The sequence below is a fragment of the Pseudomonas sp. FW300-N1A1 genome (assembly GCF_058789115.1).
This window is the reverse complement of the sequence record NZ_JBYTBK010000008.1, coordinates 56106-112035: the sequence shown is the minus strand read 5'-3', so window position 1 is coordinate 112035 and position 55930 is coordinate 56106. Positions and strand designations below refer to the sequence as shown.

Annotated in this window: 54 protein-coding genes (2 of these 54 only partly in view); 33 read left to right on the top strand and 21 right to left on the bottom strand. The window is 59.8% G+C overall.

The annotated features are described in order from the left end of the window. Positions 1 to 624: the 5' portion of an autoinducer binding domain-containing protein gene (locus AC3WQN_RS08560; RefSeq protein WP_103400721.1), read on the bottom strand. 93 nt of this gene lie to the left of the window's left edge; only the first 624 of its 717 coding nucleotides appear in the window; it begins with the start codon at positions 622 to 624; its stop codon lies beyond the left edge, outside the window. Positions 625 to 1027: 403 nt separating this feature from the next. On the opposite strand from AC3WQN_RS08560, the gene AC3WQN_RS08555 reads away from it, so the two are divergent. Then, positions 1028 to 1804: a ferredoxin--NADP reductase gene (locus AC3WQN_RS08555; protein ID WP_103400722.1), complete on the top strand. Its 777-nt coding sequence runs from the start codon at positions 1028 to 1030 to the stop codon at positions 1802 to 1804. Between the two features lie 47 nt (positions 1805 to 1851). On the opposite strand, the gene mscL is transcribed toward AC3WQN_RS08555, so the two are convergent. After that, entirely contained in the window at positions 1852 to 2265 is a 414-nt protein-coding gene (gene mscL, locus AC3WQN_RS08550; protein ID WP_103400723.1) for a large-conductance mechanosensitive channel protein MscL, read from the bottom strand. Positions 2266 to 2922: 657 nt separating this feature from the next. On the opposite strand from mscL, the gene radA reads away from it, so the two are divergent. After that, positions 2923 to 4290, top strand: coding sequence for a DNA repair protein RadA (gene radA / locus AC3WQN_RS08545; protein ID WP_103400724.1), 1368 nt, complete (start codon positions 2923 to 2925; stop codon positions 4288 to 4290). Positions 4291 to 4293: 3 nt separating this feature from the next. Here the strand turns inward: radA and AC3WQN_RS08540 are convergent, their stop codons facing one another. Continuing rightward, a complete protein-coding gene (locus tag AC3WQN_RS08540) occupies positions 4294 to 4662 on the bottom strand; it encodes a PilZ domain-containing protein (protein WP_103400725.1) in 369 nt (122 codons plus the stop codon). Between the two features lie 317 nt (positions 4663 to 4979). Between AC3WQN_RS08540 and AC3WQN_RS08535 the strand changes: the two genes are divergently transcribed. The 3 genes from AC3WQN_RS08535 to yjiA all read left to right on the top strand — a co-directional run bounded on the left by AC3WQN_RS08535 (position 4980) and on the right by yjiA (position 8359). Further along, entirely contained in the window at positions 4980 to 7046 is a 2067-nt protein-coding gene (locus AC3WQN_RS08535; protein WP_095080696.1) for a carbon starvation CstA family protein, read from the top strand. 15 nt (positions 7047 to 7061) lie between these two features. Continuing rightward, complete coding sequence (locus AC3WQN_RS08530) at positions 7062 to 7259, top strand: YbdD/YjiX family protein (protein WP_003228401.1); 198 nt, start codon at positions 7062 to 7064, stop codon at positions 7257 to 7259. 119 nt (positions 7260 to 7378) lie between these two features. After that, a complete protein-coding gene (gene yjiA, locus AC3WQN_RS08525) occupies positions 7379 to 8359 on the top strand; it encodes a GTPase (protein ID WP_103400726.1) in 981 nt (326 codons plus the stop codon). Between the two features lie 54 nt (positions 8360 to 8413). Here yjiA and AC3WQN_RS08520 read toward each other — a convergent pair whose 3' ends face one another. From AC3WQN_RS08520 to AC3WQN_RS08495, 6 genes are all read right to left on the bottom strand, one after another. Next, positions 8414 to 9142 carry a GntR family transcriptional regulator gene (locus tag AC3WQN_RS08520; RefSeq protein ID WP_103400727.1) on the bottom strand — a complete coding sequence of 243 codons (729 nt, stop codon included), beginning with the start codon at positions 9140 to 9142 and terminating at the stop codon, positions 8414 to 8416. A gap of 24 nt (positions 9143 to 9166) precedes the next feature. After that, positions 9167 to 9871: a FadR/GntR family transcriptional regulator gene (locus AC3WQN_RS08515; RefSeq protein WP_103400728.1), complete on the bottom strand. Its 705-nt coding sequence runs from the start codon at positions 9869 to 9871 to the stop codon at positions 9167 to 9169. 67 nt (positions 9872 to 9938) lie between these two features. Beyond that, complete coding sequence (locus tag AC3WQN_RS08510) at positions 9939 to 11252, bottom strand: C4-dicarboxylate transporter DctA (RefSeq protein ID WP_095145459.1); 1314 nt, start codon at positions 11250 to 11252, stop codon at positions 9939 to 9941. 321 nt (positions 11253 to 11573) lie between these two features. Continuing rightward, positions 11574 to 12137: a hypothetical protein gene (locus AC3WQN_RS08505; protein WP_256587307.1), complete on the bottom strand. Its 564-nt coding sequence runs from the start codon at positions 12135 to 12137 to the stop codon at positions 11574 to 11576. 253 nt (positions 12138 to 12390) lie between these two features. After that, entirely contained in the window at positions 12391 to 13644 is a 1254-nt protein-coding gene (glyA, locus tag AC3WQN_RS08500) for a serine hydroxymethyltransferase (protein WP_103400729.1), read from the bottom strand. Positions 13645 to 13757: 113 nt separating this feature from the next. Beyond that, on the bottom strand, positions 13758 to 17606 hold the full coding sequence (locus AC3WQN_RS08495; RefSeq protein WP_103400730.1) for a sensor domain-containing protein: 3849 nt from the start codon (positions 17604 to 17606) through the stop codon (positions 13758 to 13760). Between the two features lie 283 nt (positions 17607 to 17889). Here AC3WQN_RS08495 and ettA point away from each other — a divergent pair, with 283 nt between their 5' ends. Both ettA and gdhA read left to right on the top strand, forming a co-directional pair. Next, positions 17890 to 19554, top strand: a complete 1665-nt coding sequence (ettA, locus tag AC3WQN_RS08490; RefSeq protein ID WP_103400731.1) for an energy-dependent translational throttle protein EttA — start codon at positions 17890 to 17892, stop codon at positions 19552 to 19554. Between the two features lie 269 nt (positions 19555 to 19823). After that, a complete protein-coding gene (gene gdhA, locus AC3WQN_RS08485; protein WP_103400732.1) occupies positions 19824 to 21161 on the top strand; it encodes an NADP-specific glutamate dehydrogenase in 1338 nt (445 codons plus the stop codon). Here the strand turns inward: gdhA and AC3WQN_RS08480 are convergent. The 3 genes from AC3WQN_RS08480 to AC3WQN_RS08470 form a co-directional block, all read right to left on the bottom strand. Continuing rightward, positions 21158 to 21652, bottom strand: a complete 495-nt coding sequence (locus AC3WQN_RS08480) for a GreA/GreB family elongation factor (RefSeq protein WP_103400733.1) — start codon at positions 21650 to 21652, stop codon at positions 21158 to 21160. The two genes, gdhA and AC3WQN_RS08480, sit on opposite strands and share 4 nt — an antisense overlap. A gap of 106 nt (positions 21653 to 21758) precedes the next feature. Further along, complete coding sequence (locus tag AC3WQN_RS08475) at positions 21759 to 23612, bottom strand: Lnb N-terminal periplasmic domain-containing protein (protein WP_103400734.1); 1854 nt, start codon at positions 23610 to 23612, stop codon at positions 21759 to 21761. 92 nt (positions 23613 to 23704) lie between these two features. Beyond that, positions 23705 to 24193: a DUF3015 domain-containing protein gene (locus AC3WQN_RS08470; protein WP_103400735.1), complete on the bottom strand. Its 489-nt coding sequence runs from the start codon at positions 24191 to 24193 to the stop codon at positions 23705 to 23707. A gap of 279 nt (positions 24194 to 24472) precedes the next feature. Here AC3WQN_RS08470 and AC3WQN_RS08465 point away from each other — a divergent pair, with 279 nt between their 5' ends. Together AC3WQN_RS08465 and AC3WQN_RS08460 are read left to right on the top strand one after the other, a co-directional pair. Continuing rightward, positions 24473 to 26917, top strand: coding sequence for a Lon protease family protein (locus AC3WQN_RS08465; protein ID WP_103400736.1), 2445 nt, complete (start codon positions 24473 to 24475; stop codon positions 26915 to 26917). Positions 26918 to 27169: 252 nt separating this feature from the next. After that, positions 27170 to 27511, top strand: a complete 342-nt coding sequence (locus AC3WQN_RS08460; RefSeq protein WP_103400737.1) for a PA4575 family protein — start codon at positions 27170 to 27172, stop codon at positions 27509 to 27511. Between the two features lie 4 nt (positions 27512 to 27515). On the opposite strand, the gene AC3WQN_RS08455 is transcribed toward AC3WQN_RS08460, so the two are convergent. Next, on the bottom strand, positions 27516 to 29345 hold the full coding sequence (locus tag AC3WQN_RS08455) for a hypothetical protein (RefSeq protein ID WP_103400738.1): 1830 nt from the start codon (positions 29343 to 29345) through the stop codon (positions 27516 to 27518). A 160-nt stretch (positions 29346 to 29505) separates the two neighbouring features. On the opposite strand from AC3WQN_RS08455, the gene AC3WQN_RS08450 reads away from it, so the two are divergent. From AC3WQN_RS08450 to bamJ, 3 genes are all read left to right on the top strand, one after another. Beyond that, positions 29506 to 29994 (top strand): TIGR00645 family protein, encoded by a 489-nt coding sequence (locus AC3WQN_RS08450; RefSeq protein WP_095145468.1) that lies wholly within the window; start codon positions 29506 to 29508, stop codon positions 29992 to 29994. A 135-nt stretch (positions 29995 to 30129) separates the two neighbouring features. Then, positions 30130 to 30417, top strand: a complete 288-nt coding sequence (locus AC3WQN_RS08445; protein WP_103400739.1) for a DUF6482 family protein — start codon at positions 30130 to 30132, stop codon at positions 30415 to 30417. Positions 30418 to 30577: 160 nt separating this feature from the next. Further along, positions 30578 to 31195 carry a BamJ family beta-barrel-assembly machinery protein gene (gene bamJ, locus AC3WQN_RS08440; RefSeq protein WP_103400740.1) on the top strand — a complete coding sequence of 206 codons (618 nt, stop codon included), beginning with the start codon at positions 30578 to 30580 and terminating at the stop codon, positions 31193 to 31195. A gap of 147 nt (positions 31196 to 31342) precedes the next feature. Here the strand turns inward: bamJ and AC3WQN_RS08435 are convergent, their stop codons facing one another. From AC3WQN_RS08435 to AC3WQN_RS08425, 3 genes are all read right to left on the bottom strand, one after another. Beyond that, the gene (locus AC3WQN_RS08435; RefSeq protein ID WP_103400743.1) at positions 31343 to 31600 is read right to left on the bottom strand and encodes a PA4570 family protein; all 258 of its coding nucleotides are present in this window, start codon (positions 31598 to 31600) and stop codon (positions 31343 to 31345) included. Between the two features lie 194 nt (positions 31601 to 31794). Next, positions 31795 to 32136 carry a zinc ribbon domain-containing protein YjdM gene (locus tag AC3WQN_RS08430; protein ID WP_027617845.1) on the bottom strand — a complete coding sequence of 114 codons (342 nt, stop codon included), beginning with the start codon at positions 32134 to 32136 and terminating at the stop codon, positions 31795 to 31797. A gap of 258 nt (positions 32137 to 32394) precedes the next feature. Continuing rightward, complete coding sequence (locus AC3WQN_RS08425) at positions 32395 to 33363, bottom strand: polyprenyl synthetase family protein (protein WP_095080734.1); 969 nt, start codon at positions 33361 to 33363, stop codon at positions 32395 to 32397. Positions 33364 to 33806: 443 nt separating this feature from the next. Between AC3WQN_RS08425 and rplU the strand changes: the two genes are divergently transcribed. The 5 genes from rplU (at position 33807) to AC3WQN_RS08400 (ending at position 37567) form a co-directional block, all read left to right on the top strand. Beyond that, positions 33807 to 34121, top strand: coding sequence for a 50S ribosomal protein L21 (rplU, locus tag AC3WQN_RS08420; protein ID WP_003176051.1), 315 nt, complete (start codon positions 33807 to 33809; stop codon positions 34119 to 34121). Positions 34122 to 34156: 35 nt separating this feature from the next. After that, complete coding sequence (gene rpmA, locus AC3WQN_RS08415) at positions 34157 to 34432, top strand: 50S ribosomal protein L27 (protein WP_093419745.1); 276 nt, start codon at positions 34157 to 34159, stop codon at positions 34430 to 34432. 194 nt (positions 34433 to 34626) lie between these two features. Beyond that, a complete protein-coding gene (cgtA, locus tag AC3WQN_RS08410) occupies positions 34627 to 35850 on the top strand; it encodes an Obg family GTPase CgtA (protein WP_103402388.1) in 1224 nt (407 codons plus the stop codon). 122 nt (positions 35851 to 35972) lie between these two features. After that, the gene (proB, locus tag AC3WQN_RS08405; protein ID WP_095148912.1) at positions 35973 to 37091 is read left to right on the top strand and encodes a glutamate 5-kinase; all 1119 of its coding nucleotides are present in this window, start codon (positions 35973 to 35975) and stop codon (positions 37089 to 37091) included. Between the two features lie 11 nt (positions 37092 to 37102). Further along, a complete protein-coding gene (locus AC3WQN_RS08400) occupies positions 37103 to 37567 on the top strand; it encodes a CreA family protein (RefSeq protein WP_492589439.1) in 465 nt (154 codons plus the stop codon). 122 nt (positions 37568 to 37689) lie between these two features. Here AC3WQN_RS08400 and rpsT read toward each other — a convergent pair whose 3' ends face one another. Beyond that, positions 37690 to 37968 carry a 30S ribosomal protein S20 gene (rpsT, locus tag AC3WQN_RS08395; protein WP_007901883.1) on the bottom strand — a complete coding sequence of 93 codons (279 nt, stop codon included), beginning with the start codon at positions 37966 to 37968 and terminating at the stop codon, positions 37690 to 37692. 252 nt (positions 37969 to 38220) lie between these two features. Between rpsT and murJ the strand changes: the two genes are divergently transcribed. The 6 genes from murJ (at position 38221) to ispH (ending at position 45709) form a co-directional block, all read left to right on the top strand. Then, positions 38221 to 39759 (top strand): murein biosynthesis integral membrane protein MurJ, encoded by a 1539-nt coding sequence (gene murJ / locus AC3WQN_RS08390; protein ID WP_103402110.1) that lies wholly within the window; start codon positions 38221 to 38223, stop codon positions 39757 to 39759. 129 nt (positions 39760 to 39888) lie between these two features. Further along, positions 39889 to 40827, top strand: a complete 939-nt coding sequence (gene ribF, locus AC3WQN_RS08385; protein WP_178081956.1) for a bifunctional riboflavin kinase/FAD synthetase — start codon at positions 39889 to 39891, stop codon at positions 40825 to 40827. A gap of 13 nt (positions 40828 to 40840) precedes the next feature. Then, on the top strand, positions 40841 to 43672 hold the full coding sequence (gene ileS / locus AC3WQN_RS08380; RefSeq protein WP_103402108.1) for an isoleucine--tRNA ligase: 2832 nt from the start codon (positions 40841 to 40843) through the stop codon (positions 43670 to 43672). Next, positions 43665 to 44177 carry a signal peptidase II gene (lspA, locus tag AC3WQN_RS08375; RefSeq protein ID WP_095145477.1) on the top strand — a complete coding sequence of 171 codons (513 nt, stop codon included), beginning with the start codon at positions 43665 to 43667 and terminating at the stop codon, positions 44175 to 44177. The genes ileS and lspA overlap by 8 nt, the downstream gene beginning before the upstream one ends. Continuing rightward, the gene (gene fkpB / locus AC3WQN_RS08370) at positions 44170 to 44622 is read left to right on the top strand and encodes an FKBP-type peptidyl-prolyl cis-trans isomerase (RefSeq protein WP_103402107.1); all 453 of its coding nucleotides are present in this window, start codon (positions 44170 to 44172) and stop codon (positions 44620 to 44622) included. The genes lspA and fkpB overlap by 8 nt, the downstream gene beginning before the upstream one ends. A gap of 139 nt (positions 44623 to 44761) precedes the next feature. After that, the gene (ispH, locus tag AC3WQN_RS08365; RefSeq protein WP_103402106.1) at positions 44762 to 45709 is read left to right on the top strand and encodes a 4-hydroxy-3-methylbut-2-enyl diphosphate reductase; all 948 of its coding nucleotides are present in this window, start codon (positions 44762 to 44764) and stop codon (positions 45707 to 45709) included. Here the strand turns inward: ispH and AC3WQN_RS08360 are convergent. Then, positions 45686 to 46234 (bottom strand): GspH/FimT family pseudopilin, encoded by a 549-nt coding sequence (locus AC3WQN_RS08360; protein WP_103402105.1) that lies wholly within the window; start codon positions 46232 to 46234, stop codon positions 45686 to 45688. The two genes, ispH and AC3WQN_RS08360, sit on opposite strands and share 24 nt — an antisense overlap. A gap of 100 nt (positions 46235 to 46334) precedes the next feature. Between AC3WQN_RS08360 and AC3WQN_RS08355 the strand changes: the two genes are divergently transcribed. The 7 genes from AC3WQN_RS08355 (at position 46335) to thiO (ending at position 50465) form a co-directional block, all read left to right on the top strand. After that, the gene (locus tag AC3WQN_RS08355; RefSeq protein ID WP_103402104.1) at positions 46335 to 46808 is read left to right on the top strand and encodes a GspH/FimT family pseudopilin; all 474 of its coding nucleotides are present in this window, start codon (positions 46335 to 46337) and stop codon (positions 46806 to 46808) included. Further along, positions 46805 to 47248, top strand: a complete 444-nt coding sequence (gene pilV / locus AC3WQN_RS08350) for a type IV pilus modification protein PilV (RefSeq protein WP_103402103.1) — start codon at positions 46805 to 46807, stop codon at positions 47246 to 47248. The genes AC3WQN_RS08355 and pilV overlap by 4 nt, the downstream gene beginning before the upstream one ends. Next, complete coding sequence (locus tag AC3WQN_RS08345) at positions 47245 to 47949, top strand: PilW family protein (RefSeq protein ID WP_103402102.1); 705 nt, start codon at positions 47245 to 47247, stop codon at positions 47947 to 47949. Before pilV ends, AC3WQN_RS08345 begins: the two co-directional genes overlap by 4 nt. Before the next feature lie 11 nt (positions 47950 to 47960). Continuing rightward, on the top strand, positions 47961 to 48440 hold the full coding sequence (locus AC3WQN_RS08340) for a pilus assembly PilX family protein (protein ID WP_103402111.1): 480 nt from the start codon (positions 47961 to 47963) through the stop codon (positions 48438 to 48440). Between the two features lie 112 nt (positions 48441 to 48552). Then, the gene (locus tag AC3WQN_RS08335) at positions 48553 to 48891 is read left to right on the top strand and encodes a hypothetical protein (RefSeq protein ID WP_103402101.1); all 339 of its coding nucleotides are present in this window, start codon (positions 48553 to 48555) and stop codon (positions 48889 to 48891) included. 15 nt (positions 48892 to 48906) lie between these two features. Next, positions 48907 to 49308, top strand: a complete 402-nt coding sequence (locus AC3WQN_RS08330; protein ID WP_103402100.1) for a type IV pilin protein — start codon at positions 48907 to 48909, stop codon at positions 49306 to 49308. 56 nt (positions 49309 to 49364) lie between these two features. Then, positions 49365 to 50465 (top strand): glycine oxidase ThiO, encoded by a 1101-nt coding sequence (gene thiO / locus AC3WQN_RS08325; RefSeq protein WP_103402099.1) that lies wholly within the window; start codon positions 49365 to 49367, stop codon positions 50463 to 50465. 38 nt (positions 50466 to 50503) lie between these two features. Here thiO and AC3WQN_RS08320 read toward each other — a convergent pair whose 3' ends face one another. From AC3WQN_RS08320 to AC3WQN_RS08310, 3 genes are all read right to left on the bottom strand, one after another. After that, positions 50504 to 51838 (bottom strand): sigma-54-dependent transcriptional regulator, encoded by a 1335-nt coding sequence (locus AC3WQN_RS08320; RefSeq protein ID WP_103402098.1) that lies wholly within the window; start codon positions 51836 to 51838, stop codon positions 50504 to 50506. Positions 51839 to 52090: 252 nt separating this feature from the next. Then, positions 52091 to 52324: a PP0621 family protein gene (locus tag AC3WQN_RS08315; RefSeq protein ID WP_103402097.1), complete on the bottom strand. Its 234-nt coding sequence runs from the start codon at positions 52322 to 52324 to the stop codon at positions 52091 to 52093. Positions 52325 to 52449: 125 nt separating this feature from the next. Next, on the bottom strand, positions 52450 to 53466 hold the full coding sequence (locus AC3WQN_RS08310; RefSeq protein ID WP_103402096.1) for an outer membrane protein assembly factor BamD: 1017 nt from the start codon (positions 53464 to 53466) through the stop codon (positions 52450 to 52452). A gap of 151 nt (positions 53467 to 53617) precedes the next feature. Between AC3WQN_RS08310 and rluD the strand changes: the two genes are divergently transcribed. The 3 genes from rluD to clpB form a co-directional block, all read left to right on the top strand. Next, on the top strand, positions 53618 to 54580 hold the full coding sequence (gene rluD, locus AC3WQN_RS08305; RefSeq protein WP_093230124.1) for a 23S rRNA pseudouridine(1911/1915/1917) synthase RluD: 963 nt from the start codon (positions 53618 to 53620) through the stop codon (positions 54578 to 54580). After that, positions 54577 to 55302 carry a peptidoglycan editing factor PgeF gene (gene pgeF / locus AC3WQN_RS08300; RefSeq protein ID WP_103402095.1) on the top strand — a complete coding sequence of 242 codons (726 nt, stop codon included), beginning with the start codon at positions 54577 to 54579 and terminating at the stop codon, positions 55300 to 55302. Before rluD ends, pgeF begins: the two co-directional genes overlap by 4 nt. Before the next feature lie 391 nt (positions 55303 to 55693). Beyond that, positions 55694 to 55930 carry the 5' portion of an ATP-dependent chaperone ClpB gene (gene clpB / locus AC3WQN_RS08295; RefSeq protein WP_103402094.1) on the top strand. Its footprint extends 2328 nt past the window's final position, so only the first 237 of its 2565 coding nucleotides appear in the window; its start codon is at positions 55694 to 55696; its stop codon lies off the right edge, out of view.

Genomic DNA, 55930 nt, shown 5'->3' with positions numbered 1-55930 from the left:
CGTTCGTTCAGTCAGGCAGAGAATGATGGCGACTTCCGAGGCGGTCTTGCCGTCAGCCGACCACTTCAGGACTTCAATTTCCCGTGGCGACAGATACACCTGAGTCTCGCTGTCGGCATGACTGCCTGACAGTTTGTCGATGGCCAGGGCATAGAGTTTTTGGCTGATGAAGGTCGCGTAGCCGAGGTGTTCGTAGAGTTCGTAAACGCTCAGCCTACGATGACTGCGGGCCATGCTGAGCATTCCGATGCTCTGGCTGTTCAGATCATGCACAGGTTGTGACCAGCCGTAGCGCAAGCCTTGATCCAGCAGCGCCTGCCAGAGGTCAGGGGTTTTTGCAAAAGTCGCGCTGTCCCAGAGAACGGGCAGCATCGAGTGGTTGCAATGAGCGACTGTCGGGTCGATCGAGCAGTAGTTTTTCTGTTTGTATTGTGTGTTCCATTCGTGTGGGTAATTATTGAGGTTTATAGCGGCTGAGCGATGATTCAGGCTGCAAGAAGTCATTGAAAAACAGCAGTATTCGTAACCAAGATTGTTGAAGAAATTGAGTGCGGCCTTGTAGGCTGATTCGATGCTTGATGCGCTGGTCAATTGCTTGAGCTGCGCTTCTATCCAGATCTCCATTGATTACTCTCCGTGTGTCCACTTCATGTGTGCCGATTGCGTCCGATTGCGTCCAATTGCCGGCAAGCCGTGAGTGTAGGATATGTCCTACTATTGCGGTGTGACTTTTTAGCTATTGGATCCACTTTCTTGGTGAGTTAATAGTTATTAAAGGTGGTGGCTTTGCAATGGCTTTTTACATGTTGTACTTAATTTTAATGTGGAGTGATTCGTTGGCTTTACAAAGGGGCAAGGTATATAGGAGGTTGTTCTTCTGTTAGATATTGTTCGGTATTGTTTGGCATTATTACTTATCTGTTTAGTTAATTTGTCGTGGGTCGAGGGGTAATACCACTACCATTCGAAGGTGTTCCTGCGCTTGGCTTTGCGGGACACTGGGCCCATCAGACCTACGGAGCCCCCCATGACCGCCAGCGAAGAGAAGTTCACCCGCCAGACCCTGCTTGATGTCCAGCCGCTGACTCCGAGTCTGTTCACCCTGCGCGCCACCCGGGATCCAGGCTTTCGCTTTCGGGCCGGGCAGTTTGCCCGCCTGGGCGTCACCAAGGCCGATGGCAGTACCGTGTGGCGTGCGTATTCCATGGTGTCTGCGCCCCATGACGAGTTTCTCGAGTTCTTTTCCATCGTCGTACCCGGGGGAGAATTCACCAGCGAGCTTAGTCGCCTGGAGGCTGGCGATACGCTGATGGTCGATCGTCAAGCCTTTGGCTACCTGACCCTGGATCGATTTGTCGACGGGCGTGATCTGTGGTTGTTGTCCACGGGCACGGGGATTGCCCCTTTCCTGTCGATCCTGCAGGACTTCGAGGTGTGGGAGCGGTACGAGCGGATCATTCTGGTGTACAGCGTGCGCGAAGCCCGGGAGTTGGCGTACCAGGCATTGATCGAGGGGTTGGCCGGGCGTGAGTACCTGGCGGAATATGCCCACAAGTTGCAGTTCATTGCCACGGTGACCCGCGAGCATCACCCGGGGGCGCTGAACGGTCGAATTACCCACTTGATCGAAAATGGCGAGCTGGAGCGGTCGGCGGGCGTCGAGCTGACGGCCGAGCACTCGCGGGTGATGCTGTGTGGCAACCCAGAAATGATCGATGACACCCGTCAACTGCTCAAAGCGCGTGACATGCAACTGAGCCTGAGTCGTCGTCCGGGTCAGGTGGCGGTCGAGAATTACTGGTAATGGAAGAACGGCGCCACCAGGCGCCGTTTGTTGTCGCGGTCTGGCCCTCAGGGCTTGTTGTTTTGCGTCTTGAGCAGGTCGCGGATCTCACTCAGCAGGACTTCTTCCTGGGTCGGAACCGGTGGCGCGCTGGGGGCCGCAGCCTCTTCGCGCTTGAGTTGGTTGATGGCTTTCACGCCCATGAAGATGGCGAATGCAACGATCACGAAGTCGATGATGCTCTGGATGAATTTGCCGTAGGCCAGCATCACGGCCGGGGCTTCGCCCTGCGCCGCCTTCAGGGTGATGGCCAGGTCCCCGAAGTCCACCCCACCGATCAGCAGGCCGATGGGTGGCATGACCACGTCACCGACGAACGATGTAACGATCTTGCCGAACGCGGCGCCGATGATGATACCGACGGCCATGTCGACCACATTCCCTTTGACCGCGAAGGCCTTGAATTCACTTATCACGCCCATGGGTTATTCCTTGTTACAGATGAGGTTGGTGAACGCAGTGTAAATCAGCAAACCGGGTCTTGCTTGGCCTGAGTGATCGCTGCGTGCGTAGCTATCGACCGGCTTGCTGGGAAATAGTTTACAAAGTGCCATCAGGTGGGCGCCGGGAACGAGGGCCATTTCCCTGGGTTCTGGTTGCTGAGTTGGGATCTTGGTGTGGGTTTATTTGGCGTTATAGCATGTCATGTTGGACGGGTAGGGGTGAAGTCGATGGCGCGAGTTGAAGTTGTTAATGGGGAAAAACGTTCAGGTTTAACATGCGCCAATAGTTGTGCGCTGAATGGAAGTGTTGGGTCTTTGTAAACTGACGATAAAAACTGTACATGAGCTAATTCGATTTTTAAGGTTTGTATAAGAATAATAGTCTGTTTGAGCAGGAGTGATGGGCGGTTATTAGGTAGAGGTTGGACAATCATGGTTGCTTTGTAGAATATTTGTCCGTGAGTGTTGCTCGGATGATGGATGCGGAATTACCGTGTTGTTTATAAGGTTAAGTGCTTATCACTCTATTATGTTTGTCACTGGAAATACGTGCCACTGTATTCGGTAGCGGCCATCCGGACATTGCACGGTACTTTGCCAACTGGGCTATCATCGCGTTTTTTTTCGGGGGTTCAGATGGCCAAGGCCAAGCGCATGTACGGCTGCACCGAGTGCGGCTCGACCTTTCCCAAGTGGGCCGGCCAATGTGGTGAATGCGGAGCCTGGAATACCCTGACCGAAACCCTGGTGGAAAGTGGTGGTGCGGCCGCACCCAGCGGTCGTACCGGCTGGGCCGGGCAACAGGCGCAGATCAAGACGCTGGCCGAAGTCAGTGTCGAGGAAATCCCGCGTTTTTCCACCGCGTCCAGTGAGCTGGATCGGGTGCTGGGTGGTGGCTTGGTCGACGGTTCAGTCGTACTGATCGGCGGTGACCCGGGCATCGGCAAGTCGACCATTCTCCTGCAAACCCTGTGCAACCTGGCGATGCGCATGCCGGCGCTCTATGTCACGGGTGAAGAATCCCAGCAGCAAGTGGCCATGCGAGCACGGCGTCTGGGACTACCCCAGGACCAATTGCGGGTGATGACCGAAACCTGCATCGAAACCATCATCGCCACGGCTCGGGTGGAAAAGCCCAAGGTCATGGTGATCGATTCGATCCAGACAATCTTCACCGAGCAATTGCAGTCGGCGCCGGGCGGCGTGTCCCAGGTGCGTGAAAGTGCCGCGTTGCTGGTGCGTTATGCCAAGCAAAGTGGCACGGCGATCTTCCTGGTCGGCCATGTGACCAAGGAAGGCGCGTTGGCGGGGCCGCGGGTGCTGGAGCACATGGTTGACACCGTGCTGTATTTCGAAGGTGAGTCGGATGGGCGTTTGCGCCTGCTGCGTGCGGTGAAGAACCGTTTCGGGGCTGTCAACGAACTGGGCGTGTTCGGCATGACCGACAAGGGCTTGAAGGAAGTCTCCAACCCGTCGGCGATCTTTCTCACGCGGGCCCAGGAAGAAGTGCCGGGCAGCGTGGTGATGGCGACCTGGGAAGGGACCCGGCCCATGTTGGTTGAAGTCCAGGCGCTGGTGGACGACAGTCACCTGGCAAATCCGCGCCGGGTGACCCTGGGCCTGGATCAGAATCGCCTGGCCATGCTCCTGGCGGTCCTGCATCGCCACGGAGGAATCCCGACTCATGATCAGGATGTGTTCCTCAACGTGGTCGGCGGGGTCAAGGTGCTGGAGACGGCTTCGGACCTGGCGTTGATGGCGGCGGTCATGTCCAGTTTGCGCAACCGGCCATTGCCCCATGATCTGCTGGTGTTCGGCGAGGTCGGGCTGTCCGGTGAAGTGCGGCCGGTGCCCAGCGGCCAGGAGCGTCTGAAGGAAGCGGCCAAGCACGGCTTCAAGCGCGCCATCGTGCCCAAAGGCAATGCGCCGAAGGAAGCCCCCGCCGGGTTGAAGATCATCGCGGTCAGCCGTCTGGAGCAGGCGCTGGACGTTTTGTTCGAATAGCGCTCAGGCGTCGATCAGCGCGCCCAGTTCCCGTTCCAGTTCGGCCGGGTCCCCCAGGTTCACTTCGATCAGCCGCCGCAGGCTGCTGATGGACTCCAGGCTGATGTAGCGGCAGACGAATCCGAGCTGGCCGTGCTCCTCATGGGTGAGTTGCACGTCCATGCGGATCTCGGCTTCCTCGCTCAAGTGGATATCGACCGAAAACATTTTGTGCGCGTCGCCTGACCAGGGTTCCGGGCGCTCGACCAGCAACCCCTTGAGCGACAGGTCGATCAACTTCACCGGCCAATGGTTCGGACCCTGGATCAGTTCGGTCCTGGCATCGAAGGCAATGCGTTTGAAACGGCGACGATTGGCAGCGTGCTTGCTCATGGCGCAGTCCTCGGGTAGTACGCTGACTATAGACCGGCCTTTAGCCGGGCTGCCACCCAAGGCAGGACACTAGTGTCCTGCCTCATAAATACGTTCCTCTTTTGATGAGTGGCTGTTGATGTCAGGCAAGGCGCAGCGACGAGTCATAGCCCGCTATGGCGAGGAGCTGCAACGCCGCATGACGGCAACAGACGCCATCAAAAAGGAACAGTATTTGCGAGGAAGGACACTCGACCAATGTCGGGTATGGTCATTGGGGTAATCGGCGCTAAACTCGGGGTGGCTTTTTCTCAAGTCCACCTGGCTGGAATCAAAAAATGAAAAATAATAATAGCCTGCTACGCCACATTCCCTGGCTGCTGCTGGCAATCGTCGGGGCGTGCGCCCTTGGGGTAGTGGCATTGCGTCGGGGCGAGGCGATCAACGCCTTGTGGATTGTCGTTGCGGCGGTGGCCATCTATCTGGTCGCTTACCGTTACTACAGTCTATTCATCGCCACCAAAGTGATGCAGCTCGACCCACGGCGGGCCACCCCGGCTGTACTCAACAACGACGGTCTGGACTATGTGCCGACCAACAAACACATTCTTTTTGGTCACCACTTTGCGGCCATCGCAGGCGCAGGGCCATTGGTGGGTCCGGTACTGGCCGCGCAGATGGGCTATTTGCCAGGCACCCTCTGGCTGATCGCCGGCGTGGTGCTGGCGGGGGCCGTTCAGGACTTCATGGTCCTGTTCATGTCCACCCGGCGCAACGGTCGTTCCTTGGGGGACATGGTCCGTGAGGAAATGGGCCGTATCCCGGGCACCATCGCGCTGTTTGGCTGCTTCCTGATCATGATCATCATCCTGGCGGTGCTGGCACTGATCGTGGTCAAGGCCCTGGCCGAAAGCCCGTGGGGCATTTTCACGGTCATGGCGACCATCCCGATCGCGATGTTCATGGGCATTTACATGCGCTACATCCGTCCGGGCCGCATTGGCGAAATCTCGGTTATCGGCGTATTGCTGTTGCTGGGCTCCATCTGGCTGGGCGGGCAGATTGCCGCTGATCCGGTATGGGCCAAGGCGTTCAGCTTCACCGGGATCCAGATCACCTGGATGCTGATCGGCTATGGTTTTGTCGCCGCCGTGTTGCCGGTATGGCTGATCCTGGCACCGCGCGACTACCTGTCGACCTTCCTCAAGATCGGTACCATCGTGGCACTGGCCATCGGTATCCTGGTGACCATGCCCGAGCTGAAAATGCCCGCGCTGACCCAGTTCATCGATGGCACTGGCCCGGTGTGGAAAGGCGGTCTGTTCCCGTTCCTGTTCATCACCATCGCCTGTGGCGCGGTGTCGGGCTTCCACGCGCTGATCTCCTCCGGCACTACGCCGAAGCTGCTGGATAACGAAACCAATGCTCGTTACATCGGTTACGGCGGCATGTTGATGGAGTCCTTCGTGGCCATCATGGCGATGGTTGCCGCTTCGGTGATCGAGCCTGGCGTGTACTTCGCCATGAACAGCCCGGCGGCCGTGGTCGGCAGTGATGTAATGACGGTGGCGCAGACGGTCAGCGGCTGGGGCTTTGCCATTACCCCGGAAGCCCTGCAGGCGGTCGCCCATGACATTGGTGAAACCACCATCCTGGCACGCGCTGGCGGTGCACCGACGCTGGCAGTGGGGATTGCGCAGATCCTGCACAGTGTCCTGCCGGGTGAAAACACCATGGCATTCTGGTACCACTTCGCGATCCTGTTTGAAGCGCTGTTCATCCTGACCGCCGTGGACGCCGGCACCCGTGCCGGGCGTTTCATGTTGCAGGATCTGCTCGGCTCCTTCGTGCCAGCGCTCAAGCGCACCGAGTCCTGGACCGCGAACCTGATCGCGACCGCCGGTTGCGTGGCCATGTGGGGCTGGTTGTTGTATCAGGGCGTGATCGACCCACTGGGCGGCATCAACACCTTGTGGCCACTGTTCGGCATCTCCAACCAGATGCTGGCCGGTATCGCGCTCATGCTCAGCACCGTGGTGCTGATCAAAATGAAACGCCAGCGCTACATCTGGGTCACCATGCTGCCAGCGGTATGGCTGCTGATTTGCACCACCACCGCAGGCTTCATCAAGCTGTTCGACGCCAACCCGGCGATCGGCTTCCTGTCGCTGGCCAAGAAGTACAGCGATGCCCTGGCCAATGGTCAGGTGCTGGCACCGGCCAAGGACATCACGCAGATGCAGCACGTGATCTTCAATGCCTACACCAACGCAACGCTGACGGCATTGTTCCTGTTCGTGGTCTTCAGCATCCTGTTCTACGCGCTCAAGGTGGGTATCACCGCCTGGGGCCACAAGGAGCGTACGGATAAAGAATCGCCATTCAAGGCTCTGCCGGACGCATGATCGAGGATTGCAAGCATGTTCAATGACCTGAGTCGCCTCGGTAAATACCTCGGTCAGGCCGCGCGCCTGATGGTCGGCATGCCCGACTACGACACCTACGTCGAGCATATGCAAACCAAACACCCGGACAAACCGGTGATGAGCTACGAGATGTTCTTTCGCGAACGTCAGGAGGCGCGTTACGGTGGCAAGGGTGGGCCCAAGTGCTGTTGACCGGCTGATAGCGGGTTAACAGACTTGATATGGGAGCAGGATTTTTGTGGGAGCGAGCCAGCTCGCTTCCACACAAGACTGCTCCCATTTTTATTTGTGCAGTTCAAAGGAGAAACCGTTTGTCCTCTCCCATCCCGGTAACAGTCCTCAGCGGCTTCCTCGGCGCCGGCAAGACCACGCTGCTGCGTCATCTGCTTAAAACCGAACACGGGCTGAAAATCGCCGTGATCGAAAACGAATTCAGTGACGCCGGTATCGACACCCAACTCTTGGGCGATGAGCCGGTACAAGTGATGACGCTGTCCAATGGCTGCGTCTGCTGCACCATCCACACCGACCTGACCAAGGCCCTGTACCTGCTGCTCGAGCGCCTGGACAGCGGCGAGATCGCCTTTGATCGCCTGGTGATCGAATGCACCGGCCTGGCTGACCCAGCGCCGGTGGCGCAAACTTTCTTCATCGATGAAGAACTCCGGGAGCGCTACATCCTCGACGGTATCATCACCCTGGTCGACGCCGCGCATGCCGACGTACACCTGACCCAGACCATTGCCCAGGCGCAGATCGGCTTTGCCGACCGCCTGCTGGTGAGCAAGCGCGATCTGGTAGACGAGGCGACGTTCACGGCGTTGAGCGAGCGCCTGACCCGGATCAATCGTCGCGCACCGATCCGGCTGGTTGAACACGGCAGGATCGATTTGGCCGAGCTGCTCGATGTGCGGGGTTTCAACCTCAATGCCGATCTCGGCGGCGGAGTCAGCCTGCGCCCGGTCAGCAAGGCCCCCACGATTGACCGCATCTCCAGCCTGGTGCTGCGCACGGATAAGGCGCTGGATATCGACCAGCTCAGCGGGTTCATGAACGAACTGCTGGAGGAGCATGGCAAGCAACTGCTGCGCTACAAAGGCGTGCTCAACATTGTCGGCGAACCCCGGCGCCTGGTGTTTCAGGGGGTGTTGAAGCTGTATGGCTTCGACTGGGACACGGAGTGGCTAGAGGGGGAAGCGCGGGAAAGTGTGATGGTGTTTATTGCCGATGACTTGCCGGAAGAAAAAATCCGTGAGGGGTTTGCGCGGGTGGTGGCCGATCAAGGGCGGTGATCTTCAGCGCGTTCGAGGGCGCTATCGTCGGAACACCGTCCCGACGATGGCGAACTACCCGACAACACAATGTCGAACGGCTACGGGTTCCGGGTTGAGCAGTACTTCTGCCAGATGATCCAGATGCCGGTTGATCAGCGTCACCGCCATTGCCGCGTCCTGACGCTCCAGTGCATCGACCATCTCCGCCTGTTCCTGCCATACGCAATAAAAACCTGTCTGCGTATCACGCTGTGCAATGGCTAGCGACGTCAGGGGCACCAGGCTGCTGAGAAAATGCGCCAATGGTGCATTCCCCGCCATTTCGGCCAGTTGCAGATGAAACTCTTCCGATAACCGGATCGAGGAACCTCGCTGTTTCCGTTCGGCGCATTGGCGCTGGCGCTCGATCGAACCTCGCAGGCGCTTCAGGTCTTCGGGGCGAGGCTGCTGACAGGCCAGTCGAACCAGTGTGGTCTCGGTCAATCGTCGGGCATGGAGAATTTGCCGGATTTGTTCGAGATCCGGTACGGCAATCTGAGGCTGGTGGTTCGGCCGCAGAATGAGGATCTGCTGATGGGACAGTCGCGTCAGTACCTGGCGAACGAGGCTGCGGCTGATGCCGAGCATCTCGATCAGCCTTTCCTCACTGAAGCGGCCGGTCGGGGCAAACCGCTGGTCGAGAATGGCGTCGAATATCTGCGAGTAAATGTCATCCACCGAAGGAGGGCGATGACGCGTGCGCGAAAAGGGCAGGGCAACAGATGTATCAGGGGTGTGCTGCGCTGAAGCAAAGCTGTTCATGGCCTGTCTCCGGTTCGAAGAGGTTCAACTGCCGAGGTTGTCGTCTGGAATGTTCAGTTCGATGCCCATGCGCTGGCCTTCGCGAAGAATGTGCCGGCGCATTTCGGCGCTGGCCTGGGCGCTGTTCTTGTTGCGGATGGCGCGTACCACGGCCTCGTTTTCCTCAAGGCGTTCAGCCAGGTGCTCCGGAGAGTTGCGTAGCACCTGTGCGCTTTGCTTGAGGGCAACACTGGTCTGCTGCACCACGCTCTGGAAGATCGGGTTGGAGGTCAATGTGAACAGCTCTTCGTGGAAGGCGATGTAGGCGTTCACGCCGGCTTCGCTGTCATTGGCTTCCAGGGCCTCGCGCATGTCCATCAAGGTCAGGCGCAGTTGTCCGACTTCCTTGCTGCTGATGGACTGCGCCACCAGCCCGACGATGAACGGCTCGAGGGTGTAGCGCAGTTGCAGTACGTCTTCCAGGCTTGCGCCGGCCACCGCGCTTTCGTGGCCTTGGTTATCACTAAGGTCGGCCTCCAGCACCACCACGCCTTTACCCGGCATCGAGCGCACCAGCCCGAGGGTTTCCAGCACGATCACCGCTTCGCGCAGGCTCGGGCGGCTGATGCCCAGTTGTTCGGCCAGTTCGCGCTGCCCCGGCAGCATCTCGCCGGAGCGCCACTGACCCCGGGCCAGAGCGGCCCGAAGTTTTTCTACCACTGAATTCACGACGGTTGACGAGCTGATCACGGTTCGCTTCCTGAGCATCGAAATGGATTAACGGTGATGCCTGCCCTTGGGCAGGCACCGGGATTGTTCAGAATTCCTGCTGATGGGCTGCGGTGGCAGGCTTTCTAGGCTGGAAGGTATAACCCTGCTGGCCAGAAAGCACCTTGTGCGCCCGCTGTACATCAATGTCCTTTTCCCAGCGTGCGATGGCCACTGTGGCGACGCAGTTGCCGATCAGGTTGGTCAGCGCCCGGCCGATGCCCATGAACCAGTCCACCGCCAACACCAGCACCAGGCCGACCACCGGAATCGCAGGGATCGCGGTCAGTGTGGCAGCCAGAATCACCAGCGCCGACCCGGGAATCCCGTGGGCACCTTTGGAGGTGATCAGCGAGACCAGCAGGATCGTCAGCAAATCGCTCATGGCCAGTGGGGTGCCAGTGGCATTGGCGATGAATACGATGGCCAGGGTCAGGTAGATCGAAAAACCGTCGAGGTTGAACGAGTAGCCGGTGGGGATGACCAGGCCAACCGTCGAACTGCCAATGCCCAGGTGTTCCAGTTTGCGCATGATTTGCGGCAGCACGGCGTCCGAAGAGGCCGTCCCCAGGACAATCAGCAACTCTTCACGCAGGTACTTGAGAAACGGCAGCATGCGCAGGCCGGAAAGACGCATCACCAGGCCCAGGATCAGTGACACGAACGCGACGCAGGTCAGGTAGAACAGGCCGATCAGGCTGCCAAGGTGTTGCAGGGAATCCAGGCCATATTTGCTGGTGGTGAAGGCAATCGCGCCGAACACGCCAATCGGCGCCAGGCGCACGATCATGCCCATGATGCGGAAGATCACATGACTGAGTTCGTTGATCAGCCGCGAGATGCCGGACGCCGACTCGCCCACCAGATTCAGCGCACTGCCGAACAACACCGAAAACAGCAGCACTTGCAGGATGTTGTTGTCGGCAAAGGCGCCAATCACCGAACTTGGAATCAGGTCCATCAGGAACTGGGTGGTGGTGTGCATGTGTTCGCTGCGCTGGGCAATGTCGCCCATGTCACTGGCAGACAGTTGATCCAGATGAATGTTCGCACCACTGCCGATGCCGGTGCTGAAGGCGAACACCAGGCCGATCACCAGCGCGATGGTGGTCAGGATTTCGAAGTAGATGACCGATTTGAGGCCGATACGCCCGACCTTCTTCAGGTCGCCGGCACCGCTGATACCGCTGACCACCACGCAGAACACGATCAGGCCGATGAGCATCTTGATCAGCTTGATGAAGCCGTCGCCGAGGGGTTTGAGTTGGGCGGAGTATTCGGGAAGGGTCAGCCCGCAGACGATGCCGAGCACCAGGCCGAGCACCACTTGAAGGAAGATTGAACGCGAGCACCATCTGAGCATGGGAGGAATTCCTGATCGGTGTCCTGGCTGCCGTGCGCTGGCGCATCAGATTCAGGACTTAATTATTGTGGTCTTACCGGTATGTCCAGTGCAGGCGCAGTCTAGGCGCTGTTTTTGAAGGATGGCAAGCAGAAATTGCGAGATTGGCATGTCCGGTCTTACCAGTTGAATGGCAGGGCCCGATCTTGAGCGATCGCCATAAAAAATCGGCCATGGATGCCGATTTTTTATGGAGCGCCGTGCGGGGCTGGGGCTGTTGTCAGCTTTTACGTGGCACTTCAGGTGTGGTTCCTGATAATTTCTTTCACTGTAAAGAGTATTTCAGGACTCGGAGTCGGGCACCTTTCTTTCAAGAACGCTCAGGATGAAAGTTATTTTTGAGCGCTCTTTGGTATTGCCAAGATAAACATAAGGTGACCCCTTTACTTTAATTCCACCCACGTATCGTTTGTCTTCGGTCATGAGTGATATTGGTGAGTGATTCGCCTGCAGGTTGTCCAGTGTAATCGGTTTGTTTTGATGGTCGATCAGGGTGAAGACGGTCAGGTCTTCAATGGTTGATTTCACTGCGCCCAAAATTTCAAGCCAACTTTCGCTGATGAATTGATTGTAGTATTCGCCGGTGTTTTTTATGGCGAGTACATAGCCGTTCGGCGTGTGTCGAAAGTACAGCTTCAATGGTGCTGCGGCGCTACCCCGCTCGTTGGGGCAGATGCCAAGCATGCTCGAGTGATCGTGTGTTTGCGGTTTGCCGGTAAAAAAACCGCCACTGAACATGCTGACAGTGGCCAGCGCGGGTTTGCCGTGGAGCGCTTCAAGAAAGTTTAGTTTGTGGTCGAACATTTTAAGTGTTGCGATAAAAGATTTTTCAGTATCACTGTTCATGATGAAATCCCTTGGTTTACTTTATTAAGTTCTCCTTTTTTGAAGGGGTTTCAGGTTAATGTTTTTCTTGTTGAGCGTGCTGTTGTGAGTGTTACAAGAGTTTGGTTGCGCCAGTGTGCGGAGCGGGGCGTTGGACTTTTTTGCTGTCGTTTGTTGTCGGGTGATTTTGCCCGGGATGTTTTAGTTAGTTGCCATTGTTACGAGCAAAAAAAACCGGCCATAGGCCGGTTTTTCTTGTTTCAGGCAACCGCTATCAAGCGCCGTATACCGGCAGCTTCTTACAGATGGCCTTGACCTTTTCACGAACGGCGTCGATCACCGCGTCGTTGTTCAGGTCGGCCAGGATGTCGCAGATCCAGCCAGCCAGTTCCTTGCACTCTGCTTCCTTGAAGCCACGAGTGGTCACAGCCGGAGTACCGAAGCGCAGGCCGGAGGTGACGAACGGGGAGCGTGGATCGTTTGGTACGGAGTTCTTGTTTACGGTGATGAACGCTTTGCCCAGTGCGGCATCGGCGTCTTTACCGGAGATTTCCTGCTTGATCAGCGACAGCAGGAACAGGTGGTTCTCGGTACCGCCGGAAACCACGTCAAAACCGCGCTCGATGAACACGCCGGCCATGGCCTGGGCGTTTTTCACCACTTGTTGCTGGTAGGTCTTGAACTCAGGCTGCAGTGCTTCCTTGAAGCAGATCGCCTTGGCGGCGATTACGTGCTCCAGTGGGCCACCCTGGGCGCCCGGGAATACGGCGGAGTTCAGTTTCTTCTCGATGTCGGCGTTGGCGCGAGCCAGGATCAGGCCGCCACGTGGGCCGCGCAGGGTCTTGTGGGTGGTGGTGGTCACGACGTCAGCGAATGGAATCGGGTTCGGGTAGACGCCAGCGGCGACCAGACCGGCTACGTGAGCCATGTCGACGAACAGGTAGGCACCCACTTTGTCAGCGATTTCGCGGAAGCGTGGGAAGTCCAGGATCTGCGAGTAGGCAGAGAAACCGGCCACGATCATTTTTGGTTTGTGTTCAACGGCCAGGCGCTCGACTTCGTCATAGTCGATCAGGCCATTGGCGTCGATGCCGTACTGGACAGCGTTGTACAGCTTGCCGGAGGAGGAAACGCTGGCACCGTGGGTCAGGTGACCACCGTGGGCCAGGCTCATGCCCAGGATGGTGTCGCCAGCCGACAACAGGGCCAGGTAAACGGCGCTGTTGGCTTGCGAGCCGGCGTGCGGCTGAACGTTGGCGTAATCGGCACCGAACAGTTCTTTTGCACGGTCGATGGCCAGTTGCTCAACCACGTCGACGTACTCGCAACCGCCGTAGTAGCGCTTGCCCGGGTAGCCTTCGGCGTACTTGTTGGTCAGTACCGAGCCTTGAGCTTCCATCACCGCTGGGCTGGTGTAGTTTTCCGAAGCGATCAGCTCGATGTGTTCTTCCTGGCGCTGAGCTTCTTGCTCCATGGCGGCAAAAAGGTCGGCGTCGTACTTGGCAATGGTCAAATCACGGCTGAACATGGCGGTCCTCAAGGATCGGGGGGCAGAAAAGGAGGGCATTCTAACCCAATGGGTTTTGTCTGGCATATGAAACGACATCATGTCGCAGACGAATGGGATTCAAGCAGCTGCTTTCAGTCAAACATGAACAACGCATCATTGCTGAACTGTGCTTCGAAGTGTGGGGCCGGCATCGGCCGTCCGAACAGATAGCCCTGTACCTCGTCGCAGCCGTGTTCGCGCAGGAAGTCGAGTTGCTCATGGGTTTCCACGCCTTCGGCGATCACCGCCAGGTTGAGGCTGTGGGCCATGGCAATGATTGCCCGGGCAATTTGTGCGTCCTGCTCGCCACTGGGCAGGCCGTCGACGAAGGTGCGGTCGATCTTCAGCACGTCGATGGGAAATTGCTTGAGGTAGTTCAGGGATGAGTAACCGGTGCCAAAGTCATCCACCGCGATGCTCAGCCCAAGGTTTTTCAGCCCGGCGAGGATCTGCATGGCCTCGCTGACTTCGCGCATCAGGATACTTTCGGTCAGCTCCAGTTCCAGGCAGGCGGGTGGCAGGCCCGTTTCCTTGAGGATGGTGGCGATGCGCGTGCCGAGCTGGCCGTCGGAGAACTGTCGGGCGGAGATGTTCACCGAAACTTTGGGGACGCGCACCTTGGCCTGGTGCCAGGCCTTGAGCTGACGGCAGGCTTCGCTGATGACCCAGTCGCCGACATCCACCACCAGCCCGAGCTCTTCGAGTACCGGAATGAAATCACCCGGCGGTACCAGTCCGCGCCGCGGATGACGCCAGCGCAGCAGGGCCTCGGCGCCGGTCAGGCGCTTGCCGTCGCCACTGAACTGCGGTTGGTAGTAGAGAACGAACTCATTCTGTTCAAGCGCGTGACGCAGGTCGCTTTCCAGTTCCAGGCGTTCCAGGGCGCTGGCGTTCATGTCCGCCTGGTAGAACTGGAAGTTGTTCTTGCCGCGCTCCTTGGCGTGGTACATCGCGGTGTCGGCGTTTTTCATCAGCTGGCTCAGCTCGTTGCCGTCCTGCGGACTCAGGGCAATGCCGATACTGGCGGTGACAAAGAACTCGCGGCCTTCGAGGACGAAGGGTTTCACCAGGCTGGCGAGAATCTGTTCGGCGACATGAATCGCCCGGTTCAGGGCGACTTCACGGTTGGCGCGCGGTTGCAGCAACAGGGTGAACTCGTCGCCCCCCATGCGCGCCACGGTGTCATCGTCATCGACGCACCCGAGCAGGCGCGTGGCCATTTCCTTGAGCATGCGATCGCCGGCTGCGTGCCCCAGGGAGTCGTTGATCGGTTTGAAACGGTCCAGGTCCAGGAACATCAGCACCACCCATGACTTCTGCCGTTCCGCCGACTGCAAGGCCGTGTGCAGGCGGTCCTGGAACAGCGTTCGGTTGGGCAGGTGAGTCAGGGCGTCGTAGTAGGCCAGGCGATGAATGCGCTGCTCGCTGGCCTTGCGTTCGCTGATGTCGCTGAAGAAGCACACGTAACTGGCCAGGTCGCCTTCGTCGTCGAGTACGGCGGTGATGCCGACCCAGGCCGGGTAATGCTCGCCACTGCGGCGCTTGAGCCAGACTTCGCCTTCCCAGGTGCTGTGTTGATGCAATTGCTTGAGCACGTAGCGCAGGTGGGCTTCCTGCTGGTCGTCGACGGTCAGCATGTTCGGCAGTTGATCGAGCACCTGCGCCACCTCGTAGCCACTGACGCGGCTGAACGCTTCGTTGGCCTGCACGATGTAGCCGGCCGGATCGGTGATCAGAATGGCCGAGGTCGAGTGCTCGAATACGGTGGCCGCCATGCGCAGGTCTTTCTCGGCGCGGCGCTGCTGGCTGATATCACGACCGACCCCCAGCACACCCTCGAAGGCGCCGTGTTCGTCCCACACCAGGATCAGCCGCAGTTCAATCGGGATCTTGCGCCCGTCGGCGCGCAGGCAGTCGAACAGGAACAATTGGGTCTGCACCTGGCCGCGCAATTGCGCCAGTTGCTCAGGTTTGTTCAGGGCCTTGCTGACCCGGTCCATAAGGCTGTAGATACCGGTCAGCTGTTGCGGGTTGGCGATGATCGATTGCCAGCCGTTCTGGAATATCCAGTCAGCGTCATAGCCGAGTACAGCCTGTACGGACGGGCTGACATAGTTGAGCGAGAGTGTGTTGTCGGTGGAGAAAATGACGTCGCTGATGCTTTCGGCAAGCATCCGATAGCGTTGCTCGCTGTCGCGCAGGGATTCGCTGGCGGCGATCTGGTCGGTGATGTCCTTGGCCACGCCGATGATGCGAGTGACCTGATCGTGGGTGTCCCGTGCCAGCGCCTGCTCGCGAATATCGAAGCAGCGCCACTTGCCGTCGCGGTGACGGAAGCGCAACAGGCACTGCAGCAGTTGGCTGTATCCGGCCTGGCGTTGTTCCTGGCGCAAGCGGTGGTAGTGATCCGCGTCTTCGGGGTGCAGCAGGATTTCCCAGAAGTACTCACCCATCTGGTGCAGTTCGGTTTTGTTGTACCCCAGGGTCTGCCCCAGGTGATGGTTGCTGAAGATCATGCGCTGGCTGATCACATCCTGCACATACAGGTGATCCGGGACAGTGCGCACCACATCGGACCAGAAGCCTTCACGCTCCAGCAGCGAGAGTTCGACGAGCTTGCGGCTGGTGATGTCGTTGATGCTGAGGATGACCGCGTTGTAGTCGTGCTGTGCTTCCGGCAAGCGCAGGACCAGCCACAGGTGCTGATCGCGGCCCTGGGTGTCCTTGAGCTTGATTTCCAGTTCCAGCTGTTTCTGTTGGTTAACCACCGCCTCCAGCAGCGGAGTGCCGATGGCATTGCCAGCCAGTGGCCGGCCTTCGATCAACAGTTTCCAGGCTTGCTCGCATGACTGGACGTTGAGCAGGCGCAAGGCGAGCTGGTTGACTTCAGTGATGCGCAATTCCTGTAGCAGTGGCTGGCGATGTTCGGTTTTTTCCAGCCATGCATGCAGCTGTTTGCCGGAGTGCAGGCCGGCTTTGTCGAGGGCGGTTCTGAGTCCGGAAAGGTCCAGCACGCACAGCGCGACACCGGTGCCATCGAAGATGTCCTGATAGCGTCGACGGCCTTCATGCAGCTGGCGTTGCCGGCGACGCATGCTGAGCAAGGCGATGAACGGCAGCAGTGAAAAGGCCAGGCCCAGCAGGCACTTGCCAATAAAGGCCGGTAGCAACTGTTCAATCACCCGTTGCCGGTCGAACAGCCCGCGCAGCTGCCAGTCGCTGCTGCTGAGGGGCACGATCAGGACGCTGTTGGCCTGGTCCTCGGGGGTCAACACGTTGGGCTGGGTCGACGGCATCAGGTCGTCGCGGCTGATGATCTGCTGGTTGATGCGGTTTTCCACCACCCACATCGGTCGGATTCCGGACTCGCCTTGTTTGGTCAGCGACGAGAAAAACGTCGGACGCAGGCGCAGTGCCCAGTAGCCGCGAGTGCTGCCGCTGGCCTGACGCAGTAACAGGTGCACCACGGAGCCGTCGTTGGTGTTGCTGAAGTAATGCGCCTGGGCTCGACTGCGCTTGACCAGCTCACCCAGGTACTCGGCGTCCGAGCTGTCGTTGGCACTGTCGCTCAGCACCTTTCCCGAGGGGCTGAGCAGGGCCACGCTGAGCAGTTCCGGCAGGGACTGCTGCAGTTTGCGCAACACGGCCTGCAGCTGCTCATCGGTCTGCGGTTGTTCGACGATCGGTAGCAGGTTGAGCGCGATCTGGGCGTTGAGCGCCATGTTCAGGCTGACTTGCGCGGCCAGGTCGGCGGTGTAGTCAATGGTGTACTGGCGCTGGTTTTTCTGGGTCTCGCGAAGCTGGTCCAGCAACTGCCAGAACAACAGTCCGAGCAACAGCAGCACCAGCGTCGCCAGCGTGCCCTTGAGTGTTCCGCGCAGGGGCGATCCGGTCGCAGAATTCAGTGCGCGCACGGAGGTAGGCGGAATGGCATTGGACAAGCTGTAATCCTGCGATAGAGCTGCACTGGTGCGACGCGCACTATAAGCCGGACGCCCGGAGGGCGGCTAGCATGCCTTGAGTTGTGGCAAAGTGCCAGCCCCGTCCGGCTGGACGGTTATCCCGCATTGAGGTAGCTTTGCCGGTTACGCAGGGCGTTCCAGCCCCAGACATTCAGGTTTATTCTCGCCCGCAGGCATTGATCTCGATCCATGCCCGCGCCGCGCATGGCCTGGCACGGGCTTCGCCCGCTTTTATTCAACCGTTACTGACGCTAGGTTCTCCATGGCTCAATACGTCTTCACCATGCATCGGCTGGGCAAAGTTGTTCCGCCGAAGCGGGAAATCCTGAAAAATATTTCGCTGTCGTTCTTCCCTGGCGCGAAGATCGGCGTACTCGGCCTCAACGGTTCGGGTAAATCCACGCTGCTGAAAATCATGGCCGGCGTCGACACCGAGTTTGACGGCGAAGCCCGTCCAATGCCGGAGCTGAACATCGGCTACCTGCCACAGGAACCGATCCTGGACCCGACCAAGACCGTGCGTGAAGTGGTCGAGGAAGCCGTCAGCGTGATCAAGGACGCGCAAGCGCGCCTGGACGAGGTGTACGCCGCCTACGCCGAACCGGATGCCGACTTCGACAAACTGGCCGCCGAACAGGCCAAGCTCGAAGCCATCCTGCAAGCCGGCGACGGTCACAACCTGGAGCGCCAGCTGGAAGTCGCCGCCGATGCGCTGCGCCTGCCGGCCTGGGATGCCAAGATCGAAGTCCTGTCCGGTGGTGAAAAGCGTCGTGTGGCCCTGTGCCGTCTGTTGCTGTCCGCGCCGGACATGCTGCTGCTCGACGAGCCGACCAACCACCTGGACGCCGATTCCGTAGCCTGGCTGGAGCACTTCCTGCACGACTTCCCGGGCACCGTGGTTGCGATCACGCACGACCGCTACTTCCTGGACAACGTTGCCGGCTGGATTCTGGAACTCGACCGCGGCGCGGGCATTCCTTACGAGGGTAACTATTCGGGTTGGCTGGAAGCCAAGTCCGATCGTCTGGCTGCCGAATCCAAGCAGCAATCGGCCCACGAAAAGGCTATGAAAGATGAACTGGAGTGGGTGCGCAAAGGCGCCAAGGCCCGCCAGTCGAAATCCAAGGCCCGTCTGCAACGCTTCGAAGAAATGCAGTCGCAGGAATTTCAGAAACGCAGCGAAACCAACGAGATCTACATCCCGGCCGGTCCGCGCCTGGGTGACAAGGTCATCGAATTCAAGAACGTCAGCAAGGGCTATGGCGATCGCGTGCTGATCGACAACCTGTCGTTCGCCATGCCTAAAGGCGCCATCGTCGGCGTGATCGGTGGTAACGGTGCGGGTAAATCCACGCTGTTCCGCATGCTGATGGGTAAGGAAACACCGGATTCGGGCAGCATCGAAGTCGGCGAAACCGTGCAGCTTGCTTGCGTGGACCAGAGCCGCGAAGACCTGGACGGCAGCAAGACCGTGTTCCAGCAGATCTCCGACGGTTCCGACCAGATCCGCATCGGCAACTATGAGATCCCGTCGCGTACCTACGTCGGTCGCTTCAACTTCAAGGGCGGCGATCAGCAGAAGTTCGTCAAGGACCTGTCCGGTGGTGAGCGTGGTCGCTTGCACCTGGCCCTGACCCTGAAAGAGGGCGGCAACGTCCTGCTGCTCGACGAACCGTCCAACGACCTCGACGTTGAAACCCTGCGATCCCTGGAAGAGGCCCTGCTGGACTTCCCGGGCGCCGCCATTGTGATCTCCCACGATCGGTGGTTCCTTGACCGCGTCGCGACGCACATCCTGGCGTACGAAGACGACTCGCAAGCGCTGTTCTTCGAAGGTAACTACACCGAGTACGAAGCCGATCGCAAGAAACGCCTTGGCGAAGCAGCGGCCCAGCCACACCGGGTACGCCACAAAAAACTGGCCTGATTTCAGGTGGGTTGCATAGAGAGACGGAGCCTTCGCGGGCTCCGTTTTTTTTTGCATTTGCGGGAACGATTGTGCACTTCCTAATGGTGCACGGCTCGCTTTTATAGTCCCTGTTTCTGTGCACAAACGGCATAAAATTTGGATTAAATTATATCCAGTGCACCATTTAATTTCATAAGTGCGACATTTTGCGCTGTTCCGGTGCTCCTGTCGTTTGCTACAGTCCGGCTCAATCTCTCCAACGACAATAAATTTGCCGAGACTTTTCCATGATCGAATCCGTCGAATCCTTCCTTGCCCGCTTGAAAAAACGTGACCCGGACCAACCCGAATTCCATCAGGCGGTGGAAGAAGTCCTGCGTAGCCTGTGGCCGTTTCTCGAAGCCAATCCACATTACCTGACCTCCGGCATTCTGGAGCGGATTTGCGAGCCGGAGCGTGCCGTGGTGTTTCGGGTTTCCTGGGTCGACGATCAGGGCAAGGTGCAGGTCAATCGCGGGTTCCGCATCCAGATGAACAGCGCCATCGGCCCGTACAAGGGCGGTTTGCGTTTCCATCCGTCGGTGAACCTCGGCGTGCTGAAATTTCTCGCCTTCGAGCAGACCTTCAAGAACTCCCTGACCTCCCTGCCGATGGGCGGTGGCAAGGGCGGCTCGGACTTCGATCCAAAGGGCAAGAGCGACGCGGAAGTGATGCGTTTCTGCCAGGCCTTCATGAGTGAGCTGTACCGCCACATTGGCTCGGATGTCGACGTTCCGGCCGGTGACATCGGCGTCGGTGCGCGGGAGATCGGTTTCCTGTTCGGCCAATACAAGCGCCTGAGCAACCAGTTCACCAGCGTGCTGACCGGCAAAGGCATGAGCTATGGCGGCAGCCTGATTCGTCCGGAAGCCACCGGTTTCGGCTGCGTGTACTTCGCCGAAGAAATGCTCAAGCGCAGCGGTGATAAGGTCGAAGGCAAGCGGGTGGCGATCTCGGGGTCGGGTAACGTGGCGCAGTACGCGGCCCGCAAGGTCATGGACCTGGGGGGCAAGGTGATCTCGTTGTCCGACTCCGAGGGCACATTGTTCTGCGAGGCCGGCTTGACCGAGGAGCAATGGCAGGCACTGCTGGAGCTGAAGAACGTCACCCGTGGACGGATCAGCGAGCTGGCCGCGCGTTTCGGCCTGGAGTTCCGCGCCGGGAAACGTCCGTGGAGCCTGGCCTGCGACATCGCCCTGCCATGCGCCACACAGAACGAACTGGATGCCGATGACGCCCGTACGCTGCTACGCAACGGCTGTATCTGTGTGGCGGAAGGCGCGAACATGCCGACCACCCTGGCGGCTGTGGATATCTTTGTCGAGGCCGGCACCCTGTTTGCCCCGGGCAAGGCCTCCAATGCCGGCGGTGTCGCGGTCAGCGGCCTGGAAATGTCGCAGAACGCCATGCGCCTGTTGTGGAGTGCGGGTGAGGTCGACAGCAAATTGCACAACATCATGCAGTCGATTCACCACGCCTGCGTGCATTACGGCGAAGAGAGCGGGCGGATCAACTACGTGAAGGGCGCGAACATCGCAGGCTTCGTCAAAGTCGCTGACGCGATGTTGGCCCAGGGTGTGGTCTAACCCGGCTCGATGCGGATAACCTCGATCATTTGATCGCCCGCCGGGCGCTGCCAGAGCACTTCGTCGTTCAGGTGTGCGCCAAGCAGCGCACGCCCAAGCGGTGAAGCCCAGTTGATCAGGCCCTTGGCAGCAACGGCCTGGTCTTCGCCCACCAGTTGCACGCGGCGCTCGGTGCCCAACTCATCGGCGTAGGTCACCCAACTACCAATCTGCACCTTCCGGGTGGAGGTGGCCGGCGGCACGACCTGGGCGCTTTGCAGGCGGTAGGTGTAATAGCGCAGGTCGCGGTCAAGTTCAGCCAGGCGCTGCTTGTCGGCCTGCTCACCCAGCGCGGATTGTTTGTCATGCGCGGCGTGCAGCTCGGCGACCTTGCCTTGCAGCAAGTTCAGGCCTTCGGGCGTGACGTAGTTGGGCTGGCTACTGACCTGGCGTTCTACCGGCAGGTCAGTTTGTTCACCAGCAAGATCTTCATTGACGAAAGCACGGCTCATGGCAGTTCCCCCCTGTGTGGAGTTTAGGCCATGCTCGCAGGCTTTGGGGTTCCCCGGTTATCCGAAAACGACCTGTTGCGAGCGATAAGTCCACGCCTTGCGGGAATCAGTAGTGATACCACTTCAGCTCCAGCAGCACTTCGTTCTCGGGTGAGGCGACGTGGCTGAATTCACGCTGGGCGCTCAGGCGCAGGCCGAGGTTGCGTGACAGTTCCCATTGCTGGTTCAGGCTCAGGCTACGACGTACTTCGCCATTGATGAAGAAGTCGCCGCGGGTTTCCAGGCTCAGGTTGCCCAGCGGATTTTTCCACAGCACGCCGCTGTTGAAGCCGGCCGCCGGGGAGAGGAACTGCGCGACATCATTGTTGTGCTCGACACGTACCGTGCCCAGGGCGAAACCCAGCACATCCTCGCCCAACTGCCAGGTACCGCCACCGCCGCCATTGACGTGACTGACCAGGGTTTCGTCGTCGTGCTTGCCCGGCACACGTTCCAGGCCGCCGGTCACTTGCCAAGACCAGGGTTGCAGCAGTTCATTGCGCGGGGTCAGCGAGCGGATCGTCGCCAGATCGAATTGTTGCAGCTGCCACTGGTTGCCTTCGTACTGGCGCAGCTTCATCTGCAGGATCTCAATCTGTGCACCGAGCGGGAAGCTCTCGGCATTGTCGTTGAGGTCGTGATAGGCCATGCGCAGGCCGTACTCACCAAACGCCTTGTCGCCACGGGTGCCGAGGCCCGCCTGCCAGGTTCGCGACTGGTGACCGTCTTCCGGCAGTCCCGGGCGTTCGATGGACAACTCCGGCGGCGGGTTCTGGTTAATTGCCCTCAGCAGTTCGAAACTGCGTTGCGCGCGCGCCGGGTCTCGTTCCTGGCCGTTGGCCCGGTAGCGTTCGAGGCGATAGGCGGCGTCGATAATCAGTGCCTGGCGGTCCCGGGGCAGGGCCTTGAAGGTCGGCGCCTGCAGGTGTTTCTGGTCGGCGCTGACCTTCAGCACCCACTGTTGTTCGTCGTCGGACAGTGGCTCGGCCCGGCTCAGCAGTTCCCGTTCGCGGGACGGGCGGTAATCGATCTTTTCCACCAGCTCTGCATCTTTCACGGCCTTGACCGTGTCGGTGGGGATCGCGGTCAGCGGGAATTGTTCGGTGAGCCTGAGGCCAGGTCGCGCGACTTGCAGCAGTTCCAGCAAGCGGTAGGAGCAGTTCTCATCGAAGAAGAAATAGTCGAACTGGATCTGCTTGAGCTCCCAGACGTGTTCAACCATGCGCTCGGTTTCGACCTGCGTCAGGTTCAGTCGGTACTCCCACAGGTCACGGTTCTCCAGGCTGCGGTATTCCGAGAGTTTTTCCTGGTAGGGCACCAGTGCAAACAGTCCCGGATAACCGCCCATCAGGCCTTTCCAGGCGTACAAAATGCTGTTGTCCGAGCCTTCGATGTAGGCGCCGAAGTTGATCGCGTAGCTGAGCAGGGCGGTGTTGTTGCTTTGCACGTCGGCCTGGTCGATACGCAGCAGCGTATGACCGAACATCGAGGAGGGGCTGTTGAGGTAGGCCGCGGGGAAAATCATCACCGCGCTGTGGGGCGAGACGTCCTTGAACCATTGCTTGAATTCACTGCAGTCCACCGCCGGCAAGTCGGTGAGGTTGAGTTGCGCTTTCAGCCAGCGGGTGCGGGCCGGGTAAACACATTGGGCGTGCTGCTGGCCCAGGCTGGTGGGGGCGTAGAGCGCTTGCACGGTGGCCGCCAGTTCCGCGTCGGGGTGCTCGGCACCCTGGGCTGCCAGGAAGAACTTTTTATCGCTGATATGGCTGCGCCAGCCACCCAGTTTGGCGGTTTCGTAATGCCCCAGGGAAATCCAGAACGGGTCGTTGGCCAGTTGCTGCAAGCGTTGGTTGTCGATGTGAGGCGCAGCGGAAAGCGGGGCGCAGACAAACAGCGCCAGACAGGCAAGGCGTTTGAGCATGGTGGGCAACTTGAGTCGAAAAAATAAAGACCAACGGCAGCCAGGTCCAAAAAATAAAGCCCGCTCCGGTGACGGAGCGGGCGAGGTCGAGCTTAAGCAGGGGTCGCGTATTTGGCCAGGCGGGCGTCGCCCTTGAGCACAGCCAGGGTGTTGGCATGCACATCTTCAGCGGTCACGTCAGCTTTGCTGAAGATCTGCTGGAAGTGCTCGTGAGTGACGGTGGCGAAATGTGCACGGTCTTCTGGTGCGACACCCAGGACTACCGCGTAGGTGGTCAGCGCTTCGCCCTGGCCCTTGGCCATGTCTTCGGAGAGCTCGTTCATCATGCCGTTCATGGCGACCCAGGACTTGCCGCCATAGGTCAGCGCAGCGTTGGTGGCGCAGCCGTTGGTGCCCGAGGTCATGCCGAAGGTAGCGTTGCCGGAGGTGCCGTTGGTGGTGGACGCCAGGAAGTGCGCCGGGGTTCCACGCTGACCTTCGAACAGCATGTTGCCCCAGCCGCAATCCGGTCCGCCTGGCGCCTGGGCCATGGCGTTGAGGGATGCAACGGTGAAGAGAGTACCAAGAAGAATCCGTTTCATAGCTGTGTTCTCTTTTATGTGCGTACCAATGGACAGGAGTTCTGAGGCCAAATTGGCATCAGTGGGCCGGTTATTAGTCCAGCCGCGCAGGGTGGAGTTTAGGCACGATCCGCCGGATCTGTGTAGTTTTGCATGACGCTCCTGCATAGCCATTGATTTGACCCCCGCTGCGCTGGGGGGGCGGCGCTTGGCGATGCTTTTAGCCAAGGCGCGCCTTGCCAGTCTGGTGCGGGCAGCGCCAGAATGCCTCAACTGCCCCGCCTGAAGTAAGGAAGCCCGATGCCTGATCCTGTTGCTGCCAGTTTGCGTCTAGCGCCTGAAGCGCTGACTCGTCCGTTTTCCGCTGAACAGTTCAGCTTCTCTACCACCAATGAACTGGAGCCTTTTCGCGGTGTGCTCGGCCAGGAACGTGCGGTCGAAGCCTTGCAGTTCGGTGTGGCCATGCCCCGCCCCGGTTACAACGTGTTTGTCATGGGCGAACCCGGCACGGGCCGCTTCTCGTTCGTCAAACGCTACCTCAAGGCCGAAGGCAAGCGCCTGCAGACCCCGGCGGACTGGGTCTACGTCAACAATTTCGATGAGCCGCGCGAGCCCCGGGCGCTGGAGTTGCCATCAGGCACGGCGGGTGCGTTTATCGCGGACATCAATGGCTTGATCGACAACCTGCTGGCGACCTTTCCGGCAGTCTTCGAGCACCCGTCCTACCAACAAAAGAAAAGCGCCATCGACCGGGCCTTCAACCAGCGCTACGACCGTGCCCTGGATGTGATCGAGCGCCTGGCACTGGAAAAGGAAGTCGCGCTGTACCGTGACAGCAGCAACATTGCCTTTACCCCGATGAGTGAAGGCAAGGCGTTGGACGAGGCGGAATTCGCCCAACTGCCGGAAGCCGTTCGCGAGCGCTTTCATGAAGACATTTCCGTCCTGGAAGAGCGTCTGAACGAAGAGCTGGCCAGTTTGCCGCAGTGGAAGCGTGAGTCGAGCAACCAGTTGCGCCAGCTCAACGAAGAAACCATCACCCTGGCCCTGCAACCGTTGCTTTCGCCTCTGTCGGAAAAGTACGCGGAAAACGCGGCGGTGTGCGGTTACCTGCAAGCGATGCAGGTGTACCTGCTCAAGACCGTCGTCGAGCAATTGGTCGACGACAGCAAGACCGACGCAGTCGCGCGCAAAATGCTGGAAGAGCAATACGGCCCTAGCCTGGTGGTGGGGCATCCGTTCAGCGGTGGCGCACCGGTGGTGTTCGAGCCGCATCCCACCTATGACAACCTGTTTGGCCGTATCGAATACAGCACCGATCAAGGCGCGCTGTATACCACCTATCGGCAATTGCGCCCGGGCGCACTGCACCGCGCCAACGGCGGTTTTCTGATTCTCGAAGCTGAAAAGATGCTCAGCGAGCCCTTCGTCTGGGATGCGCTGAAGCGGGCCCTGCAGTCACGCAAACTGAAAATGGAGTCGCCGCTGGGCGAACTGGGTCGGCTGGCCACGGTGACCTTGTCGCCGCAACATATCCCGTTGCAGGTCAAGGTCGTCATCATCGGTGCGCGCCAGTTGTATTACACGCTGCAGGACCTGGATCCGGACTTCCAGGAGATGTTCCGGGTACTGGTGGACTTCGACGAAGACATTCCGATGGTCGACGAGAGCCTGGAGCAGTTCGCCCAGCTGCTCAAGACCCGCACCTCGGAAGAAGGCATGGCGCCGCTGACGGCCGATGCGGTCGCGCGTCTGGCGACCTACAGTGCGCGCCTGGCCGAACACCAGGGGCGTTTGTCGGCACGTATTGGTGATTTGTTCCAGCTGGTCAGCGAGGCGGATTTCATTCGTCACCTGGCAGCTGACGAGATGACCGACGCCGGGCACATCGAGCGTGCGCTCAAGGCCAAGGCCACCCGTACCGGGCGCGTGTCGGCGCGGATTCTCGACGACATGCTGGCCGGAATCATCCTGATCGACACCGATGGTGCAGCGGTGGGCAAGTGTAACGGCCTGACCGTGCTGGAAGTCGGTGACTCGGCCTTCGGTATACCGGCGCGAATCTCCGCCACGGTCTACCCGGGGGGCAGCGGTATTGTCGACATCGAGCGAGAGGTCAACCTCGGCCAGCCGATTCACTCCAAGGGCGTGATGATTCTTACCGGGTATCTGGGCAGCCGTTATGCCCAGGAATTCCCCCTGGCGATCTCGGCGAGTATTGCGCTGGAGCAGTCCTACGGTTATGTCGACGGCGACAGCGCGTCCCTGGGCGAGGCCTGCACGCTGATTTCGGCCTTGTCGAAAACCCCGCTCAAGCAGTGCTTTGCCATCACCGGCTCGATCAACCAGTTCGGTGAAGTGCAGGCGGTAGGTGGGGTCAACGAGAAGATCGAAGGCTTCTTCCGGCTCTGTGAGGCTCGCGGTTTGACCGGCGAGCAGGGTGCGATCATTCCCCAGGCCAACGTGGCCACGCTGATGCTTGATGAGCGGGTGCTGGCGGCCGTACGTGCCGGTTTGTTCCATGTCTATGCGGTGCGTCAGGCCGACGAGGCATTGAGCCTGCTGGTGGGCGAAGCGGCCGGTGATCCGGATGAAGAGGGCCAGTTCCCCGAGGGCAGCGTCAACGCGCGGGTGGTGGAGCGCTTGCGGGTGATTGCGGAGATGATCGGCGAAGAGGACTTGAAAGAGGCCGAGAAGGAACTGGCCCACGAAGCCCTGATCGCGGCCAAGCCGGCCAGACTCTAGAAACATGGCATTGCCATTGTGGCGAGGGAGCACGTTCCCTCGCCACGGGTTTGTTGTAGGCCTCAACAGGTTCACTGATTGCCACCCATGCGCCAATAAAACAGCAAATGACCATTCGGCGCCTTCCTGGCGCCGTCAACCTGCTGATTCCGCTTTTCTTCTATGCTCAGCTCAAGGACATCGACAGTCATCACTGGATCGAGCCAGCCTTCGCGTGGAGGCTGAACACCGGATCTACCGAGGGTCGCCGCTATGTCGCGCAACCTCTGCCTCACCCGTCAGTGCCTGGGCCTGGTCACCCGTATCGAATGCAGTATTCGCCCGCTTGCCGGGGATACGGGCATGTGGACCTTGTTGTTTGCCGCCGGCATGGCCGGTGAACAGCCTTCGGCAATCAAGGCCCAAGGCCCGTTTCATGGTCCGTTCGTGGCTGAATCCATCCTCGAAACCATTGTTGAAAGCCTGACCATGCATGGTTACCAGTTGACTGATGATCCGCAAATCTGGTGCTTGCACCTGCAGGCCCAACTGCGGGAAATCAACGGTGGCCGTTGCCGCAACCCGAGTGGTTTCGAGTTCCGTCCCGAGCATTAGGCGGCTACTCGGCAGGGACTGGGGTGGGAGCCTTGTCGAGTTTGACTTCGAATCCATATTCGACCGTATCGAGGTCGGTGCGCTGGTACGTTTCCAGGCTGGTCGGCTGGCCGTAGAAATAGTGCGCATCGAACGCCGCGATTCCTTTCTGGCCGGTGTCGTGGCGGACCTTCAGAATCTCCTTCAGGTAGAGACCGCTCGCGTCCTTGGCGAAGAAGCGCCAGTCTTGCGCGGGGAACAGCTTTTGGTCCACCACCAGAACGTTACCCTTGAGTGCCAGGCCTTTTGGCAGCTTGCTGGCGCTGAGGCTGTTTTTTTCAATGATGGCGAGAAACAGTGGCATCGAGCCGACAACGTAGGCGGGGGGCTGGGGGAACAGCGACAGGTCGTACGTAATGGTCGCCCGCAGAGGGTCGACGGCAAAGGCCTCGGGGGGCAGGTCGACGGGTTTGCCACGGCTGCCTTTTTCATCCTGGGTGAAGAAGGTCACGGGGGTATCGCCGGGGCTGAAGGCATTGCCGAGTAATTCGTCGTTGAAGCTTCTGGGGTGGTCGAACTCGATACGTGCAGCGCTGGCATCCTCCACCGACTGGCTGATACGAACACTTTTTTTCAGTTGCTCCTCATTCAGCGAGGCGCCTTTGAGCCAGCTGCTGGCCTGATCGTCATACACCGTGACCGGAAGTTTCAGGCTTTGGATGGTTTTGTCGGTGGTGCTGCGGTCAAGGCGTCGTACCGGCAAGTCCAGGTCCTTGCGGGTGACCGTGACGGTTGAGAAGTCCGCGATGTGGACGTCCAGGCTGTCGATCGGGCCGTTGAAATACACTTTGGCGTACTGGTGCGTTTGTTGTTGCTCAAAGCTGCGAAGCTCGTCGTTGAGCTGTTTTTCCAGGGCATCGGTCCAGACGGTCTGCTGCTGCATCCTGGCGAGCTGTTTCTGGTAGAAGGCAATTTGCGCGGGGTCTTGATTGATCGAGCCGGCGCGGGAAAGAAATTGCTCGGTCTGGTCTTTGGCCTGGACGATCAGCGGGTTGACCGGGATGCCCCTGACTTCGAGGGCCAGTGCGGCATGGTTGGTGAACTCGATTTCGGCGTAGTGCTTGTCCAGGGCGCGCAAGACGAGGCTGATGTTGCCGTCGCTACGCTCCTGCCCGATATCCTTTTTCGTCAGGTTGAAGGTCACCACCTCGCGAGGTGCGATGACTTTGATCTTGCCCTGCAGCGCCTGCGGTTGCGGCTGGTTCTTGTTGTCGACCTTCAGCCCCTCGGTAAAGGGATAAGCGACAGTCAGGACATCCGGATCGGTCAGGTTGGCGCTGGACGGGCTCAACTGAATGCCGGGGTTGGTTTCCGACCACTCGGGCCGGAAGGGGATGACCTGCCGGTTGTTCAGCGTGACGGATTGCCACTCCAGGCGATAAGGCAGGGGAAGGCCGGAAGGCGTGTTGAAACTGAAGGGGAAGACCGGTTGCAGGTCAATCAGGTAATCGGAGCTGGAATGCTTGCGCAGTACAAACAGGCCATCGATGTAGGTGTCGACCAGCGCTTGCAGGCTGGGGTAGTGCCTGAGCGGCGCCAGGGTGTCTTCGGCGTATTCGGTTTCGATCGGCTTGTTGTCGAGCGTTTGCTGTGCGCGTTCAAGCAGGAGCAGTGAGCTGCCGAGGTTGCTCACGGCATCCTTGAGCTTGGGGTCCTGAATCGCGTCCAGCGACTTCTCGAACTGCGCGGTCTTGTCCTCAAGGCTCTGCGGTGGGGTGTCGGCGCTGGGCGAGCAGCCACCCATCAGCGCCGCGAGGCAAAGGCCGATAGTCGTCGAGGGCAGTCGCCAATCCATTTTCCGGTTTCCTGTACGGCGCCACGCAGCGGTGCGGATGCTTTGGACGTTAGCAGAAATTCGCTTTGCCACACTCGCAGGTTATGGATTTGTCTGCGGTTTATGGGGATTTGAGCGGCTGATATACTCGCCGCCATTTCCAGCCCTGATGTGAGATTCAATGGAACGCTTTATCGAAAATACAATGTACGCGTCGCGCTGGTTGCTGGCGCCGATCTACTTCGGTCTGTCCCTGGGCTTGCTGGCCCTGGCCCTGAAATTTTTCCAGGAAGTCTTTCACGTTATTCCCAACGTGTTCACGATGGCCGAGTCCGACCTGATCCTGGTGTTGCTGTCGCTGATCGACATGGCGCTGGTGGGTGGCCTGCTGGTGATGGTGATGATCTCCGGGTACGAAAACTTCGTGTCCCAGCTCGACATCGATGAATCCAAGGAAAAGCTCAACTGGCTGGGCACGATGGATTCTTCTTCGTTGAAGATGAAAGTCGCGGCCTCCATCGTGGCGATTTCCTCGATCCACCTGCTGCGTATCTTCATGGACGCCAAGAACGTCGATCCCGAGCACCTGAAGTGGTACGTGATCATCCACATGACGTTCGTGATTTCTGCGTTCGCCATGGGCTATCTGGACAAGCTGACCAAGCACTGATTGCTCGCCCCTGTGCAGTACCTTGCCGCCCGGCCGTTGAGAAACGGACGGGCGGTGGCGTTTCTGGCTTGTGCTTTGTGGCGCCGGGGAATATCCCTGTAAGGGCTCGGGGTCGCCATTGCGCGGGGTGCACTCATGAATCTGCAGGAGTTGAACGCCTATGCCATCGCCCGGAAGGTCGATGAGCTGAACCTGATCTCCATGGAAGGCGGGATCTACGTGCTTGAAGCCCGAATGCACGGAGCGGCTTATGTGGTCGAAGACCGACACGGCCAGGTGATGCACCTGCGTTCGGTGGAGCATGCGCGGGAGGTGCTGCACGCCTTTCCCGACCTGCCATTCAACCTGGTCCATACCTCGGTGCATGACGAGATGTGCGGCCTGGGCGCCAGCGGGGAAGACAGCCTGAAGGTGCCGCTCTAGGCGTCGAGTCGGGTATGTAGGGGGTGGCCTGGCAGGGCTTGCCCCTGATCACGGCAATGGCATCTGTGCTAGTCTGCTCGCCCTTTTGGTTCCGGGCGTTCCGGGATGCGCTGTGCTCGCACGGCTATGTCTCGGGCCGTCCGCACAGCGGAGCAGTGTCATGTCCGAAGTAAATCTGTCCACCGACGAAACCCGCGTCAGCTACGGCATTGGCCGTCAGTTGGGCGACCAGCTGCGCGACAACCCGCCACCAGGTGTTAACCTGGACGCGATCCTGGCCGGTCTGACCGACGCATTCGCCGGTAAGGAAAGCCGTGTTGGCCAGGAAGCCATGTCGGCCAGCTTCAAGGTTATCCGTGAAATCATGCAAGCCGAAGCGGCTGCCAAGGCTGAAGCCGCGGCCGGTGCTGGTCTGGCATTCCTGGCTGAAAACGCCAAGCGTGACGGCATCACCACCCTGGCTTCCGGTCTGCAATTCGAAGTGCTGACCGCCGGTGAGGGCGCCAAGCCATCCCGTGAAGACACCGTGCGTACTCACTACCACGGCACCCTGATCGACGGCACTGTGTTCGACAGCTCCTACGAGCGTGGCCAGCCTGCAGAGTTCCCGGTTGGCGGCGTGATCGCTGGCTGGACCGAAGCCCTGCAACTGATGAATGCCGGTAGCAAATGGCGCCTGTACGTGCCGAGCGAACTGGCTTACGGCGCTCAAGGCGTTGGCAGCATCCCGCCGCACAGCGTTCTGGTGTTCGACGTCGAGCTGCTGGACGTTCTGTAAGACCTGAGTGTGGAGCGGGCTCGATAATGTAGGGGCGGGCTTGCTCGCGAAGACGGAAGGTCGGGCAGCCTCAATGTCGGATGCCAGATCGTTTTCGCGAGCAAGCCCGCTCCCACAGGGTTCGCTCCGACATTTTGCATACAGCCTTCATATCTCGAGCTTGTTGTTCAGCTCATTCGTCGGGCGCAACGCCCGGGCATAGCAAAACAGGAACAGATTGCGCACCAGTTCCTTGAGTACCATTGGTTCGCTGGAACTCAGGCCGTTGACGTCCAGATCACCCTGGTCCTGCAGCTCGTTCAAGGCTTCTTCTTCAAGTACCGCGCAGACTTCCCCGGTTTCCCGATGCAGGATCCTGAGGTAAGGGTGCGGGCGGTCCAGCCATGCATCGATCAAGTAAGTCATGATGCTCATCTCCTTTTTAATGGTTTGATGAGAATAATTCTTATTCAATTAATAGCAAGTGCCTATTGGCGGTTTGTGCTTTTTTTTGTGTGGGAATTGCTGAAGATCAAAACGGCTGGCGTTTTGCTACTGGGCGGGAAGGGGGTAGGGGGATGCGCCATCCCACGCGGGGCGCGGGATGGCATGCAACAGGCTCAGACTTTTCTGACGAACTCAGACTTGAGCTTCATCGGGCCAATGCCGTCGATCTTACAGTCGATGTCGTGGTCGCCATCGCACAGGCGGATGTTCTTGACCTTGGTACCAACCTTGACCACCAGCGAAGTGCCTTTGACCTTGAGGTCCTTGATCACGGTGATGGTGTCGCCATCTTGCAGGACATTGCCGACCGAATCCTTTTTCACGGTTTCATCGGACGCGGCTTCGGCTTCGCCATTGGCGGACCACTCGTGGGCGCACTCGGGGCAGATCAGCTGGGCGCCGTCTTCGTAGGTGTATTCGGAATTGCATTTTGGGCAGGGTGGCAACGTGCTCACTAAGGCTCCTTGGATTCAGGATCGCTAAAAGCGCACATTGTATAGGGTTTTACGGCGGGAAGGGGGTGGGGTAATAGCCGACTCTAGAGGCGAGCCAATACTTGTGGCGAGGGAGCTTGCTCCCGCTGGGGCGCGCAGCGGCCCTGAAATCAGTTATGACGGTTTATCAGGTAGGCCGAGTCTGCCGGTTTACGGCTGCTTCGCAACTGAGCGGGAGCAAGCTCCCTCGCCACAGAAGCTCGCTCCTGCATAGTGCAGTCAGTGCGTACGGGCGACCGCAAACTCGCTCAATTCGACCAATGCATCGCGGTATTCACTGGCGGGCAGTGTTTCGAGGCAGGTGATCGCTCGGGCCACATAGTCGCGGGCCAGTTGCGCGGTGTAGTCCAGCGAGCCCGAAGCTTCCACGGCAGCACGGATGCTTTCCAGGTCTTCGATGCCGCCTTTCTGAATCGCCTGGCGCACCAGTGCAGCCTGTTCCGGCGTGCCTTCGCGCATGGTGTAGATCAGTGGCAGGGTAGGCTTGCCTTCGGCCAGGTCGTCGCCGACATTCTTGCCCAGGGTTTCTGCATCGCCCCGGTAGTCGAGCAGGTCGTCGACCAGTTGGAAGGCTACGCCCAGATGGTCGCCGAAGGTGCGCAAGGCTTCGCTCTGTTCCACTGTCGCGCCCGCTAGGGCAGCAGCACTGTGGGTCGAGGCCTCGAAGAGCATCGCGGTTTTGCCGCGGATGACTTCCATGTAGGTTTCTTCGGTGGTGCTGGCATCGCGCACCTTGGACAGCTGCAGCACTTCGCCTTCGGCGATGATCCGCGTGGCTTGCGAGAGGATCTTCATCACCGGCATCGAGCCCAGTTCGACCATCATCTCGAACGAGCGCGAATACAGGAAGTCACCGACCAGCACGCTGGGTGCGTTGCCCCACATGGCGTTGGCGGTCGAGCGTCCACGGCGCATGCCGGACATGTCGACCACGTCGTCATGCAACAGGGTGGCGGTGTGCAGGAACTCGATAGTGGCCGCCAGCAGGCGCATGTCGTCGCCTTCGCGACCCAGGGCCTTGCCGCACAGCAGCACTAATAGAGGACGCAGGCGTTTACCGCCAGCCGAGGTGATGTAGTCGCCGATTTTCGATACCAGCGGCACTCGGGAAGTCAGCTGCTTCTTGATGATGCCGTCGACGGCGTTAAAATCGTCCGCCACCGCGCGGTAGAAAGCTTGGGGTTGCATCAGCGACAGTTGCTCCAGAAGGGTTGCGCGGCATGCTAGGACCCACGCCAGCAGGTGTCAAGGCGCGGTCAGACGCCATGAAAGCTGCTGCAGGCTTCGACCTTCGGCTCTGCGCACGTAATCCTACGTCAAAAGCAGGCTCGGATGACCGTTTTAGGGAGAACGTCCGAAGGGGGAGCGTAGCAACTAATGCTCATTTACAACTCGTAAACTCCGCTTCCTCGCCTGCTTTTTCCTTGTCTTCCCTTCGCTCGCGACGCTTTCAAGGCGTCTGAAGGGCCCTTGCAAGGTACTCGCGCCTTGCGTACAATCGCGCACCCTGAACTTCCTGGGCAGCACCTGCCTTACGCAATTGCAATCGGGCCTTCCAGCCCCATGCAGCCATGCCAGCCAATACCTCTTCTTATAAAGAGCTGGGTGAGCAGGATTATCGGAGAAATACCATGTCTTATGCAGTAATCGTTACTGGCGGCAAGCAGTACAAAGTCGCCCCAGGTGAATACCTGAAGATCGAAAAACTGGAAATCGCTACCGGCGAATCCGTTACTTTTGATCGCGTTCTGTTGGTTGCCAATGGCGACGACGTGAATATCGGCGCTCCAGTTGTTGCTGGCGCTACCGTTGTGGCTGAAGTGATCTCCCAAGGTCGTCACGATAAAGTCCGCATCATCAAGTTCCGTCGTCGTAAGCACCACATGAAGCGTATGGGCCACCGCCAGTGGTACACCGAGATCAAAATCACCGGTATTCAGGCTTAATTTCAGCCTAATTCCTCACTAGGAGAATTGAACTCATGGCACACAAAAAAGCTGGTGGTAGTACCCGTAACGGTCGCGACTCAGAAGCCAAACGCCTTGGCGTGAAGATGTATGGCGGCCAGGTTATCATCCCGGGCAACATCATCGTGCGTCAGCGCGGCACCCAATTCCACGCTGGCTACGGCGTTGGCATGGGTAAAGATCACACTCTGTTCGCGAAAATCGACGGCGTGATCAAGTTCGAAGTAAAAGGCGCTTTCAACCGCCGTTACGTGAGCATTGTCCCGAAGACTCCAGTCGTCGCGGCATAATTACGTAGTTGCTGGAAAAGCCCTGTCTTGCGACGGGGCTTTTTCGTTTGTGGGGTGAGTCTCTTGCAAAGCTGTTTGTGATGGGCTCCAGCGCTGGATTTGCGGTCGTTGAATGAGGTCGCTGCGCTCATTTTTGCAAGAGTCTTATGTCTTAGTATTTTTCGGCTCGTCCGTATGGCGAGAGGCGTTTTGTTATGAAGTTCGTTGATGAAGTATCGATTCGAGTAAAAGCTGGCGACGGCGGCAACGGTTGCATGAGTTTCCGTCGCGAAAAATTCATCGAAAACGGTGGTCCTAACGGTGGTGATGGGGGTGACGGCGGTTCGGTCTACATGATCGCCGACGAAAACCTCAACACCCTGGTCGACTACCGTTACACCCGGCACTTTGATGCCGAGCGTGGCTCGAACGGCGGCAGCACCGACTGCACCGGCAAGAAAGGTGAAGAGCTGGTGTTGCGGGTTCCGGTCGGCACCACGGTGATCGACTCGGCGACCCAGGAAGTCATTGGCGACCTGACCAAGGCGGGTCAGCGTCTGTTGGTGGCGCATGGTGGCTGGCACGGTCTGGGTAACACCCGATTCAAGTCCAGTACCAACCGCGCGCCGCGCCAGACTACGCCAGGCAAGCCGGGCGAGCAGCGTGACCTCAAGCTGGAAATGAAGGTGTTGGCTGACGTCGGTCTGCTGGGCTTGCCGAACGCCGGTAAAAGTACCTTTATTCGTTCGGTCTCCGCCGCCAAGCCGAAAGTGGCCGATTACCCGTTCACCACCCTGGTGCCAAACCTGGGTGTGGTCAGTGTCGACCGCTGGAAGAGCTTTGTGGTCGCCGACATTCCGGGTCTGATCGAAGGCGCGTCCGATGGCGCGGGCCTGGGGATTCGCTTCCTCAAGCACTTGTCGCGTACCCGTCTGCTGTTGCATCTCGTCGACATGGCGCCACTGGATGAAACCAGTGCCGCGGATGCTGCCGAAGTGATCGTCAGCGAACTGACCAAGTTCAGCCCGTCCCTGGCTGAGCGTGATCGTTGGCTAGTCCTGAACAAGTGTGACCAGATCCTCGAGGAAGAGCATGAGGAGCGGGTCAAGGAGATCGTTGATCGCCTGGAGTGGACCGGTCCGGTCTACGTCATCTCGGCCATCGCCAAAGACGGTACCGATCGCCTGACGCGTGACATCATGCGTTACCTGGAAGATCGTGCTGATCGCCTGGCTAACGACCCGGCCTACCGTGAAGAGCTGGCTGATCTCGATCAGCGCATCGAAGACGAGGCGCGTGCCCAGTTGCAGGCGCTGGATGACCAGCGTGCCCTGCGTCGCAGCGGCGTGAAGTCGGTCCATGACATCGGTGACGATGATTGGGATGAAGAAGATGTGGATGACGAAGATGGTCCGGAAATCATTTACGTCCGTGACTGATTCGTTGCAGTAAACTACAAGCGCCGCTCATTGAGCGGCGTTTTAGTATCTGTAAAAACAACTACGAATAATCGCATGGGTGGCGCTGGGTCGCGCCGCTCGCCGGCATAGGTTGGAAGATGATGCGGAGCAAGGTGACGGGTGCGCAGCGTTGGGTCGTGAAGATCGGCAGCGCTTTGCTGACGGCTGACGGCAAGGGTCTGGATCGCGCGGCAATGGGTGTCTGGGTTGAGCAAATGGTTGCGCTGCATGAGGCGGGTGTCGAACTGGTGCTGGTGTCCTCCGGGGCGGTGGCGGCAGGCATGAGTCGCCTTGGCTGGACCGCACGACCCAGTGCGATGCATGAGCTGCAGGCGGCTGCCGCCATCGGGCAGATGGGGTTGGTGCAGGCCTGGGAGTCGAGCTTTGCCGAGCATGGCCGGCACACGGCGCAGATTCTCCTGACTCATGACGACTTGTCCGACCGCAAGCGTTACCTCAATGCGCGTAGTACCCTGCGCGCGCTGGTCGAGCTCAAGGTCATTCCGGTGATCAACGAGAACGATACGGTGGTCACCGACGAAATCCGTTTCGGTGACAACGACACGCTGGCGGCGCTGGTGGCCAACCTGGTCGAGGCTGATCTGTTGGTGATTCTCACTGACCGTGACGGCATGTTCGACGCGGATCCGCGCAACAATCCGGATGCCAAGCTGATTTACGAGGCGCGTGCCGATGATCCGGCGCTGGATGCGGTGGCTGGCGGTACGGGGGGTGCATTGGGGCGTGGCGGCATGCAGACCAAGTTGCGCGCGGCGCGTCTGGCGGCGCGTTCGGGGGCTCATACCATTATCGTGGGTGGGCGCCTGGAGCGGGTACTCGATCGCCTGAAGGCGGGTGAGCGCATTGGCACCTTGCTGTCGCCTGAGCGCGGCATGCTGGCTGCGCGCAAGCAGTGGCTGGCCGGGCATCTGCAGACCCGTGGCACGCTGGTGCTGGACGAGGGAGCGGTGGCGGCATTGTCCCAGGGTAACAAGAGCCTGCTACCGGTCGGCGTAAAACTGGTCCAGGGCAGCTTCCGTCGGGGTGAGATGGTGGTCTGCGTGGCGCCGGATGGTCGTGAGATTGCCCGTGGCCTGGCCAACTACAGTGCACTTGAGGCGCAAAAAATCATCGGTCAGTCGTCCGAGTCGATTGTCGGTCTGTTGGGTTACATGGCGGAGCCTGAACTGGTTCACCGCGATAACCTGATTCTGGTTTAAGGAAAGTGCGTATGCGCATGGTGAAGGGGTTGTTGGGGTTGTTGCTGGCGATGCCGCTGCTGGTATCGGCGGAGGAAATTGGTCAGGTGTCGACGGTATTCAAGTTTGTCGGGCCAAACGACCGTATCGTCGTCGAGGCGTTCGATGATCCGAAGGTGGATGGTGTGACCTGCTACCTGTCTCGCGCCAAGACGGGTGGGGTGAAGGGTGGGCTGGGGCTGGCGGAAGATCGGGCTGAGGCGTCCATCGCCTGTCGCCAGGTCGGGCCGATCAGCTTCAAGGGTGAGCTCAAGGATGGTGATGAGGTGTTCAAGGAGCGTACCTCCCTGGTGTTCAAGACCATGCAGGTGGTGCGTTTCCTCGACAAGAAGCGCAATACCCTGGTGTATCTGGTCTACAGCGATCGCTTGATCGAGGGTAGTCCCCAGAATGCGGTGACGGCGATTCCGATTTTGCCTTGGGCGCACGCTCAATAAGTTTGCGAAGATCCAAGTGTGGGAGCGAGCCAAGCTCGCTCCCATTTTTTTTGCGCTGCGATCACTGAATCGCAGGCAATAAAAAACCGACCCTGAGGTCGGTTTTTTAATGAGCGTGTCGCTTAGGCAGCAGCGGCAACGTTCAGAGCCTTGACGTGGCCATTCAGGCGGCTCTTATGACGAGCAGCTTTGTTCTTGTGGATGATGCCTTTATCGGCCATACGGTCGATAACAGGCACGGCCAGAACGTAAGCGGCTTGCGCTTTAGCAGCGTCTTTTGCGTCGATGGCTTTAACTACATTCTTGATGTAGGTACGAACCATGGAACGCAGGCTGGCGTTGTGGCTGCGACGCTTCTCAGCCTGTTTTGCACGTTTTTTGGCGGAAGGTGTGTTGGCCACCGTCGAGCTCCTCGAAAGACTTTTTGGGAAATAGCAAACAAAATAGGCCGCGAATCATGCCGATGAGTTGAAGTCTTGTCAAGGGCGGTTGAGACGTTCCGCTAAGTGGTAGGTATAAATCACCGGGATATTTCATTCCGGCGTACGACCTGTAAACTCGCGAGCTTTGGCTCTGTGCTGTTGCGGCGCGGAGTATCGCATAAGTAGGCGCATTGTTCGCCTGCTGTTTATCGACAGGCACAAAACTCTTCAATGAACCTGCTCAAATCCTTGGCTGCCGTCAGCTCTATCACGATGATTTCCCGGGTTCTGGGGTTTGTCCGTGACACCCTCATCGCCCGCATTTTCGGCGCCGGCATGGCCACGGACGCCTTTTTCATTGCCTTCAAGCTGCCCAACCTGCTGCGGCGGATCTTTGCCGAGGGGGCTTTTTCCCAGGCGTTCGTGCCGATCCTGGCGGAATACAAAAGCCAGCAAGGCGAAGAGGCGACGCGGACTTTCGTTGCTTACGTTTCCGGTTTGCTGACGCTGGTGCTGGCGCTGGTCACGGTGCTCGGGGTGGTAGCGGCGCCTTGGGTGATCTGGGCTACAGCCCCCGGTTTTGTTGATACTCCGGAAAAATTCGAGCTGACCACCAGCCTGTTGCGAGTGACGTTTCCTTATATATTGCTGATCTCGCTGTCCTCGCTGGCCGGGGCCATCCTCAACACCTGGAACCGTTTTTCGGTACCGGCCTTCGTGCCGACGCTGCTCAACGTCGCCATGATCATCTTTTCGCTGTTCCTGACGCCGTACTTCGATCCACCGGTCATGGCCCTCGGATGGGCGGTACTGGCCGGTGGCTTGGCGCAGTTGCTCTATCAGCTGCCGCACCTGAAAAAAATCGGCATGTTGGTGCTGCCGCGCCTGAATCTGCGCGACAGCGGTGTCTGGCGGGTCATGAAGCAAATGCTGCCGGCCATCCTCGGGGTTTCTGTCAGTCAGATTTCATTGATCATCAATACTATTTTTGCCTCGTTCCTGGTGGCGGGGTCGGTGTCCTGGATGTATTACGCCGATCGCTTGATGGAGTTGCCATCCGGTGTGCTGGGGGTGGCGCTGGGGACCATTCTGCTGCCGACCCTGGCCAAGACCTACGCCAACAAGGACCGTCACGAGTACTCGCGCATCCTCGACTGGGGCCTGCGCCTGTGTTGTGTGCTGGTATTGCCGTGCGCCCTGGCGCTGGGGATCCTGGCCGAGCCGCTGACCGTTTCGCTGTTCCAGTACGGTCAGTTCAGCGCCTTTGATGCCGCCATGACTCAGCGTGCGCTGGTGGCCTATTCGGTAGGGTTGCTCGGAATTATCCTGATCAAGGTGCTGGCGCCGGGCTTTTATGCGCAACAGAACATCCGCACGCCGGTAAAAATCGCGATTTTCACCCTGGTGGTCACCCAGTTGTTCAACCTGGCCCTGATCGGCTCTCTGAAACACGCAGGCCTGGCGCTGGCCATCAGTCTCGGCGCCTGCCTCAATGCGGGGTTGTTGTTCTATCAACTGCGCAAGCAGAAGATGTATCAACCGCAACCGGGCTGGGGGAAGTTCAGCCTCAAGCTGGTGCTGGCCGTGGGCGTGATGTCGGCGGTGCTGCTGGGACTGATGCATTTCATGCCAGCCTGGGGGGAGGGCGGCATGCTGGAGCGGTTCCTGCGCCTGGGGGCGTTGGTGGTTGCCGGCGTGGTCACGTATTTCGGCATGCTGGCGCTGTTGGGTTTCCGCCTGCGGGACTTCAATCGCAAGGCGTTGAGCTAAGGACAGTGGGTCAATAATGGCGGCTCGGGCGGCGGTTTTGTCGGTTCGATCACTTTGGGTTACGGTGTTGCCTGTCGTCGGCCGCCGGGTGTGGTTATAATCGACCACTTTATGAGCAAGAAGCGCGTTATGCAGCTGGTTCGAGGCCTCCACAATCTGCGCCCCCAGCATCGGGGCTGCGTCGCCACTATTGGCAACTTTGACGGTGTTCACCGTGGCCACCAGGCTATCCTGGGCCGGCTGCGCGAACGTGCGCTTGAGTTGGGCGTGCCCAGCTGCGTGGTGATTTTCGAGCCGCAGCCGCGTGAGTTCTTTGCGCCCGACACCGCGCCCGCCCGCCTGGCACGCTTGCGTGACAAGTTGCAGTTGCTGGCTGACGAAGGCGTCGACCGGGTGTTGTGCCTGGCGTTCAACCAGCGGTTGAGCAAGCTCAGTGCCGCCGGGTTCGTCGAGACCATCCTGGTCGACGGCCTGGGCGTGCAGCATCTTGAGGTCGGTGACGACTTTCGTTTCGGCTGTGACCGGGCCGGGGATTTCGATTTCCTGCAGCAGGCCGGGAAGGTTCACGGGTTTACCGTTGAAGCCGCGCAGACGGTTGAACTCGAGGGTTTGCGTGTCAGCAGTACCCAGGTGCGTAATGCCCTGGCGGCCGCTGATTTCGCCTTGGCCGAGCGCTTGCTCGGTCGTCCGTTCCGGATTGCCGGGCGGGTCTTGCATGGGCAGAAGCTGGCGCGCCAATTGGGTACGCCGACGGCCAATGTGCAACTCAAGCGTCGTCGTGTGCCACTGTCCGGGGTCTACCTGGTCAGCGTCGACATCGACGGCAAGACCTGGCCGGGTGTCGCCAATATCGGCGTTCGGCCAACGGTCGCAGGTGATGGCAAAGCCCACCTGGAAATTCATGTTCTAGATTTTGCCGGCGATCTGTATGACCGGCGTTTGACGGTGGTTTTCCACCAAAAGCTGCGTGAAGAGCAGCGTTTCGCCTCTCTGGAGGCGCTTAAGACGGCGATCAATGCGGATGTCGCCGCCGCCCGTGCCTATGCCGCACCTAGCGCCCATCGCTAATGAAGAGCCTTAAATGACCGACTATAAAGCCACGCTAAACCTTCCGGACACCGCCTTCCCAATGAAGGCCGGCCTGCCTCAGCGCGAACCGCAGATTCTGCAGCGCTGGGACAGCATTGGCCTGTACCAGAAGTTGCGTGAGATTGGTAAGGATCGTCCAAAGTTCGTTCTGCACGACGGTCCTCCGTACGCCAACGGCACCATTCATATCGGTCACGCGCTCAACAAGATTCTCAAGGACATGATCATCCGCTCGAAAACCCTGTCGGGTTTCGACGCGCCTTATGTTCCGGGCTGGGACTGCCACGGCCTGCCGATCGAGCACAAGGTCGAAGTGACCCACGGCAAGCACCTCTCCGCGGATAAAACCCGTGAGCTGTGCCGTACCTACGCCACCGAGCAGATCGAAGGCCAGAAGTCCGAGTTCATCCGCCTGGGTGTGCTGGGCGACTTCGCCAACCCGTACAAGACCATGGATTTCAAGAACGAGGCCGGTGAAATCCGTGCCCTGGCTGAAATCGTCAAGGGCGGCTTTGTGTTCAAGGGCCTCAAGCCTGTGAACTGGTGCTTCGACTGCGGTTCGGCCCTGGCGGAAGCGGAAGTCGAGTACGAGAACAAGAAGTCCTCGACCATCGACGTCGCGTTCCCGATCGCCGATGAAGCCAAGCTGGCGGCCGCGTTCGGCCTGTCGTCCCTGGGCAAGCCGGCTTCGATCGTGATCTGGACCACCACCCCGTGGACCATCCCGGCCAACCAGGCGCTGAACGTTCACCCCGAGTTCAACTACGCCCTGGTCGACGTCGGCGACAAGCTGCTGGTGCTGGCTGAAGAGCTGGTCGAGTCCTGCCTGGCGCGCTACAACCTGGAAGGTTCGGTCATCGCCACCGCCACCGGTGCGGCGCTGGAACTGATCAATTTCCGTCACCCGTTCTACGACCGCCTGTCGCCTGTTTACCTGGCCGAGTACGTTGAACTGGGCGCCGGCACGGGTGTGGTTCACTCCGCGCCCGCCTATGGCGTCGACGACTTCGTGACCTGCAAGCACTATGGCATGGTCAACGATGACATCCTGAACCCGGTGCAAAGCAACGGCGTTTACGTGCCATCGCTGGAGTTCTTCGGTGGCCAGTTCATCTGGAAAGCCAACCCGGCCATCGTCGACAAGCTGTCGGAAGTCGGCGCGCTGCTGCACACCAGCGTCATCGAACACAGCTACATGCACTGCTGGCGCCACAAGAGCCCGCTGGTCTACCGCGCCACCGCGCAGTGGTTCATCGGCATGGACAAAGAGCCTGTCGCGGGCGACACCCTGCGCAAACGTGCGATCAAAGCCATCGAAGACACCCAGTTCGTGCCGGCCTGGGGCCAGGCGCGTCTGCACTCGATGATCGCCAACCGTCCGGACTGGTGCATCTCCCGTCAACGCAACTGGGGCGTGCCGATCCCGTTCTTCCTGAACAAGGAAAGCGGCGAGCTGCACCCGCGCACCGTCGAGCTGATGGAAGAAGTGGCCAAGCGTGTCGAAGCCGAAGGCATCGAAGCCTGGTTCAAGATGGACGCCGCCGAGCTGCTGGGCGATGAAGCGCCACAGTACGACAAGATCAGCGACACCCTGGACGTCTGGTTCGACTCGGGCACCACGCACTGGCACGTCCTGCGCGGTTCGCACCCGATGGGCCATGAAGCCGGCCCGCGTGCCGACCTGTACCTGGAAGGTTCGGACCAGCACCGTGGCTGGTTCCACTCGTCCTTGCTGACCGGTTGTGCCATCGACAACCACGCGCCGTACCGCGAGCTGCTGACCCACGGTTTCACCGTCGACGAAGCGGGCCGCAAGATGTCCAAGTCCCTGGGCAACGTCATCGCGCCGCAAAAGGTCAACGACACCCTGGGCGCCGACATCATGCGCCTGTGGGTCGCGTCCACCGACTACTCGGGCGAAATAGCGGTTTCCGACCAGATCCTGCAACGCAGTGCGGACGCCTACCGGCGTATCCGTAACACCGCGCGCTTCCTGCTGTCCAACCTGACCGGTTTCAACCCCGCCACCGACATCCTGCCGGCAGAAGAAATGCTCGCGCTGGACCGTTGGGCCGTGGACCGTACCTTGCTGCTGCAACGCGAGCTGCAAGAGCATTACGGCGAGTACCGCTTCTGGAACGTCTACTCCAAGGTGCACAACTTCTGCGTGCAGGAGCTGGGCGGTTTCTACCTGGACATCATCAAGGACCGCCAGTACACCACGGGCGCCAACAGCAAGGCCCGTCGTTCGGCGCAAACCGCGCTGTTCCACATCTCCGAGGCGCTGGTGCGCTGGATCGCGCCGATCCTGGCCTTCACCGCCGACGAGCTGTGGCAGTACCTGCCAGGCGAGCGCAACGAATCGGTGATGCTCAATACCTGGTACGAAGGTCTGACCGAACTGCCGGAAGGCTTCGAGTTGGGTCGTGCGTACTGGGACCGGATCATGGCGGTCAAGGTCGCGGTCAACAAGGAAATGGAAATCCAGCGTGCGGCCAAGGCCGTCGGTGGCAACCTGCAAGCCGAAGTGACGCTGTTTGCCGAAGACGCCCTGAGCGACGACCTGGCGAAGCTGAGCAACGAACTGCGCTTCGTGCTGATCACCTCCACCGCCAGTGTTGCACCGTTCGTGCAGGCACCGGCCGATGCAGTGGTCACCGAAGTCAGCGGCCTGAAGCTCAAAGTGGTCAAGTCGAGCCATGCCAAGTGCGCCCGTTGCTGGCACTGCCGTGAAGACGTCGGCGTGAACCCTGAGCATCCGGAAATCTGCGGTCGTTGCGTCGACAACATCAGCGGCGCCGGCGAGGTTCGTCACTATGCCTAATGCGGCGGGTCGTTTCGGACGACTGAGCTGGCTTTGGTTGAGCCTGCTGGTCCTGGTCATCGACCAGGCCAGCAAGTTCTACTTCGAAAGCTCGCTGACCCTGTACCAGCAAATCGTGGTGATCCCCGATTACTTCAGCTGGACCCTGGCCTACAACACCGGCGCGGCCTTCAGCTTCCTGGCTGACAGCTCCGGCTGGCAGCGCTGGTTGTTCGCCCTGATCGCCATCGGGGTCAGTGCGGTGCTGGTGGTCTGGCTCAAGCGCCTGGGGCGCAATGAAACCTGGCTGGCCGTCGCCCTGGCGCTGGTGCTGGGTGGCGCGCTGGGTAATCTTTACGACCGCATTGCCCTGGGCCATGTGATCGATTTCATTCTGGTGCATTGGCAGAACCGCTGGTATTTCCCGGCGTTCAACTTTGCCGATAGCGCCATCAGTGTCGGTGCAGTGATGCTCGCGCTGGATATGTTCAAAAGCAAGAAAACCGGAGAAACCGTTCATGACTGAACAGGTATTGGCTATGCAACGCATCGGTCAGAACACGGAAGTCACATTGCACTTTGCATTGCGCCTGGAGAACGGCGACACGGTCGACAGCACCTTCGACAAGGCCCCGGCGACCTTCAAGGTCGGTGATGGCAACCTGCTGCCAGGTTTCGAAGCGGCGCTGTTCGGCTTCAAGGCCGGCGACAAGCGTACACTGACCATCGCGCCGGAAAACGCCTTTGGCCAGCCCAACCCGCAAAACGTACAGATCATTCCGCGTTCGCAGTTCCAGGACATGGAACTGTCCCCGGGCTTGCTGGTGATCTTCAACGATGCGGCCAATACCGAGCTGCCAGGTGTGGTGAAGGAATTCGATGACGCGCAAGTGACCATCGACTTCAACCACCCATTGTCCGGCAAGACCTTGACCTTTGACGTAGAGATCATCGACGTCAAAGCGCTCTAACCGACTAAGCCGGCCTTTTGTAGGAGCGAGCTTGCTCGCGATGATCGTTAACGATGACGCGTATATCCTGGATAAACGCGGTGTCTTTGAGTTTTTCGCGAGCAAGCTCGCTCCTACAGGGCAAGACACGAGGCACAGCATGCAAATCAAACTCGCCAACCCCCGTGGCTTCTGCGCCGGTGTGGACCGGGCGATCGAAATCGTCAACCGCGCCCTGGAAGTCTTCGGGCCGCCGATCTATGTGCGCCACGAAGTGGTCCACAACAAATTCGTCGTGGAAGACCTGCGCGCCCGTGGGGCGATTTTCGTCGAAGAGCTGGATCAGGTGCCGGACGACGTCATCGTGATTTTCAGTGCCCACGGCGTCTCCCAGGCCGTTCGCAGCGAAGCCGCAGGCCGTGGCCTGAAGGTGTTCGACGCAACGTGCCCATTGGTCACCAAGGTGCACATCGAAGTGGCGCGCTACAGCCGCGACGGCCGCGAATGCATCCTGATCGGCCATGCCGGACACCCGGAAGTGGAAGGCACCATGGGCCAGTACGACGCCGGCAATGGTGGTGCGATCTACCTGGTCGAAGACGAAAACGACGTGGCCGCCCTGCAGGTGCGCAACCCGGACAAGCTCGCCTTCGTCACCCAGACGACCTTGTCGATGGACGACACCAGCCGTGTGATCGATGCCTTGCGCACACGTTTCCCGGCCATTGGCGGTCCACGCAAAGACGATATCTGCTACGCCACGCAAAACCGCCAGGATGCGGTCAAACAACTGGCCGACGAATGCGATGTGGTACTGGTGGTGGGCAGTCCGAACAGTTCCAACTCCAACCGCCTGCGTGAACTGGCCGAACGCATGGCCACTCCGGCGTACCTGATCGATGGCGCCGAAGACATGCAGCGCAGCTGGTTTGATGGTGTCGAGCGTATTGGTATCACGGCCGGCGCTTCGGCACCGGAAGTCCTGGTGCGCGGCGTGATCGAGCAGTTGCATGCCTGGGGCGCTACCGGTGCCGATGAGCTGGCTGGTCGCGAGGAAAACATCACGTTCTCCATGCCCAAGGAACTACGGGTTCGCTCCCTGCTCTGACGCCGTATCACGCGCGCACAAGGCGTGCTCGGCCTTGTCGCTGCGCAAACTGACGCGACCGCTTCTGGACAGCACCACCTGATGGTGGCTGACCGGTTTGCCGGTCGCGCAGATGTGTAATGTCCCGATTTGAAACCCGCCATTGTGCAAGAGCGGCTCGCCCAGGCTGCTGAAGCGCACAAAATGCTTCACAGCTTGATTGCCGGTGATCGGCAGCGGCGTGCCGGTCTGGCGCTGCAGCAACAGCGGGTTGCTGTCGTCCTGATGGCCCAGGCCGCTGATGTCCAGAATCACCCGCCAACCTTGCCCCCAGTCATCGTTCAAACCATGAACGACCACCGCCTGATTACGCATCAGCGCCTCGGTGCGGGCGTTGCGCAGGCCACTGGCAAGCGACTGCGCGGCACTCTCCCGACGGATTGATTCGGTTAACTCACCGAATGCCGGGCTGACGAGTTGCAGAACGATCGTGGCGATTGCCAGTCCCATAAGCAGTTCGATCAGGCCGAAACCTTTCTGGCACATAAAGTCTCCTTCCCTGGAGTTCGTGTGGGTGGGCCGCGAGCGCGCCCGGACAAACGTTCGGGCGTCCGCTAGGTGTAGCCGCTGACAGCGAAGGGGAGCGATGAATCGTCGTACAAAAGGTTTCACGTTGATCGAGTTGCTGGTGACGTTCGCCGTTCTATTGAGCGTGATCACCCTGGCTGCCCCTGCGTTTACTCGCGTGGTGCAGAACACCCGGGCCGATACCGAGGTCGGCGCTTTGCAGCGCGCACTCAACTATGCCCGGTTGGAGGCGATCAACCGTTCACGCCCTACACGGGTTCAGCCAACTGTGGGCGGGAACGATTGGACCGCGGAGCTGGCGGTGTACGACAGCACAGGCATGCCGGCGAATGTATTGCGGGTTGTTCCTGCGATGAGCAGCGCAGCGACTCTGACACTAACCTCGGGAGTGGCCCGTATCGACTTCGACGACATGGGCGGGCTGTCGGGGATGGATGAAGCAGTGGTTATCCATTACGTATCGGGGCGCTCGAGCCGGACGCTGAGCGTGTGTTTGAACGGACGGATTGTCATGGGTGGAAGCTGCAGATGAGGGGGCTACGTGCACAGGGCGGCATGACGCTGATCGAAGTGTTGGTAGCGCTGGTGATACTGGCTGTCGGGCTGTTGGGGGCGGCAGCGATTCAGCTCAAGGCGCTCAAGTACACCGACAGCTCGTTGATGACCAGCCAGGCCAGTTTCATTGCCTACGACATGATGGACCGGATCCGCGCCAACTCAGGGGCCGACTACAGCATCACGCCACCGACGGCGGGCAACCGGGCGCTCGCCCGGGATCAGGACCTGCATGACTTCACCCGCAACATCACCGCCTTTGGCGGTCCGACCGCCACGGGCAGCATCAGCCTGAACCAGCGGGTGTATACCATCACCATCTCCTGGGACGACTCCCGTGCTGCCGGCACCCCGGACGGCCGCCGTAGTTTTGTGTTGAGCAGTCGCGCGACCACTGACCCGGTGGGCACGCCATGAAGGGGTCGTGCCGTGGATTCAGCCTGATCGAGTTGATGGTCGCTCTGGCGATCAGCCTGACGTTGGTGCTGGGGGTGGCACAGGTCTTCATCTCGGCAAAAAACACCTACCTCAGCCAGAGCGCTTCCGCCGGGATGCAGGAAGATGCGCGCTATGTCCTGAGCAAGATGATTCAGGAAATCCGCATGGTTGGTATGTTCGGCTGCCTGGAGACCATCGTTGATGCCAGTACCGCCGGCGACTTCGCGGCCAACCGCGCTACGCCCATCCGCTGGGATAACGCCGCGCGCCAACTGACCCTGGTGACGTCGGATGTCGGCGGCCAGGGCAGCGTGCCCACCTGGACCGTGGTGTCAGACTGCCGGACCAGTGCGACGGCCTACACCCAACGGCACGCCCCGGCCGCCGGGCAGTTGGCATTACCGATTCGACGCTTGGATTACCGCTGGCGAGATGGCGAGATTCTGCTGACCACGAGCACCAGAACGGCGGCACTGGTGAGCAATGTCAGTGCCTTTGATATCAGCTTTGGTATTGCCGACAGTGCCACTGACATTGCGGTTTCCCGTTACAGCCAAAACCCCGTCGAGCCAGCGCTGATCCGCAGTGTGCGGATCAGCCTGACCCTGACGGACCCTCAGCATCGCGTGCGCGATCAAACGTTCAATGTGGTTGCCGCCTTGCGCAACCGACTGATGTAGAGGCTATGTCGATGCTGACTGCGCCCCTTGCGGCAAACGCCCAGCGTGGCATGGCGCTGCTCATGAGCCTGGTGTTTCTGTTGTTGCTGACCATGATCGGCCTGGCGTCGATGCAGAGCGCCACGTTCCAGGAAAAGATGGTCGCTGGCGTGACCTTGCGCAACCAGTCATTCCAGGGGGCGGAAGCGGCATTGCGCATCGGCGAAAGTACGGTGCAGCGCAGCAACTACCACTTGGCGGAGTGCGCGAACCACATCCGGTGCGCACCGCCCGCCGAGTCCTCGACCGTCACCACCGCCGGGTTCAATTCGACCTCGGGCGTCACCTGGATCGCCGCTGGCAGCGGCTTTTACGGGGTGCAGAACCTCGGTGTCAGTAAGGGTGCGGTGAATGTCCCGCTCAATACCCCAGCCACCCTGTACCGGGTCACCGCCATCGGTTTGGCCGGCCATTCGCGTAGCGTGGTAGAGAGTATCTATGCCAAATATTGAACCTGGGCGTGGCTGGCGTCGCGGATGGCTGGGGCTTGGCCTGGCCGCTTTCGCATGCACTTTATCCGCGTCGGATTTACCTTCGCTCTGGCAGTGCAAGGTGGTGCGGGGTATGCCCGCGGGCTACGAGAATGCCCAGTTCCAGGTCTGGCGGGTGAATGGCTGGGTCATGTTCAACCTTGCCGGTGTGGCCTCATCGACGCCTTGTTGGCGTTTTGACAGCGGCAAACCGGGCGAATCCGATGCGTTCAGCGGTAAGATGCTCGACACCAACGGCGATGGTCAGGTCGACAGCGTCGACACGCCCTCCGAAGGGGTGGTCTTCATTGGTGAAATCCCGGCACTCGACGGCGAGGACGGCGAGAGCGTGAACGATTCCAGCGACGGTATGACCTCCCAAGTTGAACAGGCAGGTGGCAGCCGTCGAATCATGTGGCGACAAATACAGTAAGTGAGAGTTGAGGCAATGCGTAGATTCAACCAAGGTTTTACCCTGATCGAAATCATGATTGTGATCGCGATCATCGGGCTTGTGCTGACCATATCCGCTCCGCTGCTGACCGAGTACGTGAAGAAAACCCACCGCACCGAGATTGCCGGATTGCTGTCCGAGCAGGCACAGACGCTTGAGCGGTTCTATTCGAAAAACTCGGTGTACACCAACGCTCCGGGGCTGAGCGCGGGCAACGAGTTCTACAGCATTACCGCGACCCTGACTGACCAGACCTTCCTGTTGACCGCCGTGCGTAAAGCCGAGGCCAGCATGGCCACCGACAAGTGTGGCGATTTCACGCTGACCAACACGGGCGTGATGGGCATGAGCAACGCGGCAGACGGGTTGACCAGCAAAGATTGCTGGGGGCGCTGAGTACCTTCTTCGGGCGCACGCTGCGCCTTCTGTCTTCTTAATGGTTGGATCAGATGATGGCCAAGCAACAGCAAGTGGTGGTTGTCGGCGGCGGGGTGATTGGCCTGCTGACGGCGTTTAATCTGGCGCCCCATGTAGAGCGCGTTGTCCTGCTGGATCGCTCGGACCTTGGCCGGGAATCGTCCTGGGCCGGCGGCGGTATTGTTTCGCCGCTGTACCCGTGGCGCTACAGCCCGGCCGTCACGGCGTTGGCCCACTGGTCCCAGGACTTTTATCCACAACTGGCCGAGCAACTGTTCGCCAGTACCGGCGTCGATCCTGAAGTTCATACCACGGGTCTGTACTGGCTGGACCTGGAAGACGAGGCCGAAGCGCTGGCCTGGGCAAAACGGGAAAGTCGTCCACTGAGCCCTGTGGATATCTCGGCCACCCGCGATGCCGTACCGGTGTTGGGCACAGGTTTTTCCCGGGCGATTTACATGGCGGATGTGGCCAACGTCCGTAATCCGCGCTTGGTGAAATCCCTCAAGGCGGCACTGTTGGCGTTGCCCAACGTGACCGTTCACGAGCAGTGCGAGGTCAGCGGGTTCATTCGTGAGGGCGCTAAAGTCGTTGGTGTCGAGAGTGCGCTGGGCCCGATCCATGGCGATCAGGTGGTGCTGACCGCGGGCGCCTGGAGCGGCGACCTGCTCAAGACCCTTGGCCTGGAGCTGCCGGTCGAGCCGGTCAAGGGGCAAATGATTCTCTACAAGTGCGCGTCGGACTTCCTGTCGAGCATGGTTCTGGCCAAGGGCCGCTACGCCATTCCTCGTCGCGACGGACATATTCTGGTCGGCAGCACCCTGGAGCACGAGGGGTACGACAAGACCCCGACGCAGGACGCACTGGAAAGCCTGAAGGCCTCGGCGATCGAGCTGATTCCGGCGTTGGCGCAGGCCGAAGTGGTCGGTCATTGGGCCGGGTTGCGGCCAGGCTCTCCAGAGGGGATACCCTATATCGGTGCAGTGCCGGGGTTTGACGGGCTGTGGCTCAACTGCGGGCATTATCGCAATGGTCTGGTGCTCGCACCGGCCTCCTGCCAGTTGTTCGCCGATGTGCTATTGGGACGCGAACCGGTTATCGACCCAGCGCCTTATGCGCCGGCCGGTCGCCTCTAGAAACCGAGTGGGAGCAAGCTCCCTCGCCACGCGCTGCTTCAATCAAGGCCGAGCTTTTTGAGCCGGTAACGCAGCGAGCGAAACGACAAGCTCAGCCGTTGGGCCGCCGCCGTGCGGTTCCAGCGGGTTTCCTCCAGGGTGTGCAGGATCACCTGGCGCTCGATGCTTTCCAGGTAGTGGGGGAGGTTGTCGACGCTCGTCGGGTCCGGCATGGCGCTTTCGCGCCTGCCATTGCCTTCTGCCAGGCGCAGGTCGTCCGCGCCGATCTGTCTGTTTTCGCAGAGTGTATGCGCGCGCTCCAGCATGTTTTCCAGTTCGCGGACATTGCCCGGAAAACGGTAGCGCTTGAGTGCTTCAAGTGCTTGTGGCTGCAAGTGAGCGACCGGCAGGCTGCTCTGCGACGCTAGGCGCTCGAGCACGTGAGTGGCCAATAGCTCGATATCATCACGGCGTTCCCGAAGCGCTGGAACGCGCAACTCAATCACGTTCAGTCGATAGTACAAGTCCTGTCGGAAGCGCCCGGCGGCCACCTCCGCGTCCAGATCCTTGTGCGTGGCGCAGAGTACCCGCACATCAATCGGTATTTCCTGCTGCCCGCCGATGCTGCGCACGGCCTTTTCCTGAATGGCTCGCAGCAGCTTGACCTGCATGGCCAGCGGCAGGTCGGCGACTTCATCGAGAAACAGCGTGCCTGCGTTCGCCACCTGGAACAGTCCGGGCTTGTCCTCGATGGCGCCGCTGAAGCTGCCTTTGCGATGGCCGAAGAACTCGCTTTCCATCAGCTCCGCGGGAATGGCCCCGCAATTGATGGCTACAAACGACTGGCCGGCGCGTGAGCCTTGATCGTGAATCAGTCGGGCGACCAGCTCCTTGCCGCTGCCGGATTCGCCGCTGATGTACACCGGGGCCTGGCTGTGAGCCAGTTTGTCGACCTGTTTGCGCAAGCTGCGCATGGGCAGCGAGTCTCCGAGCAAGCGCCGCTCTAGGGGGCGAGCGATGCCGGCCGGCTGGCGTACTGCGCTGACCACAAGTGCTCGCAGCCGTACAAGGTCCACGGGCTTGGTCAGAAAGTCGAAAGCCCCGGCTTTCAGGGCGTTGATGGCGGTTTCCAGGCTACCGTTGGCGCTGATCATCGCCACTGGCAGCTGTGGATGGCGTTGTTGGATGTGCTGCACCAGTTCCAGGCCCGTACCGTCGGGCAGCGGCATCTCGGTCAGGCACAGGTCGAATCGATGGAGGCTGAGCAGGCTTCGGGCTTCTCTGACATTGCGGGCGGTCGAGGTGTCGAGTTTCATTCGACCCAGGGCAATTTCGAGGAATTGGCGAATGTCCGGTTCGTCATCAACGATCAGGACTCTTGGCGCTGGGGGCATCTTCAACGTTGTGTCCATCCATGGGCTAACGTTTGCCGGCGACGGGAAGGCCGCGAGGGGGTTTCTATCGCCCGATTCATTCGATGACTGTGACCGCGAGTAATCTGTCTCAGACGCCGATTCGATTCCTTCAGTTCCTCAGCCTGTTCACTCTCTGTGCCGGGCGGTCGATACGAGCAGGTCGATTGTGATGTTCAAAGAAGTTTCTGCCGTCGGTCGGGACAGGCGGCAGGGGCGAGCGATCGCGCGGGTTCAGCGATCACGGGGACCGGGGCCTTGCTCAAGATGAGCCTGGCTGCAATACCACTGCTGGTGCAGGCTCAGCGCGCGATCGCGAGGCAAGTGCACGCCGCAATGGGCACAGCGGACCATGGGCGGTGCGTTTTGCTCGCTCGGCGGCTGGGTGGTATTGGTGGGGCGCTTGAGCTTGCGCCAGAGCCATACTGCAGCAGCAATCAATGCAATCCAGAACAGTAAACGAAGCATGGTGAACCGCTATTCGACGAATGTTTTGCCAGTTTAGCCAAGGACTCATCCAGCGCACAGCGCTATAAAACCCGGAAATAAAAAAGGGAGACTCGAAAGTCTCCCTCTGGTGCCTCGGGCGGGTATCAGTCGAATACGCCGAAGGTCATGTAGCTGAACCACGAGCGGTCGTCGTTGTTGCCTTCCGCTTCGTGCTGCTCTTCTTCGGCGGCATCGCCGTCTTGAGGCTTGAGCTCGGGCGGAATGGCGTCCTTGGCGTTTTGATACTGGCGCATGATGTCCTGGTTGGCGCGGGTTTCACCCGGCGGCAGCGGCGGACGGGATTCGATCAGGCCCAGGGTGACCTTGCTGGCCCACGAACGGTTGTCGGCTTCGGCAACCCGGGGTACGAACTGACCGTCCACCAGGCTTGGGTGGTTCGGGTAGTTCAGTTTCAGGGTTTCGAGGCTGGTGTTGGCCAGTTCGTCCAGGTGCAGGCGCTGGTAGGACTCGACCATCACGGCCAGGCCGTCACCGACCGCAGGGGTTTCCTGGAAGTTCTCCACCACATAGCGGCCACGGTTGGCGGCGGCGACATAGGCCTGGCGGGTCAGGTAGTAGTCGGCTACGTGGATTTCGTAGGCCGCCAGCAGGTTACGCAGATAAATCATGCGTTGCTTGGCGTCCGGCGCGTAGCGGCTGTTCGGGTAACGGCTGGTGAGCTGGGCGAACTCGTTGTACGAGTCACGTGCGGCGCCCGGGTCACGCTTGGTCATGTCCAGCGGCAGGAAGCGCGCGAGCAGGCCGACATCCTGGTCAAACGAAGTCAGGCCCTTGAGGTAGTAGGCATAATCGACGTTCGGGTGCTGCGGGTGCAGACGGATGAAACGCTCGGCGGCAGACTTGGCAGCCTCGGGCTCGGCGTTCTTGTAGTTGGCATAAATCAGTTCAAGCTGGGCCTGATCCGCATAGCGACCGAACGGATAGCGCGACTCCAGAGCCTTGAGCTTGGCCGTGGCGCTGGTGTAGCTGTTGTTGTCCAGATCGGTCTGAGCCTGCTGGTACAGCTCGACTTCGCTGAGGTTTTCGTCTACGACTTCCTTCGACGAGCAAGCAGCGGTCAATGCGAGGATGGCGATCAGCAGCAGGTGTTTCACTTGCATGGCGGCTTGCGTCCCTATGACGGCCGCTGTCTTGGGCGGGGCCGTCCTGTTATGATGAGTGCCCCGTTGAATAGCCTCGGGGCAAAAGACGCCGTATTTAACCACAAGCGCGCAGCCGAAACCAAAGGCTGTGCCGACGCCTAGTCTGAGCATGTCCGATAAAATTGAACTCCGCGCAGAGGTGCCGTCCGAATTGGGCGGCCAACGCCTCGACCAAGTCGCCGCACAACTATTCGCTGAGCACTCGCGCTCGCGCCTTTCCGCCTGGATCAAAGACGGCCGCCTGACTGTGGATGGAGCGGTTATCCGCCCGCGAGACATCGTCCACGGCGGTGCCATCCTCGAGTTGACTGCCGAGCAGGAAGCTCAGGGCGAATGGGTCGCTCAAGACATCGCCCTGGACATCGTCTATGAAGATGACGACATCCTGGTGATCAACAAGCCTGCCGGGCTGGTGGTGCATCCTGCCGCCGGTCACGCCGATGGCACGTTGCTCAACGCCTTGCTGCACCACGTGCCGGACATCATCAATGTGCCGCGCGCCGGTATCGTGCACCGTCTGGACAAGGACACCACCGGCTTGATGGTGGTGGCCAAGACCATTCAGGCGCAGACGCAACTGGTTACACAGTTGCAGAGCCGCAGCGTCAGCCGGATCTACGAGTGCATCGTGATCGGCGTGGTCACCGCGGGCGGCAAGATCAACGCGCCCATCGGTCGTCACGGCCAGCAACGCCAGCGCATGGCGGTGATGGAAGGCGGCAAGCAGGCGGTGAGTCATTACCGCGTGCTCGAACGCTTCCGCTCCCACACTCACGTGCGGGTCAAGCTGGAAACCGGTCGTACGCACCAGATTCGCGTGCACATGGCCCACATCAACTTCCCGTTGGTTGGAGACCCTGCCTACGGCGGTCGTTTCCGTATTCCGCCGGCAGCCAATCCAACCATGGTCGAGTCGCTGAAAAACTTCCCGCGTCAGGCGCTGCATGCGCGTTTCCTGGAACTGGATCACCCGACCACGGGCAAGCGCATGAGCTGGGAATCGCCATTGCCGGAAGATTTCGTCTGGTTGCTGACGCTGCTCAAGCAGGACCGTGAGGCGTTCATCGGATGATGGACTGGCTGATTCCTGACTGGCCCGCGCCGGCCGGGGTCAAAGCCTGTGTCACCACCCGTGCGGGCGGCGTCAGCCTGGCGCCGTTCGATAGCCTCAACCTGGGCGATCACGTCGACGACAGCCCCGTGGCGGTGGCCGAGAATCGCCGTCGCCTGACCGAGCACTTCGCCATTCAACCGGCCTGGTTGCAGCAGGTTCACGGGATTGTCGTGGCGCACGCCGACCCGGCGGTGGTCGCCACGGCGGACGCCAGCTGGACGGCCACGCCCGGGATCGCCTGTACGGCGATGACGGCGGACTGCCTGCCGGTGTTGTTCTGCGACCGTGCCGGTACTCGCGTTGCCGCGGCTCATGCCGGTTGGCGCGGGCTGGCGGCGGGTGTGCTGGAAGCCACCCTCGACAGCCTGGCAGTGGAGCCGACACAGGTCCTGGTTTGGCTCGGCCCGGCCATTGGCCCGAAAGCCTTTGAGGTCGGCCCGGAAGTTCGCGACGTTTTCATTGCGCAACTGCCGCAAGCGAGCGGGGCTTTTGTGCCCAGCCACAATGCGGGCAAATTCATGGCTGACATTTACCGGCTGGCGCGCCTGCGTCTGGCGGCTTGCGGTGTCACGGCCGTCTACGGTGGCGGTTTGTGTACCGTGACCGATCCTCGCTTCTTCTCTTACCGCCGCGCGCCTCGCACGGGTCGGTTTGCCTCCCTGATCTGGCTGGAACGCTAGGGGGCGTTCTCAATTAGTTTCCACGCCGCGCGGGGGCTGCTGTTGTGCAGGGCAAGGCGCGAGAAGCGTGGTTTGGTCATTCCAAATAAGCTTCGAGCAACGCAGCCCTGCACAACAGCAGGCCCGGCCCTTCGGGTTGTGCCTTAAAGCGGGCCACGCTGCGTTGCAGGCCTTGGAAAGGGCGTACCATTCCCAGCGCTGCGCCTTGTCTGGCCCGCTTTAAGGCACAACGCGGCGGGGTAAGTAATTGAGAGCGCCCCCTAGTCTTCTGACCTGTATCAACTGTACGACGCTTGAATCCCCCAGAATCGACCGCATCTAGTGAGGTATCTGGCAGGTTTCTCTATTTAGGTGTGTCCATCGCTCCGGCCTGCTCAAAGGAAGGTGACCAATGCGTATAGACCGTTTAACCAGCAAATTACAGTTAGCGTTATCCGATGCCCAATCCCTGGCCGTAGGCCTCGACCATCCGGGCATCGAGCCTGCGCACCTGATGCAAGCGCTGCTTGAACAGCAAGGTGGCTCAATCAAGCCGTTGCTGATGCAAGTGGGCTTCGACGTCAACAGCCTGCGCAAAGCGTTGAGCAAAGAGCTCGACCAGCTGCCAAAAATCCAGAACCCCACCGGC

Bases quoted from the DNA above. Each gene is read 5' to 3' on its own strand.
- AC3WQN_RS08555 (WP_103400722.1), top strand. From the start codon at position 1,028: ATGACCGCCAGCGAAGAGAAGTTCACCCGCCAGACCCTGCTTGATGTC.
- mscL (WP_103400723.1), bottom strand. From the start codon at position 2,265: ATGGGCGTGATAAGTGAATTCAAGGCCTTCGCGGTCAAAGGGAATGTG.
- radA (WP_103400724.1), top strand. From the start codon at position 2,923: ATGGCCAAGGCCAAGCGCATGTACGGCTGCACCGAGTGCGGCTCGACC.
- AC3WQN_RS08540 (WP_103400725.1), bottom strand. From the start codon at position 4,662: ATGAGCAAGCACGCTGCCAATCGTCGCCGTTTCAAACGCATTGCCTTC.
- AC3WQN_RS08535 (WP_095080696.1), top strand. From the start codon at position 4,980: ATGAAAAATAATAATAGCCTGCTACGCCACATTCCCTGGCTGCTGCTG.
- AC3WQN_RS08530 (WP_003228401.1), top strand. From the start codon at position 7,062: ATGTTCAATGACCTGAGTCGCCTCGGTAAATACCTCGGTCAGGCCGCG.
- AC3WQN_RS08520 (WP_103400727.1), bottom strand. From the start codon at position 9,142: ATGAACAGCTTTGCTTCAGCGCAGCACACCCCTGATACATCTGTTGCC.
- AC3WQN_RS08510 (WP_095145459.1), bottom strand. From the start codon at position 11,252: ATGCTCAGATGGTGCTCGCGTTCAATCTTCCTTCAAGTGGTGCTCGGC.
- AC3WQN_RS08505 (WP_256587307.1), bottom strand. From the start codon at position 12,137: ATGAACAGTGATACTGAAAAATCTTTTATCGCAACACTTAAAATGTTC.
- glyA (WP_103400729.1), bottom strand. From the start codon at position 13,644: ATGTTCAGCCGTGATTTGACCATTGCCAAGTACGACGCCGACCTTTTT.
- ettA (WP_103400731.1), top strand. From the start codon at position 17,890: ATGGCTCAATACGTCTTCACCATGCATCGGCTGGGCAAAGTTGTTCCG.
- gdhA (WP_103400732.1), top strand. From the start codon at position 19,824: ATGATCGAATCCGTCGAATCCTTCCTTGCCCGCTTGAAAAAACGTGAC.
- AC3WQN_RS08480 (WP_103400733.1), bottom strand. From the start codon at position 21,652: ATGAGCCGTGCTTTCGTCAATGAAGATCTTGCTGGTGAACAAACTGAC.
- AC3WQN_RS08475 (WP_103400734.1), bottom strand. From the start codon at position 23,612: ATGCTCAAACGCCTTGCCTGTCTGGCGCTGTTTGTCTGCGCCCCGCTT.
- AC3WQN_RS08470 (WP_103400735.1), bottom strand. From the start codon at position 24,193: ATGAAACGGATTCTTCTTGGTACTCTCTTCACCGTTGCATCCCTCAAC.
- AC3WQN_RS08465 (WP_103400736.1), top strand. From the start codon at position 24,473: ATGCCTGATCCTGTTGCTGCCAGTTTGCGTCTAGCGCCTGAAGCGCTG.
- AC3WQN_RS08460 (WP_103400737.1), top strand. From the start codon at position 27,170: ATGTCGCGCAACCTCTGCCTCACCCGTCAGTGCCTGGGCCTGGTCACC.
- AC3WQN_RS08455 (WP_103400738.1), bottom strand. From the start codon at position 29,345: ATGGATTGGCGACTGCCCTCGACGACTATCGGCCTTTGCCTCGCGGCG.
- AC3WQN_RS08450 (WP_095145468.1), top strand. From the start codon at position 29,506: ATGGAACGCTTTATCGAAAATACAATGTACGCGTCGCGCTGGTTGCTG.
- AC3WQN_RS08445 (WP_103400739.1), top strand. From the start codon at position 30,130: ATGAATCTGCAGGAGTTGAACGCCTATGCCATCGCCCGGAAGGTCGAT.
- bamJ (WP_103400740.1), top strand. From the start codon at position 30,578: ATGTCCGAAGTAAATCTGTCCACCGACGAAACCCGCGTCAGCTACGGC.
- AC3WQN_RS08435 (WP_103400743.1), bottom strand. From the start codon at position 31,600: ATGACTTACTTGATCGATGCATGGCTGGACCGCCCGCACCCTTACCTC.
- AC3WQN_RS08425 (WP_095080734.1), bottom strand. From the start codon at position 33,363: ATGCAACCCCAAGCTTTCTACCGCGCGGTGGCGGACGATTTTAACGCC.
- rplU (WP_003176051.1), top strand. From the start codon at position 33,807: ATGTCTTATGCAGTAATCGTTACTGGCGGCAAGCAGTACAAAGTCGCC.
- rpmA (WP_093419745.1), top strand. From the start codon at position 34,157: ATGGCACACAAAAAAGCTGGTGGTAGTACCCGTAACGGTCGCGACTCA.
- cgtA (WP_103402388.1), top strand. From the start codon at position 34,627: ATGAAGTTCGTTGATGAAGTATCGATTCGAGTAAAAGCTGGCGACGGC.
- proB (WP_095148912.1), top strand. From the start codon at position 35,973: ATGCGGAGCAAGGTGACGGGTGCGCAGCGTTGGGTCGTGAAGATCGGC.
- AC3WQN_RS08400 (WP_492589439.1), top strand. From the start codon at position 37,103: ATGCGCATGGTGAAGGGGTTGTTGGGGTTGTTGCTGGCGATGCCGCTG.
- murJ (WP_103402110.1), top strand. From the start codon at position 38,221: ATGAACCTGCTCAAATCCTTGGCTGCCGTCAGCTCTATCACGATGATT.
- ribF (WP_178081956.1), top strand. From the start codon at position 39,889: ATGCAGCTGGTTCGAGGCCTCCACAATCTGCGCCCCCAGCATCGGGGC.
- ileS (WP_103402108.1), top strand. From the start codon at position 40,841: ATGACCGACTATAAAGCCACGCTAAACCTTCCGGACACCGCCTTCCCA.
- lspA (WP_095145477.1), top strand. From the start codon at position 43,665: ATGCCTAATGCGGCGGGTCGTTTCGGACGACTGAGCTGGCTTTGGTTG.
- fkpB (WP_103402107.1), top strand. From the start codon at position 44,170: ATGACTGAACAGGTATTGGCTATGCAACGCATCGGTCAGAACACGGAA.
- ispH (WP_103402106.1), top strand. From the start codon at position 44,762: ATGCAAATCAAACTCGCCAACCCCCGTGGCTTCTGCGCCGGTGTGGAC.
- AC3WQN_RS08360 (WP_103402105.1), bottom strand. From the start codon at position 46,234: ATGTGCCAGAAAGGTTTCGGCCTGATCGAACTGCTTATGGGACTGGCA.
- AC3WQN_RS08355 (WP_103402104.1), top strand. From the start codon at position 46,335: ATGAATCGTCGTACAAAAGGTTTCACGTTGATCGAGTTGCTGGTGACG.
- pilV (WP_103402103.1), top strand. From the start codon at position 46,805: ATGAGGGGGCTACGTGCACAGGGCGGCATGACGCTGATCGAAGTGTTG.
- AC3WQN_RS08345 (WP_103402102.1), top strand. From the start codon at position 47,245: ATGAAGGGGTCGTGCCGTGGATTCAGCCTGATCGAGTTGATGGTCGCT.
- AC3WQN_RS08340 (WP_103402111.1), top strand. From the start codon at position 47,961: ATGCTGACTGCGCCCCTTGCGGCAAACGCCCAGCGTGGCATGGCGCTG.
- AC3WQN_RS08335 (WP_103402101.1), top strand. From the start codon at position 48,553: ATGCCCGCGGGCTACGAGAATGCCCAGTTCCAGGTCTGGCGGGTGAAT.
- AC3WQN_RS08330 (WP_103402100.1), top strand. From the start codon at position 48,907: ATGCGTAGATTCAACCAAGGTTTTACCCTGATCGAAATCATGATTGTG.
- thiO (WP_103402099.1), top strand. From the start codon at position 49,365: ATGGCCAAGCAACAGCAAGTGGTGGTTGTCGGCGGCGGGGTGATTGGC.
- AC3WQN_RS08320 (WP_103402098.1), bottom strand. From the start codon at position 51,838: ATGCCCCCAGCGCCAAGAGTCCTGATCGTTGATGACGAACCGGACATT.
- AC3WQN_RS08315 (WP_103402097.1), bottom strand. From the start codon at position 52,324: ATGCTTCGTTTACTGTTCTGGATTGCATTGATTGCTGCTGCAGTATGG.
- AC3WQN_RS08310 (WP_103402096.1), bottom strand. From the start codon at position 53,466: ATGCAAGTGAAACACCTGCTGCTGATCGCCATCCTCGCATTGACCGCT.
- rluD (WP_093230124.1), top strand. From the start codon at position 53,618: ATGTCCGATAAAATTGAACTCCGCGCAGAGGTGCCGTCCGAATTGGGC.
- pgeF (WP_103402095.1), top strand. From the start codon at position 54,577: ATGATGGACTGGCTGATTCCTGACTGGCCCGCGCCGGCCGGGGTCAAA.